The sequence below is a fragment of the Ensifer sp. YR511 genome (genome assembly GCF_900103045.1).
GTDB lineage: Bacteria > Pseudomonadota > Alphaproteobacteria > Rhizobiales > Rhizobiaceae > Ensifer > Ensifer adhaerens.
The window spans coordinates 1-57,671 of sequence record NZ_FNGR01000019.1 but is presented as its reverse complement, the minus strand read 5'-3'; the positions used below and the strand labels follow the sequence as shown (position 1 = coordinate 57,671).

The window sequence follows — 57,671 nt, the reverse complement described above, 5'->3', positions numbered from 1 at the left end:
GCCTATCCCGGCATCAAGGAACAGGGCAACGCCACGGTGAAGGTCAACGAGGACGGCACGGTGACGCTGCTGACTGGCGCTGCCGGACTTGGCACCGGAGCCCATACGGCGCTGGCGCAGATCGTTGCCGAAGAGCTCGGGGTCCGCTTCGAGGACGTCGGCGTCATCCATGGCGACACGGACGTGGTTCCATGGGACATTGGGGCCTTTGCCAGCCACACGACCTACCTGGTCGGCACGGCCGCCAAGATGGCGGCCGGCAAGGTCCGCGCCGCCGTGCTCGCCAGGGCAGCGATGAAACTGCAGGTCTCGCCCGACGAGATCGACCTTTCCGAAGGCAAGGTCTTCCTCATTGCCGAGCCAGATCGCTCTATGACGGTGTCGGAGGCCATGGGGCCCTCACGTGGCATTCCTGCCGCCAATATCGTTGCCAACGGCACTTACGAGCCGACGAAATCCTACTCCTTCGCCGCACATTTCACCGAGGTGGACGTCGACACGGAAACGGGCATCGTCGAGGTCAAGCGCGTCGTGCCTGTGCACGACGTTGGACGCGTCATTCACCCGATCGCGGCGCAAGGCCAGATCGAGGGTGGCATCCAGCAGGGCATCGGCCACACGCTGACCGAGGACTACGTCATCGACAAGAAGACCGGGCGCTCACTCAATGCGGGCCTGGTCGACTACAAGATGCCGCTGTCGATGGACATGCCCGACATCGAGACGATCATCCTCGAGGCAGCGCCCGACCCGGGTGGTCCCTGGGGCGCCAAGGGTGTGGGCGAAGATCCGATCATCGCCATCGGTCCTTCCATCGCCAATGCCATCCACGACGCCATCGGCGTTCGCTTCCACCACTATCCGATCACACCGGAAGACATCCTGAAAGCCTTGAGGGAGAAGGGCGCATGAACATGCATATCGAACCAGCGAGCCAGCAGAAACTCCCGATCACGATCCTCACCGGTTTCCTCGGATCAGGAAAGACGACACTGCTCAACTACATTCTCACCGAGCGTCACGGTCACCGTATCGCGGTGATCGAGAACGAATACGGCGAAGTGGACGTCGACAGCGACCTGGTGCTCGCCTCGGACGAGGAAATCTTTCAGATGCAGAACGGCTGCATCTGCTGCTTCGTTGACGTGCGCAACGACCTGATCGACGTGATGAAGAAGCTCCTGAGCCACAAGGACAAGTTCGATCACATCATCGTCGAGACCTCGGGTCTTGCCGACCCGACGCCGGTCGCCACCGCCTTCTTCGTCGACCGTAGCGTGGCCGACGAGGTGGAGCTCGACGCCGTCGTCACGCTGGTGGACGCAATGCACATCGACCAGCATCTCTACGATCCGGTGCTCGACGGCAGCGACAACCAGGCGGTCAACCAGATCGTCGCGGCCGACCGCATCCTCGTCAACAAGATAGACCTTGCCGGGGAGGATGCCCTTGGTTCGCTGGAAACATCTCTGCGCAGGCTGAACCAGACAGCACCCATCCTCAGGTCCAGCTACGGCAAGGTGGATCTCTCCAACATTATCGGTGTCAAGGGTTTCCGGCCGTCCTATGTGCGAGAGCGGGCGGAAATTCTCGACATCGACATGGATGACGATCGCGATGCCGAGCACCATCATCACCATGATTGCAAGGAGCGGTGTTGCGACCATGCGCATCACGACCATGGGCACCACCATCATCATGACCATGGACGCGCGCACGCGACCCCCCTTCGGCCGCACCAGCATGACGCGACGGTGAAATCCCACTCCTTCGTCTATCCCGAAGCCTTCGACGGCGAGAAGCTTGCAGGTTTCCTCAAGGGCTACCTCGGCGAGCACGGCGACGACATTTTCCGCACAAAGGGCATCGTTTCCGTTGCCGGAGACGACCGCTTCTTCGTGCTCCAGGCCGTGCACAAGCTCGTCGATTTCCGCCCGGACCACGCCTGGGGCGAAGACAAACGCAAGTCGAAGTTCGTGTTCATCGGCCGCAATCTCGACCGCGAAAGTATCGACAGAAACTTGCGTGCATGCCTGGTGCCTTAGCAGCGAATCTCCACGCCGGACGGCGCTTGCGTAAGCCTTTCTGTCTGAGCCGCCCGCGCCCCTCCAGCGCGGGCGGTTGCTGCTGCTTTCAATGACAAAAATCGTTTTAAAAACAATTGTTTAGCTCATTTTTTGAGTTGACAATAATCGCGCGAAGTGGTTCCTTTGAAGGCGAGTAGAAGCACCGACAATTGCTCACCGTCTGTTGGAAGATGAGGCTGCGATGTCGATGCTGATCACCAAAGGAACACCCGGTTGCCCCGCCCTGGGAGCTTATGCGCCGGCCTGTTCCCTCCCTCTTCGGCATTTCCTGAGATCGCGGATCCAGGCCTGGCTTTGGCCGGCATGGCGTTCATCGCGCGGCCCCGCATCGACCGGACCCTCTAGGACAGGAGAAACCTATGATTATTGACCTGAGCTGCTATCCCACCGATCTGGTGGACCTGGCTTGGCGACACGACGGACCGCCGTTCACCGGCGACAAGCTGCTGAAGATGATGGATGGCCCCTACTATGTGAACGGCAAGCCGCGCCGGATCGACAAGGCCTTCATTCAGCCGCCGCAAGGCAACACCATCTACACCCACGAGGTGATGGATCTCGAGGGCAAGGCCGCCATCCGCCAGTACATGGCCTACACGGAAAAGATGGTGACCGAGCACCCCGACCGCTTCCTCGGCTGCTTCGTCTACAACCCGCGCTACGGCACCCAGAACGGCGCCGAAGAGATCGAACGCTACGCCAAGGAGTTCGATTTCAAGATGGTGCAGCTGCAGGCGAACATGCACGCCTACCGCCCGGACCGCGCGCTCGACTGGCTGCGACCGGCACTGAAGAAGTGCGCGGATCTCGGCCTGATGGTGAAGGTGCATACCGGTGACGGACCGTACTCGATCCCGACGGAGTTCTATCCGATCATCCGCGAGTTTCCGGAGGTCAACTTCATCCTGGCGCATTTCGGCGTTCAGACCGGCGGCGTCTACGTGTTTGAGCCGATGCAGATGGCACTCGACACACCGAGTGTCTACGTGGAATCCGGCTGGTGCCTGCAGTCGCGCATCGTCGAATTCGCCAAGGTTCTGCCCAAGCACAAGATCCTCTTCGGCTCGGATACGCCGCCGAACGAACCGGGCATGTGGATCAACCTCCTGGAGGTTCTCTGCCACGAGCCGCCGCAGGGCCTGAACCTCGATGAGGATACGCTCGAAGATTACCTCGGCAACAACGTCGCCCGGATGATCGGGCTGGAAGCGACGAAGCCACCGGCCACCGTCGAGGAAGCCGAGGCGTATCTGCGCCAGCACGGCGTCGCCCTTGCCGCGTAAATTTGAACGGAGTGAACAATGATCATTGATACCCATCTTCACCCGACCAACCTCGTCGACGAGGCGTGGCGTCACACGGGCGAGCCCTTCACCGGCGAGCGCATGCTCAAGCTGATGGACGGTCCCTACATGATCAACGGCAAGCCGCGCCGGATCGACATGGGCTTCATCCAGCCGCCGCCGGGCAACACCGGCTACCGCGACGGCAACCGCAAGGGTCGCGACGGCATTCGCGACTACATGGCCTATTGCGCCGAGCTTTGCCAGAAGTACCCGGACCGCTTTATCGGCAACTTCAACTACAACCCGCGCTGGGGACCTGAAAACGGCGCTGCGGAGCTGGAATTCCACGTCAAGGAATACGGTTTCAAGATGTTGAAGCTGCACGCCAACATGCACGGTTATCGCCCCGACCGCGCGCTTGATTGGCTGCGTCCGGCGATGAAGAAGTGTGCCGAACTCGGCGTCGTCGTGCTCATCCACACGGGTGACGGCCCGTACACCATCCCGACGATGTTTTATCCGATCATTCGCGAGTTCCCGATGGTGAACTTCATCATCGGTCACTTCGGCATCCAGACCGGCGGCAACTATTCGTTCGAGTCCTTCTGGATGGCGATGGATACCCCGAACGTCTATTGCGAGTCCGGCTGGTGCTTCCAGTCGCGCATCGTGGAGTTCGCCCAGCAGTTGCCGAAGAACAAGATCGTCTTCGGCACGGACAGCCCGCCGAACGATCCGGGCATGTGGCTGCGCGAACTGGAAGTGCTCTGCAAGGATCCGCCGCACGGCATCAACCTCTCCGAGGACGATCTCGAAGGCTATCTCGGCAACAACATCGCCAAGCTCGTCGGCATCGATCCGTCGCCGCCGCCGCGCGACCTTAGGGACTCTCAGGCGCGTCTGAAGGATAGCTATGCCGGTGTCGACCGGGCCACGGGCAAGCACAAGGAATTTGCCTGAGTAAAGACGACGGCGCCCATTCCGGGCGCCGTCACCCCCCAGTCGCGTCGAGGCTAAGATATGACCCAGTACCACAAGCAAGATGTCCGCAGCTTCCTCGCCGACTACAGGGCGGAGCACCCCGAAGATGTCATCACCATCGACCAGCCGGTCTTAGACGATCAGGATGCGACAGCGCTGATCTGGAACCTGGCTGAGCGGGGGCGACATCCCATGCTGCACCTGAAGGATGTCAGCGGCGTCGGCAGCGAGGTCCTCTGCAACATCTTTGCCTCACGCGATCGTATCGCCCGTCTGCTCGGTTCGACCGCCGACAGGTTGCACGAGGCCTATCAGGCGCGCGCCAACCGGCCGTTCACGCCGGAAGTCCTGAAGGAAGGTCCGATCACCGAGGAGATCGTCTCGGGTGATGCCGTCGATCTCAACGCGTTGCCGATGCTCAAGCACTTCGACACGGACCGGGCGAAATACATCACCAGCGGCATCATCATCGGCGAGCATCCCGAAACCGGCGTCGGCAATCTCAGCTACCACCGCGCGATGATCCATTCGAACAATTCGCTCGCCACCTCGCTGCATTCGCGTGGCCATCTCTGGCGGCTGATGAACATGGCCAAGGAGAAGGGCAGGCCGATGCCGGTCGCGATGGTCATCGGCGGCCATCCGCTCTTCATGATCGCAGCCTCTGCCCGACTTGCCTTCGGTGAAGACGAACGCGATGTCGCCGGCGGCCTGATGGGCGAGCCGCTTCAGGTGGTGCGGACGCCAAAGTACGGCATTCGTGTTCCCGCCCATGCCGAGATCGTGCTCGAAGGCGTGCTGGATCCCGAGGCGCATGTGGAGGAGGGGCCGTTCGGCGAGTTCACAGGCTATTCCTCCGACCGCTCGACCAACAACCTTTTCACCGTCGAAACCGTCATGCGCCGGCGCAATGCCATCCTCGTCAGCGTCGCCGGCGGCAATTCGGCCGAACACCTCAATCTCGGCCGCGTGCCGCGCGAGGCCGAGGTGGTGGAGAAGCTGAAGGCGCGCTTTCCCTCGATCACCGCGGTACACTACCCCTCGTCGGGCACGCATTTTCACGCCTACATCGCCATGAACCAGACGCGTGAGGGGGAGGCGCGGCAGGTCATGCTCGGACTTCTCGGCTGGGACCAGTACCTGAAAACCGTGGTCGTGGTGGACGCGGATGTCGATATTACCCGCGACAGTGAGGTGCTCTGGGCGCTTGCAACTCATTTCCAGCCGCACAAGGACGTCGTCATCATCGAAGGCCTGCCAGGCAATGCGCTCGACCCCTCCGCCAGCGGCATCGGCACGACCTCGCGGATGGGGCTCGATGCGACGCGCGGCCCGAATTTCCATGGCGTGCGCGCCCGCATCAGCGACGAGGCCTGCGCGCGCGCCGCAGCACTCCTGAAAAGCGCGGGATAGGGCGATGACGCATCCAAGACGCATGATCGTTGGCATTTCGGGCGCGTCGGGCGTGGTCTACGGCAAGCGCATCCTCGAACTGCTGCGTGACCTCGAGATCGAGACACATCTGATCATGTCGCGTGCGGCCTGCATCACCCTTGCCGCCGAGGCGACGTTTTCCAGACAGGACCTCGAAGCGTTGGCGACGACCACCCATTCCAACAAGGATATCGGCGCCGTCTGTTCCTCTGGCTCCTACAAGACGCTCGGCATGATCGTCGCCCCCTGTTCGGTCAAGACGCTGGCCGAGATCGCCACGGGCACGACGGACAACCTCATTTCCCGTGCGGCCGACGTGGTGCTGAAAGAACGTCGTCGCCTCGTCCTGATGCTCAGAGAAACGCCGCTTCATCTCGGCCATATCCGTAACATGGCGCATGTGACCGAGATGGGCGGCATCATCTATCCGCCTGTCCCAGCCTTTTACGCGAAACCTCAGAGCATCGAAGACATGGTCGACCACACCGTCGGCCGCGTGCTCGATCTCTTTGATCTCGATCCGGGTATCGTGCGCCGCTGGCGGGGAACGCAGGGAGTGGAGTGAGATGACGATCCGCATCGCCGCCGATCCGGAAACGAACGCGCCAGAACCGCGCGCTGCCTTCCTGTCGGACGATGCAATCGAAATACTGTCTTTCGCCGCTCGATCGCTCGAAGAGGGGCAGTCAACGGCCCTCATCACGCTCGTCGAAATTCGTGGCGGCGCTGCGCGCGCCCTCGGCGCGCAAATGGTCGTGCGCAGTGACGGTCTCTATTGCGGTTTCGTCTCCGGTGGTTGCACCGAAGCGGCCGTGGCTACCGAAACCATCACCGCTCTTGGAAAGGGCCTTGATCGCACGCTTCGACTTGGCGAAGGGTCCCCGTTCTTTGATATTGTCCTGCCCTGTGGCGGCGGCATTACCCTTGCGATCCATGTATTGGCGGACGCGGCAGTCTTGCGCCAGGCGCTTTCCACCCTCCAACGTCGCTCGCCGGTGGGTCTACGCTATCATCCTGGCAAGCGCGCCCTTTCGCTGCAGCACGGCAGCGAGGCAAGCGGCTGGTACGGCGAGAGTTTTGTGCGCGCATACCGGCCGAGGCCGCGCGTCATCCTCGCCGGCACTCCGCTCGAGATCGATGCGGTTGCCCGCGTTGCTGTTGCGGCCGGCTACGAGACAGTCGTGCTCGAGCGTGGGCAAGTGCCTTCGCCTGACGAACTAGACGGCGACACCGCCGTCGCGCTCCTCTTCCACGATGTTGCTCGCGAGTTGCCGCTGCTCGATGTGGCGCTGACGTCGAATGCGTTCTACATCGGCGCCCTTGGCAGCCGCCGGACCCATGCGAAACGCTGCCAGCTCCTGCGTGATTGCGGGGGAGATGAGCGTCTGCTTTCTCGCATCAAGGCGCCGATCGGCCTGTTCGACAAGGCGAGGGATGCACGTTCACTCGCAGTCTCGGTCGTGGCCGATATCGCACACGTGCGCCTGCGGCTCGACTGGATGTAGGTCTCCCATCCGAAGACAAAGGGCGCCGATAAAGTCGCTCAATCCTCGATGGAGGCGGAGGTCGCCTGGCATTACCTCTTGCGACTTGTTGACTCACTCGCGGTTGAACAATACCTTGCGAGCTCGGTCGCTAGGCTTGTCCTCAACATGACGGATCAATCTCTTCAGCGTCGCCTTGCCGCCATCGTCGTTGCCGATGTGGTGGGATATTCGCGCCTGATGGAGGCTGATGAAGTCGCAACGCTGGCGGACCTCAGGAAACTCCGTTCTGGCGTTATCGAGCCGGCTGTGATGCGTTACACGGGTCGCATCTTCAAGGTCATGGGCGACGGATTTTTAATCGAATTCGGTAGCGCGGTGGACGCGGTCGCAGCAGCGTTGGAAATGCAACGGGCCACCACTGCTGTCGAAGCTGCCGCAGACCGGCGCCTGCTTTTGCGTGTAGGGGTCAATCTGGGAGATGTCATTGACGACGGTTCAGACGTTCTCGGCGACGGTGTCAATGTCGCGGCGCGCCTAGAGACGCTGGCCGCACCGGGAGGTATCTGCATTTCAGCCAAAGTTCACGGCGAGATCGTCGGCAAGATCGGCGACCGTTTCTTTGATGCAGGCGAACGCTACCTAAAGAACCTGGCTCGCCCGGTCCACGTGTGGCATTGGCCGGATGCGCTGCAGAGCATATTGCCGCTGCCCGAATGTCCCTCGATCGCTGTATTGCCGTTCACAAATACGAGTGGGGATGAAGCGGACGCGCCTTTCGTCGACGGCTTGACCGAAGACCTGATCACCGACCTTTCCCGAACAGCTGGCCTGTTCGTCATCGCGCGCAATTCCGTGTACGGCTACAAGGGCAAGCCGGTTGACGTACGGCTTGTCGCCCAGGATCTCGGCGTGCGCTACGTCCTCGAGGGGAGCGCCAGACGCGCAATGGGTCGTGTCCGCATCAATGCACAATTGATCGACGCGCTTGGCGGCCAGCACTTGTGGGCCGACCGGTTTGACAGGACGGTGGAAGACGTTTTCGAATTACAGGATGAAGTTAACGCCAAGATTGTTGAAGCCCTCATCGGCCGACTGACCATCCCGACGCAGCGCAATCGGCCGAAGAATTTTGAGGCGTACGATCTGTGTGTGCGCGCCCGCCTGCTGACGGAAGAGTCGCCGCAAACTGCGCGTGAGGCTTATGTGTTGCTTCAGCGCGCGGTTGAGCTTGAGCCATCATATGCCGAAGCGCTCGGTCTGCTCGCCTATAATCGTTGGCTGGCCTGGACTCACTTCGGCGAGCCCGAAGATCCTAACCGTCAGATGGCGGTGACGTTCGCGCAGAAGGCCGTCGACCTGGACCCCAACGATGCCGGCTGCCGTTACGTTCTGGGAACTATTTTGGCTTATGAGCGGCGATGGGAGGAATCAGAAGCCGCCTTCGCCAAGGCCCTGGAGCTAGACCCCAACCACGCCGACACCTGGGCCGCCATGTCGGACATGTCCGTGCTGGACGGCAGGGTTGCCGACGGACTGGCACAGATTGAAAAAGCTCTGCGGCTCAATCCCTATCCAGCCTGCTGGTATCTTTGTCATCTTGGGCAGGCGCAATATGCCGCGCGTGACTATGAGGCGGCAACGGCTACACTGCGCAGGAAAGACACGTATCGTACCAACTCACGCAAATTCCTGGCTGCTACGCTTGCGCAATTGGGCCACCTTGAGGAGGCGCGGCGAGAAGCAGAATTGTTCCTGATCGCCCACCCTCATTTTACGATCGGCCATTGGCTCAACTCCCAGCCGCTGCGCGATGCATCTGTACGGGACCACTTTGCAGACGGCTTCCGAAAGGCTGGCCTGCCGGAGATGTGACAGCGGGGAGTAAGGGCAATCGGCCTGCGGGCAGCCTCATCGTTTTGACTAGCGACGTTATCGATGCCTATCGCGCACGGCGGCGTATCCAATCAGGACACGACGGTCGCCTTGGCAGCTATTGGCCTTGCGCGGACAGCGGACTCCTTACCGCTACAGGAGTTGCATGCGAACGCTATCGGCTGGCGGTGGTGAAGAACCATAGCGCCATACGCGACCGAGATCGTTTTGCAGGTGGTCCTATGCGGCAATCCTCACGCCGTTAGATTGGCTTCAATCGGCAGTGTAAAAACAAACGTCGATCCTTGGAGCTCGTTCATTTGTGCCCACAGGCGTCCGCCGTGGGACTCGACGATCGAACGGCAGATCGCCAATCCCATGCCCATGCCGTCGTTTTTCGTAGTGAAGAAAGGTTCGAATATCCTGTCGGGGTTTTTGACCCCCGTGCCGCAATCGCTCACGGCGATGCGGATTGCGTCTTCGATACGCGTCGCATGCAGGCTGACGATGCGCCGATCTGCCGTGGATGTCATCGCTTCTATGCCGTTTCGGATCAGGTTGACCAGAATCTGCTGAAGTTGCACGCGATCCATAGCGACCGGAGGAAGGTCGCTTTCGAGGTCAAGCTGGATGCGAACGCGGCGCCGCATAGCCTCCTCGGCCATAAGGCTGCGCACTTCGGCAACGACGCTGTCCACCGTTGTGCTCATCCCAGGTTCTACCGACCTCGTGAACAACGCACGGATGCGGCTCACGACGTCTGCGGCGGCGTTTGCATCGCGCGTAATGCGTTCCACGGTCCTTTGCGCTCGCGCAAGGTTTGGTGGCTCAACAGAAAGCCAACGTTGACACGCATGCGAATTTGTCACGATCGCTGCCAACGGCTGGTTCACCTCATGGGCGATCGAGGCGGAAAGCTCGGCGAGGCTGGCGGCCTGAGACGCACGCGCAAGACCATCGCGCGCGGCCCGCAAATCCTCCTGGGCTCGAACTTCGCTGTCGATGTCGATGCAAATGACGTTCCACTGGACGATCAGCCCATCGGCGTCCCTCATGGGCGCTGCCCGGGTCTCCACCCAGCGATACTCTCCGTCCGACCGGCGAAGCCGATGCTTCTGCGCATAGGGCGTACCGGTGGCCAGGGCATGGGCGCAGTTTTCATGGACCTGAGGCATATCGTCGGGATGGACGGCAGCACCAAGCGCGCCCGACGGTCGTGCTTCTCCCCACCCATCGGGCGCTTCCAACTTGTATCCCAGATACTCGCGAAGCTGTTCGCTGCGGTAGACAGGATCGCCGTTCGGGTCGGTGCATTCGACCATCGCAGGCAAGGTTTCAATGAGTTGTTGAAGCGAACGCTCACGCTCGCGCAAGACCTGTTCGACGCGGAGCTGATCGTCGATGTCGTGACAAATGCCGAACCATTGCAGGATCTGACCGTTGGCGTCCCGCAAGGGAGCGCCGCGGCCCGACATCCAGCGATAGACGCCGTCGGAACGGCGCAGCCGGTAGGTCAAGGAGAAGTTTTCGCCGGTGGCGAAGGCCTCTCTCAGCGTGGCATCCATCTTCGCTGCGTCGTCCGGGTGAAGCGCGGCTGTAATTGCAGCGGCGCGAACGCTGACCGATTCCTGATAGTCCTTCACGTCATGTCCGAGGAACTCGATCAGGCTCTTGCTGAAGAAGACCGGTTCCCCGTCCGTGTTTAAGCGCCAGAGTGGGCTGGGTACCATGTCGACCAGTTGCGAGAGTTCGCGCTCCCGATCGAAGAGCTGTTGTTGGACACGCACTTCATCGTCGACATCAATGGCAACGGCATACCACTGCACGATCGTCCCGTTTTGATCGCGCAATGGCTCGCAGCGCCCGTCGACCCAGCGGTACGCCCCATCAGCGCGCAGCATGCGATATCTGTTGGAGAAGGGTTCACCGGCGGCGAAGCCGTGCGTGGCGTTCTCCCGTACGGATGCGATATCGTCCGGATGGACGACAGAACGCATCATCGCGCCCGCGCGGGTCATGCCCGGCTTGTCCACGTCGATGGCATCGAATCCGAGGAAGTCTATCAACCGTTTGTTCATAAAGCTGAGTTCACCGCCGGAGGTCTGCCGGGCTATGAAGGCCGGTACCATATCGACGAGCAGGGACAACTCGCGCTCGCGATCGTGCAATGCGTTTTGAGCGCGCATCTGATCGTCGATATCGAGCGAAACGCCATACCACTCCTCGATCTCTCCTTCCTGATTGAGGCGAGGTTCGACCCGGCATTCCACCCAGCGATATCCGCTTTCAATTTCAAGCCAACGAAAGCGCAACGTTGCGCTGCTACCGGTCTTGAAACATCTTTGCAGTGTGTCTCCGACGGCTGCGGCGTCGTCGGGATGGATCAGCTTCTGAAGCAGAGTTTCGATACTCTGCTCTCCGTGCGCTTCGAAGCTTGCGACAACCGAGCGGAAGCGGTCCCTGAACTGTTTGTTGAAGTATACCGAGCCGGTCGATGGCGTCGCGCTCCAAATGCGGACCGGCACTGCGTCGATCATCCGTTGTAGCTGCCTCTGACTGCGGCGCAATGCGTCCTCGGCGTGCGTCAGATCATCGATGTCATGGCACATGCCGTACCATTGGACGATTTTCCCGGAGTGATCCCGCATTGGCTCTGCCCGGCTCGACATCCAGCGAAAGACGCCGTCGGCCCGGCGCAGGCGATATCGCATGGCAAAGGCCTCACCGGTTTCGAGGCAATTGCGAAGCAGATCGACGAACGCGCCTGCCTCGGCGGGATGCACGGAGGCTTCGACCATGGCTGCCAGCCGGGTTTTTCCCGGCTTGTCCGTGTCACAGATGTCCAGGCCGAGAAAGTCGACCATGCGCTTGTTGAAGAAGGTGGGCTCGCCATCCGGCGTCAAGCGCCAGACGTGGCTTGGCACCATGTTGACAAGCTGCAGCAGCTCCTGCTCCCGTTCGCGCAGTGCAGCCTGAGCGCTCACTGCGTCTTCGATGTCGACGGAAACGCCGTACCACTGCAGAATCGTTCCGGCTTCGTCACGTAAAGGGGTTGCCCGGCTCTCGACCCATCGATGGGGACCGTTTGCCCGCCGCTGACGGTACCTTCCTGCAAAGGTCGTACCCGCTTCGAACGCGCGTTTCAGCGCTTCGTCGGTGGCAATGCGGTCATCCGGGTGAATGTCCGTCAGGGATCGCTTGCCATTGGCCGCAATCAGATCCGTCAACGCCAACCCGGTCGTGTCGGTGGCCCACTTGTTGAGGTAGCTCGGCGTTCCGTCAGGCGTGGCGCTCCAGATGAGAGCCGGAACGGCGTCGGCCAAGCGTTGCAGCCGCAGTTCACTTTGCCGGGCGGTGAGCAGCGCCAGCTGGTGTTGCCTGGAAATGGCTGCGACGACAAGCGCCGAGAATGCGGAAATCACGAGGAAGAGCTGCAGCATGACCTGCTGCTGCCTTTGCGATGCGGCGTCACCGATAAACTGGCTGTCTCCGGATATCGTGAGCGCCATCGTAATCAGTGTCAGGAGCGTCAAGGCGACAGCAGCGCCTCGAAATTCGAAACGTGCGGCGGCCCAAAGCAGAAGCGGCAAAATGATATAGGGCGAGGGGAAGAAGTGAGCGCTCAAGGAAAGCACAGCAACGCCGAGGAAGATGAAACAGAGAACGGCGGCCTCCGTCCAGTGTGCCACGGACAGGCCGGTTTCACCGCGCCAGGAGCGGACGAGGACCAGCACCAGTGGCGCAACCAGCAGGATGCCCGTTGCATCTCCGATCCAGAATAGTGGCCACACCGATGCGAATGTCTGGGACTTCACGCCGAACCAGGCAAGGGTTGCACTCCCGACGGTCGCGCTTGCGAGGGGCGCTACTCCCGCACCCAAAACGACGAAAGCGAGGACCTGTTGAAGGGTTTCCAGCCGGACGGGACGGCCAATGGCGCTGCTGAGCAGCATCGCTCCGGCGGAGGCACAGAGCGCGTTGCCGACGAAGATCAAGAAACCTGCAGGAAGCGGGCTGTGAAACCACACGAGCTGGGCAAACATCTCGGCAAAGCAGCCGGCGATGATCCACCAGGGCCAGCTGTAGGCAGACGTGAGGATGAGTGTCGCCATGAACACGCCGCCGGGAGGCCAGATCGAGACGGTGATGCCCGGGACGATAGCAAGGACATTCGCAAATCCGCAGCCCAGCACGTAGGCGGCGAAGAACGCAACGAGATGCAACAGCTGCGGGCGGCTTGATCGAACCCGCCGCCATTGTGAAACCGGTCCGACCGGCAGTCGTTCGGTCGGCGCCCACGGCAACGCACTCCCCGCCGGCCCTGGCGACGTTCGCTCGAGCCCTTGCACCGGATGATCGACTGTTTCTGAATGGCTGTCGCTAATTGCTCTAGAAGCTGATTCCATCGGCTGCTCCGATCGGACAGAGAAAGCCTGGGCACCGTGGGGGCCCTACCAAGGCGCTGTAAACGAAGTCTGGCGGGGCGAACCAACCATTCCTCTAACCCTATCGCAATCACGGCCGTCCTGCAGCCTATGGAAGTCTATGAGAAGGCGTGCTGCCAAGCGAGTCCGGATGCTACTCTTCGCCTATGCTCAAGTACAGCTTAGAATAGACCGCTCAGTTGTCATAGATTTCCATAGGATGCAGGCGAGACGCGGCGAGAATAGGATGGCGGATAGTTTGCGCAGTCCGACTCTCGAGAACAACTGCTATGCAGAGCGCTGATAGTGGCTTTCCTCGTCCTGCAGGAGAAGGCAATGACGAAGGCGTTCGATTCACCTGACGAAATCGGGCTGAAAGCAATGCAGGCGGTGCGGATCATCGAAAGCGTGGTCGGCAACGCCTGGGCGGCGAATTCGGCCGGCGAGATCGTTTGCGTCAGCCCTGCGGTACTGTCGCGGCTGGCCTTGACGCTTGAGGAGTTCGGCTACCAGTCGGATGGTGGTCCGCTGGGCTGGAGGCGAATGATCCATCCGGATGATTACGAGCGGTCTATGGCGCTCTGGCGCTGGTGCCTTGAAACTGGCCAGCACTTCAACATCGAACACCGAACTCTGCGCGCAAGCGGCGCTTACGGTTGGAGTCGAACGTCTGCTCAGCCCTTGCGTGATGGTGAGGATGATATCCTTGGCTGGTACGGCGCGATCATCGACATCGAAACGTCTGCCGCCGCCGCTCGTTTTGTCGATACCGCGGAGGCGGCCGTACAGGAATTGCCAAGCTCATTGAGCGCAATTCACCCCGACGACCGAACCGCAGCGGCGCATGCAGCCGCGCGTGCATTCTGGACGGGCGTTCCGCAGGTAACGAGGCACAGGAAGCGCCAGCCCGACGGCAAGTATCGGTGGACGGAAACACGCGCCGAGCCCGGATACAGCGTCAGCGTCGATATCGATGAGTTGGTGACGGATCGCGAGCCTCGCATGGTTGCGGCATCCGATAGCGCTGGCGAACCAGAACCACTGCGGTCTGCGAGAGCTGTCGAGAGCATATTCGGCAACGGCTGGGCCTTCGATGCGCGCGGACGATGGATTTACCTGCATCCATTTGCGCAGAACTCGCTCGGCGTCACGCCGGAGCAACTGAACATTTCCGTTGACGAAGGTCACACGGCCTGGAAGCAATTGCTGCATCCGGACGACTATGAGCGGACCGCATCGGTATGGAATCGTTGCCTCGAAACGGGGGATGACTTCAACGTCGAGTTTCGCTTCCGCCGCGTATCGGGAAGCTATGTCTGGGCCAGAACCGCCGCCCGGGCCGCCCGCGACGCCCGAGGCCGCATCCTGGGTTGGTTCGGCATCGCGCTCGACATCGATGTTTACAAGAAGACCGTTGAAGCTTTGCGTGGCCGAGAGCTTGAACTCTCGCAACTTGTTGACATGGTCCCGGTTCACATCCGCCGACTGGGGCCCAACGGCGAACCGACCTTTTTCAACAAGCGCCTGCTTGATTTTTATGGGTGGAAAGATCTTGCACAGTTGGAAACAGCGGCTGGCAGCCGGCTGGCGACGGCGATGGAAATGCTCGTGCATCCGGACGACTCCGCGCGTCTCCTGGAAGCGGTCCGCCATTCCGTGGCGACAGGCGAATCCTACGGAATGAAGTATCGTTTGCGCCGCTCGGACGGCGTCTATCGTTGGGTCGAAGGACGCGCGGTGCCGCTGATCAACCAGGAAGGGGCGATCGTAAACTGGTATGCGATCTCGATCGACATCGATGACGAGATGCGTGCGCAGAACGCGTTGCGCGACCGAGAAAGGGAACTCTTACAGCTCGTCGACATCGTTCCCAGCCTGCTTTGGCGCCTGAACCGTCAGGGCGAGCCAACGTTTTTCAACAAGCGGCTGATGTGCTTTCTCGGTCTCGACGCTGCCAATTCCGAACAGCCAGACCCGGGCCGTCTGGCGTCCGCCTTCAGAGCGTCCGTGCACCCGGACGATGCTTCAGGCCTCGAGGAGGCACTGGGCCGGTCTGTCGCGACCGGCGAGAACTTCTCAAAACGGTTTCGCCTGCGCCGGTCGGATGGCGTCTATCGCTGGGTTGAAAGCAATGCAGAACCCTTGCGCGACGATAGCGGGCAGATCGTGCAATGGTACGGGCTGTCACATGATATCGACGACCAATTGCGCGTCGAAGATGCGCTGCGTGAACGGGAGCGGTCACTGTGGCAACTGGTTGAGACGTTGCCGGCGATGATCGACTGCGCCGCACCAAACGGCGAGCCGGTCTATCGCAGCCAACAGTTGCGGGAGTTTCTCGGGTATAATCTTGAGGACCTGGACGGAACGGCGAAGTCCCGGCTGGACGCAACGCTAGATGCCGGGGTGCATCCCGACGATGTCGCAGGCGTCAAGGAGAGGTATGCGCATTCCTTGGCCACGGGCGAACCATATGCGCGCAAGCATCGCCTACGGAGGTTTGACGGCGTTTATCGGTGGGTCGAGACCAGAGCGGCTGCCATGCGCAATCTGGAGGGTGCGATCGTCCAATGGAACGTAATTTGCCTTGATATTGATGGCGAGGTTCAGGCTGAGGACGAATTGCGACTTGCGCAAGAGAGACTTTCCAGAGCCAGTCAATCGGCGAGCCTGGCCGAGCTTTCGGCGTCAATCGCCCACGAGGTGAACCAACCATTGGCAGCGATCGTGGCCAATTCCAATGCCTGTCACCGTTGGTTGCTGGCTGAACCACCCAATCTCGAGCGGGCAAAGATAACTGCCGAACGCATTATCCGTGATGCCAACTCCGCCGCGGAAGTCGTCAGCCGCATCCGCGCCCTGTTCAAGCAGCGTGTCGAGCCTCAGAGCGATAGCGATCTCGTGAGCGCAATCGCCGAAGCCGTTCATCTCATCGCGGAGGAGGCCATGCGCCGTCGCGTTCGGGTCGACGTCGATATCGAGAAAACCCTTCCCTATGTTGCGGTGGATCAGGTGCATATTCAACAGGTTCTGGTGAACCTCATTCGCAACGGCATGGATGCGATGGACGCTGTGGCCCGCGACCGCGTCGTTCGTGTCCAGGTCCGTCGCGTGGGGGATTTCGTCGCGACGGAGGTCAGCGACATTGGTACGGGGGTCGAGTTTCCGGAACGAATATTCGAATCCTTCTTTACGACGAAAGTGAACGGAATGGGGATGGGTCTGGCAATTTGTCGTTCGATCATCGAGTCGCACGGGGGGCGGCTGTGGGCGCAAAACAATGAAACAAATGGCGCAACCTTCACGTTTACCTTGCCGATCGAAGTGGAAGCAGCGGCATGACGAACGAAGAATACACAGTTTTCATCGTCGATGACGACAATCGGATCCGCGAGGCCCTATGCGAGCTCTTGGCCTCACACGGCATCCAGGCGATCGCCTTCGGTTCGGCCGGAGACTATGTCAATTCTCAAAAACCGGACGCGCCCGCCTGCCTGCTTCTGGATATCGAATTGCCGGACATCAACGGGCTGGATCTTCAAAGCGAAATAGCCAAAGGGGAGCATCCGCCGATCGTATTCATAACCGGTCACGGAGACATCCGTTCGTCGGTGCGGGCCATAAAGGATGGCGCGGTCGATTTCCTGACCAAACCGTTTACCGACGCGGATTTGATGGCCGCCATTCATGCGGCCATTGCCGAGGACGAGAAAAGACGGGCCGAGCGCGCAGAGTTCGGAAAGCTGAGGCGGCGCTACCTTGACCTGACACCGCGCGAACGGGAGGTGCTGCCGCTGGTCATAAGCGGGCTGCTCAACAAGCAGGCGGCGGCAGAACTGGGCATCAGCGAGGTGACCCTGCAGATCCACCGGCGAAATGTGATGCAGAAGATGAAGGCAGGCTCCTTTGCAGACCTTGTGCGCATCGCCGAACGTTTGAAGATACCTGTTACCCATGCCCGCAAGACAGGCGTGAAATCGATGGCTTTGCCGCATCGGCAGGTCGTCGCGATCGTTGACGACGATCCGAGATTGCTGGAGTCGCTGGAGGATCTGTTGGAGTCGGCCGGCTACTCGGCTCGCAGCTTCTCGTCTGGCCGATCGCTACTTTCCGCTGGGCTCCCGGGTCTCGATGCGCTCATTACGGATATAGGGATGCCGGGAATGGACGGGTTCGAACTGAGGGACCTGGTCAAGACGAAAGAGCCGGGCCTTCCTGTTTTCCTGATGACTGGCCGGCACGAGATCGCCGATCAGTTGAGTGCGCGCGACCGGACGAGCTGCTTCAGAAAACCCTTCGACGCGCAGGTTCTGCTAGCGACGCTGGCCGCCGCATTGGGTGACCGGCACATGGAGGGAAACGATGAAACTTGAGATGCCGCTCGAACCGACGGTCGTTCCGCACGCGCACCGTCAAAGCGAACGCCCGCTCGTCGTGATCGTCCACGATGCATGCGGGACGAAACAGAGGCCAATCTGATGCAACACGCTCAAACCAACACGCAAGAGCCTGCGGAACCGATCGTTTACGTCGTCGACGACGACGAGGCCATGAGGGAAGCGCTGCTCGATTTGTTCATTGTGACCCAAAAACGGGTGACCGCGTTCTCGAATGGGCCTGAGTTTTTGGAGACGGCAGACATCCGGGCGCCCGGCTGCCTTGTTCTTGATTTCAACATGCCAGGGGGCACGGGTTTGGACCTCCAGGAGCATCTTTCTCTTGCTGGTAGCCGCCTGCCGGTGATCTTTCTGACGGGGCATGCAGATGTTCCGACCAGCGTAAAGGCGATGAAGGCTGGCGCCATGGATTTCATCACCAAGCCGTTTGCCGATCAGGATCTGCTGGAGGCGGTGGATCGTGCCATTAAGCTCGACGCCGAGCGCCGCAAGGTCGAGGCGGAACGCGACCGGATCCAGGCGCTGGCAGATACTCTTTCTCCTCGCGAGCAGGAAGTGATGTTTGCAGTTGTGAGTGGTCTGATGAACAAGCAGGTCGCCTACCAGCTCGGCATCAGCGAAATGACCGTGAAGCTCCATCGGATGAGCGTCATGCGCAAGATGCAGAGCCGTTCGCTGGCAGATCTCGTGCGAAAGACGGAACAGCTACGATGGAATTGAGCAACTCACAGGCCTGCAGGAAACCGGAGTTATGTAGCAACTGTACCAATGGTCGCGGTTAGGTCCGAAGCGGACATCCGGCGATAATCGCTCGAGATTGGAGCTTGCTTTCCACGAACACAGGAGTTCAACGTGCGGAACCGCGGCAACAGTGTCGGGGTCCCGCACATGGATGCGGTCGCGCTGACCTAGAGCGTCAGTCCACCGTCGATCGTCAGGCTTGATCCGGTCATGTAGGATGAAGCTGGGCTGGCGAGATATGACACCACGCCTGCTATCTCTCCTGGAGCGGCGACGCGTTTTAACGGGCTCCGGGCCGACAGCATTTCGATAGCGCCGGCATTCATGTCGGTTTCTGTTGGGCCTGGCTGGATGTTGTTAACCGTGATTCGCCGAGGCGCAAGATCGAGCGCAAGGCCTTTGACCATGGCCGCGACGGCGGCCTTGGTGAGCTGGTAGACACTCGCTCCAGGCGAGCCAGTGCTGATGGCCACATTGGAGCCGATCGTGATGACGCGGCCGCCATCCTTGAGATATGGCACGGCGGCCTGTATAGACAGATAGACACCCCGAACGTTGATGTTGAGCATCATGTCCAGTTCTTCCAGGCTTACAGATTCAACCGTGTTGATACGCAATATGCCTGCATTGACCACCACAGCATCAATTGGTCCAAGGAGGTCCACAGTCTTTGCCACGGCCGCGCGAATAGCCTCGGGGTCACCGCTGTCGGCTTGAATGGCGATAGCTCGGCCGCCGATGGACCCAATGTTCGCGACCAGTGCATTGGCACTGTCCCGACGCGACACGTAGGTGAAGGCCGTGTCGAAGCCGTCCTTCACCAGTTGTTCGACGGCTGCCCCGCCGATACCACGTGAACCACCGAAGACGAGTGCGGTTTTACGCTGATTGATCGTCATGTCATTCTCCTTTATTGACTGATCAGTCCATTATTGGGCAAAAGAATGCCTCTTCGTTTGAAGAGGCAAACTCAGGGCTTCAGTCGGTGGGTCGCGAAGCGTCCTATCGACCTGAGGTCTGACGCCGCAGCCCCGCTGCGTGCTGCCACTTGAAGTCCCGTCATCATCATCTGAACGAATGCCGACGCCTCTACCGGGTCAAGCCCGGGATCGACCTCTCCCAATCGTTGGCCTTCCTCGATCCGTTCGACGATACGTCGACCAAGCAGGGCGCTCGCCTTCTCTCGGCGCAAATTCAGTTCTTCATCCGTAATGCCGAACTCGCCAACGGAACCGACGCCCATACAACCAAGGGCGCGCTCGCAATCGTCATCAGACACCAGGCCAGTGAGCAGGTCCTCGATGCCTTTCAGTGGCGAGGTCGGCTCGCCGAGCCTCTTGAGGTGGCCCGAGTTGGTTCGCCGCTGATATGTGTCGAGCGCCTCGATATATAGGGTACGCTTGTCGCCGAATGCGCCGTATAGACTTTGCCTGCCGATGCCCATCGCCTCGCGCAAATCGTCGGTTGACGTCGCTGCAAATCCCTTCGCCCAGAACAGCCGTAAGGCCTTGTCTAAAGCCGTGTCGCGGTCAAACTCTCTTGGTCTTGCCATGGGAAAGGGTAGTAGCTGTTATTGACTGATCTGTCAATAATCTTGTCTAAAAGCCGGATGACCGCTCCTGGCGCAAAGCTGACAACGCCTCATCGTTTTCGGTTGGTGGTATTTGCTACATAATTCCGCAGGTGACGACCCTTGCCAGGGAAAGGGAGGCCGCCTGCCCATGGGCAAACGGCCCCTAGGTGTGCCGGCCTTTGGCAGTCGTGCCGCGGGGAGGGGGCTGCGACACTTAGATCATCACCTCCTAAAGAAGGTGCCGGCGAAGGATGATGATGAAAGCTTACGGTCTTTCACGCATCCGCATCACTATACATTCGTTTAGCGGGCCGTTCGCGGCGCGGAGCCGGTTGTCGGTCAGGACAAGCGATGCATGCATCCTAACCAGGGCGGCCGGAAAAGAGGCGTGGTCGATCATTTCCGTCTTTGAGCTCCCGCCGAGACCTCACTGCAGCAGTTCCGATTTCCTTACGAGGTCGCTGAAGGTCCGGGCCTGCATCTTCTTCATAGCGCTTGCGCGATGAAGCTTGACCATGATTTCGCTGATTCCCAGTTCGTATGCCGCCTGTTTGTTCATGAGACCTTCGGTGACGAGCTTCATGACCTGCCTCTCACGTGGGGTGAGACTGGCCGCGCACTGGCGGGCATGCTTTCTCCTTAGAGCCATATCCCGCTGCTTTTTTCCTTCCTCCATGGCTGCGGCGACCGCACAAAGTAGGTCGTCCACCTCGAAGGGTTTCAACAGGAAATCGACGGCTCCCGCCTTCATGGCGGTGACGCTCGTCGGGACGTCTCCATCGCCGGTCATGAAAACGATTGGAAGTTCGAAGCCTGCATCCGACAGTTTCCTTTGATACTCGATACCGCTCATGCCTGGCAGTTTCACATCGAGCAACAGGCACCCTACGGCCTCTGGATCGCCCCTTTCGTCGAAATCCGCAGTGTCGACGAACGCTTCGGCCGGTATTCCGGAAGAACCAAAGAGTTCAAGCAGCGCCGAGCGAATTCTCTCATCGTCGTCGATGATGTGGACCACGTTGACGTCGGTGGCGGTTTCGATGGGGTTTGAACGTTCGGGCATCGCTTAGCTCCCTTGATCGTCAAGAACCAACATCCGCCCATTTTATCCGCCGTGGTTTTGCTGGCTATAAAACGAAGGTTTGCCCTCCCGCGGGTTCGAAGACCGTTCCGTATGTTCCGTCAGCACTCGATGGTTTGCAGTCAGACGCTACAAAGCGAAACACACGGTGCGATCGCCCGAAAGGTGACCTCGATCAGCTGTTCGGGAAATGCCAGGCGGGAAACACCAATCAGGTTGCTCGCACACTCCGGAATCTCCGCTCCATACATTTCCTTGCGGACCCTGCCAGCGGCCGCAAACGCGGCGTCCACATCGAGTACGTAGAGTGTCTCTTCGACCACGTCGTCGAGTGAAGCGCCGAATTCGGCAAGGACAGTGACGGCATTGGCGTAGGTCTGCCGCATCTGCTCTTCCATGCTCGAAAAATCGACTGGTCTTCCGGCTGGGTCCAGCTTTGCCGGGGCCACGAGGTTGCCGGCCCTGTCGTGGCTTAGCTGTCCGGAGACATAGATTATGCCTTTAACCTGAACGGCCTGGGAATAGCCGTAGGCTTTTTCCCATGGCACACCGAAGTTTGCGGTCCGTTTGATCGGGGAACACATGAAATCCTCCATTCCTTCCGGGCGGGCGGTGGCCTCAACCGCTCGAAGCTCATTTCCGTTTCAAAGTCCGGTCGGTTAGACCTCTCATGACGTCGCTCTACCAATACGGCTGGGCCGGCCTTGCCGAAAGTAAACTGAAGTTTGGCTATCCAAATGCACTTGGCATCGAGGAGCAGTTCGCCGGAAAAATGCTCCCGGCGGCCGGCGGCGGATTTGCGGGCACTTCTGAGTGTGACGAACCCCCACCGTCTAGTGGAAAAAGGGCGCCTGAGGCGCCCTTTGACACGCTACTTGGTGATGAAGCTGAGGATGTCCTGGTTGATGACGTCCGCGTGTGTGGTCGCCATGCCGTGAGGGAAGCCCTTGTAAATCTTGAGGGTGGAGTTCTTCAGGAGCTGAGCTGAACGGGGGGCGGAAATCGCGAGCGGAACAACCTGGTCGTCATCGCCATGCAGCACCAGCGCCGGCACATCGATCATCTTCAGGTCTTCGGTAAAGTCGGTCTCCGAGAAGGCCTTGACGCCAAGGTAATGGGCGTTGGCGGCTCCCATCATCCCCTGTCGCCACCAATTGTGGCTGACCGCTGCGGACGGCGTGGCGCCTGGCCGGTTGAAGCCGTAAAAAGGGCCGTTTGCGATGTCGTGATAGAGCTGCGCCCTGTTGGCCGCAAGGGCCTCGCGATAGCCGTCGAGCGCCTCGATCGGAAGCCCCTCGGGATTGTTCGGCGTCTTCAGCATAAGCGGTGGCACGGCGCCGATCAGGACGAGCTTGGCCACACGCCCCTTGCCGTGACGGGCGACGTACCGGGTCGCTTCGCCTCCGCCCGTCGAATGCCCGATATGGATCGCGTTGCGCAGATCCAATTGCCGCACGAGAAAGGCCACGTCGGAGGCGTAGTGATCCATGTCATGGCCACCGCTCACCTGCTCCGATCGCCCGTGGCCACGACGGTCATGGGCAATGACGCGATAGCCTTTTGCGAGGAAGAAGAGCATCTGGTTGTCCCAGTCATCTCCGCTCAATGGCCAGCCGTGATGAAACACGATCGGCTGCGCGTCGCGCGGACCCCAATCCTTGTAAAAAATCCTGGTCGAGTCTTCTGTCGTTACGTATCCGTGACCGGGTTGCTCGGCTGTCATGGCCATTCCTTTCTGTGCTGGTCGTGCCGCATCAAATGGTGGTTTCGGGCCGCGATGCTCAGCTCTCGAAGCGCGGTCCTGCGGTGGGCGCCGTCGTTAACGGAGGACCGTTTCGACGCCCTGCGGGACCCTGTTTCTCCGGGAGTAACGGCCGGCATGCGACGTGAAGACGCTAGCAGCTGGCGTATGGCGGGAAAGGTATACCTTGGTTTCGGCGACCATTCGCGGCCGTTCAAGGGCCTGAACGTCAACGCGATGTCTCGGGACTTTAAAGTCGCAGGGCATGGACCTCAACGGCAGTTGCTATGCCCTCGAGCACGTGTCGCCCGAGGTGTTCGGTCTGCTCGTGGCAGGCTGCCGCGTCCACGAATTCTCCCGAAAGAAGGACGGGACGGCGCAGGCGTTTGGTCAGCGCCTCGAGCTTGAAGGCCCTGTTGACGGCTGACCCGATCACGGTGAAGTCGAGACGGTGTCTTGAACCGATGTTGCCATAATTGACCTTGCCGAGGTGGACGCCCATGCCGAAGCGCATTCGGTCGTCCTGCGGCCAAAGCCGGGATGCCGCCTGATACCCCTCCTGGACCGCCGCGATGAGGTGCATGCAGGCCTGCGGCCGGTCCATGGGAAAAACGGCGAGCAGACCGTCTCCGATGAACTTCAGGATTTCTCCGCCATGCTGTTCGATCGGCTCTCCGACAGCGTCGAAGAAGCCGTTCAAGATTTCGATCAGCTCGTCACGCGGCAATCGGTCCGACAGACGGGTGAAGTCCCTCAGATCACAGACGAGAATTGCTGCATTGATCGTGGCGCCCGTCCCTCGTCTGGTTGCGCCACGCAACACTTCTGCAGAGGCATGCGAGCCGACATAGGTGTCCAGTAACGTGCGAGCCAGCTGGCTCTTGACGCGGATTTCGGTGACGAGGGACAGCCAGGGCAAAAGCGCGTCGAACAGTTCCAGTTCCTCTGCGCAAAAGCCACCATGCCGGTCCGTCGCAAAGGTGAGGAGGTGGCGGCGGCCCTGCGTATGATCGAGAGGCCACGCGGCGTAGTCCGTGTGGCCGGCGTGCTTCAGTTCTTCGTAGACCGCAAAACGATGTGGACCGACGATCTGCAAATTCTGCCGAACCCGCAGCCCGCTGACGATCGCCAGTTGAAAGGGGCTGCGAAGGAAGGCGTCGGTTGCCTCGACGTCATAAGCGATGGTCTGGATGTTGGCGGTCGATTGTCCGCGCACCCAGGTCACGCGCGTACCCAGCCATTGCGGATGGTGCACGCGCAGATGAAGCGTTGCTCTGCTCAGCGCGACGCGGCAGCGCACGAGCCGACCGCAGAGCTCGGCAAAAACCTTCTCTGCCAAGGGCTCGTCGCGGATCCCGGTCGCGAGCCAGTGCAAAATCTGCTCGCGCATTTCAGTTTTTAGCTCCAATCCCATGGCCTCAACATACGCGCTGATGTGACCGCGAGAGACGTATACGAGCGTTTGAGGAGGGCAGGCGCGGTGCAGAGTGCGAACCCCGAGATGTTTGCCCAATACGCCTCTGTTTGCGGTCCGGCCTGATCTGCTTGGCGATCAGCAGATCAGGTCGCTGTATTCCGGATGCTGAACGGCATAGTTGGCCATGAACACGCATCGGGGCGCGACCTTCTGTTGCCGCTAGCGCAAGATGGCAAAGAGGCCGTTCGCGAGCTTCGTGGCAAATCCTGCTCCAGAGTATTCGAACGGCACCTCCGTGTGGATCAGCACCAGCACGCCTGCCTCCATGCGATAGTAGGCGGCTGCAATCGCATCCGCGTCGATGGAGAGTTCGAAGCGGCAATTTTGGGGATTATCGAGTACACGATGCGGCAAGTTTAATCTCCTCGCTGCTGTTGCAGCCATCGACCCGCAGGCCCCTTCAGGCTGGACCGTGGTCTTGTGCCGACGTTGCAATCCAACCAGGTCAACGGCCGATTGATGCCTCACGGCGCGCCGTGGGCAGCAATCGACCGGTTGTTATTAATTAGAGCAGTCGTCTGGTTCGCTCCCGACGGAAGCCTTCCGTCAGTAGTCCCACCAGGCCGGAACGAAGCGGTAAAGGTCGCCGGCGGTCGCTACACGACCGACCGATGGGAACGGCATGTGCGTGGAAACCAGCCAGGAGCCGGTCTCTGAAAGTTCTTTCATGAGCCGCAGTCGAACGCGGGTCGCTTCTTCGGGGTCGTGTTCGAAGCCGTTGTGCCACTCGGGGTGGTCGAAGGAGACGGGGAACAGGGCGTCGCCGCCGAACATCAGCCGCTCGCCGCCGGACGAAATGCGCACCACGCTGTGCCCGGGGGTGTGACCACCGGTACGGGTGACCACCACTCCCGGCGCCACTTGCGTCTGCTGGTCAAAAGTCCGCAGATGGCTGCGATAGGCATTCAGAAACTCAAGCGACGCTTTGCGCGCGAGATCCGCGAGCGCCGGTGGCATGGCGGTAAGCGAGAAGTCGGGCGCCTGCCAGAACTTGGTCTCGGCGGCGCACACATGGACGCGAAGATCCGGGCGCATCCGTTCCTTGACGCCTTCGACGAGGAGCCCGCCGACATGGTCGAAGTGCATGTGCGTCAGCACCACGTCGGTCACGGCGGCGAGATCAACGCCGGCGGCCTCCAATCGATGGACAAACTGTCCGGCCCGCGGGAAATCGGGATACTCCTCGCCCAGACCGCTGTCGATGAGGATCGTCTGGTCGCCGCTGCGCACGACAACGGCGTTCAGCGCCCAATCGAAGGCAACCTTTGAAAGAAACCTGTCGTCGAGCCAGGCGCCCCGCACCTTGGGGTCGGCGTTGGTGGCCATCGACTCGGCCGGCGGGGTCAAGATGCCATCGCTAATGACCAAGACGTCGATGTCACCAACCCGTACCGCATAGCGTGAAGGAACCAGCTCATCCGGTGCGGGTCTTTCCTGCGGAATGATCTTTAGGGAACTCGTTTGAACATTCGACATGATGTGCTCCTGTCGTCGCGGTTGAAATATGTCGGTCAGGATTACATCGCGGAGTCTAGATTCCGGTCTTTTGGCGGTCGAGCTACACCTGAGTATGGGACCACTGCCCGTCCCCGGGCGCCGTGAAGCGAGTCCAGCTCTTTCATCAGCGCGTCATGCGCGCGTGTTGCCCCGGTCAGCGGTGGGTGGAGTGGGTCTCCCCAAACCTGCGTATAGTTTCAGCGGTCCAGTCAATTGCCTAGGCTAGGTCCGGTATGCGCAGGCGGCCGTTGCTCGGCCCGAGACATCACGAACGCGATGATTGGCGCACCCGCAGGCGGATTGCACTCCATGACAGCCAAAGAGGTTAAATTGATCGCCCTGTCCGGTGCGCAGCCACTGTTGGACGTATCGGAATACTGCCGGCGCGCGGGCATCTGCGAAGCCGAAGAGCGGAGACTGCTTTTGCTCCTTGGGCGACAGGCGTCCTGCCACGAACTCCAGATGAATATCGTAGAGCGGCGAATGCGTGCACGCTAGCGACCCGTCACAGTTGCCGTGCCGAACACACGCCCCAGAACCTGTGGTGGTCCAGGCGCTGGACAATTGCACGGCGCGCGCTCGTCCATTGCGCGCCGCGAGCGGCCCTGGTCACTCCGGCAAGCCTGCAAACCGCAAGCCGTCGGCAAACCGCTTGAAATCGTCTGGCCGATGGATCGGCAGCCAATCGCGCAGATTGGAAACGCACAAGGCCGGATCAAGTTGCCGCAGGCGCTCCATGTACCGCCCTGCCTCGTCGGGACGACCGGCAAGCGCATGGCTGGCTGCGGCAAGTGCGACCGCGGCCAGCAGGCTCGGCAGGTTCGCAAGTGCCTTCTCGGCCCAGACCACCGCATCGTCGTAATTTCCGGAAAAGAAATGCGCGATCGCCGTTCCCGTCTGCATTCGGAACATCTCCGGATCGAGTGGGCTCAGGCGAACGGCATGGGTCAGATCCTTGATCGCGCTCTCCGTCTCTCCCCGAAAGACGCGCAGCACGCCACCCAGAAACCACGCGAGCGCGAAATTCGGATTGAGCAGCCGGGCCCTGTCGATCAAAGCGATGCCGGCGTCGAGATCGTCGGCGAGATGGCCGAGCGCATGCCCGCCTCTCGTGAGCGCCACGGCGTCGTCCCGGCCAAGCTCGACCGCGAGCCGCGCCAGTCGTGTGCCTTCCGCGATCTCTGCCGTGCGGTCGACCATCCAGCCGTTGAGCTTGCGCCAGAAGAAGCACCAGGCGGCGCCGCCATAGGCTGCGGCGAATTCATCGTCGAGCGCAATCGACTTGTAAAAGAGAGGTAGTGCCGCCTCGAGCGCCTCTCGGGTGCCGCTGTGCAGTTTTGCCATGCCGCGAAGATAGTAGTCGTAGGCGTCGAGGCTTTCGGTCGGCTTGCGCTTGGCGCGTTCGATCTCGATCCGTTCGAGTTGCGGCGCGATCGCGCCGACAACGCTTTCGGCTATCCCATCCTGCAGCTCGAAGATGTCGTCGAACGTGCCTTCGAAGCGCTCGGCCCAGAGATGCGCTCCGGTCGTGGCGTCGACGAGCTGGCCGGTGATGCGGACCTTGTTTCCCGATTTGCGCACGCTCCCTTCCAGTACGTAACGCACGCCAAGTTCGCGACCGACCTCGGCCGCCTCCACGGTCCGGTCCTTGTAGGTGAAGCTCGAATTGCGTGCGATGACGAACAGCCACCGAATGCGCGAGAGTGCGGTGATGATGTCCTCCACCACCCCGTCCGTAAAATACTCCTGCTCCGGATCGCCGCTGAGGTTCTGAAAAGGCAAGACGGTTATCGAGGGTTTTTCGGGCAAGGGGAGCGCCGGCGCCGGCACGCGTGCCTCTCCATCATTGTGATCGGCGACGCTCAAACCTCGCGCAGGGGCCTCGTTTCCAACGTCGACAAGGTTGACATCGCCGACGAAGCGGAAGCCCTTGCGGGGGATGGTGCGCACCAGATGCTGGTCTTCGCCGTTGTCGCCGATCGCCTTGCGAACCGCGTTTATGTGGCTGGTGATCGTCGATTCCGACACGATCCGACCGCCCCAGACGGCGAGCAGCAGATCATCCTTGCCGACGACTCTTTCTCGATTTTCGATGAGATGCACCAACAGGTCGAAGACCTGCGGACCGACGGCGACAACCTGCCCGCTGAGCGTCAATTCCCGGCGTTCCGGATCGAGCAGATAATCTGCGAACTTGAATTGCACCTTGAGGTCTCCTGGACGACTTCCCCGGCTGGCGATTGCCATCCGCGGATAACCAACACGCCATTGCGTCGTTAGACCATCCCGCCACGATCACACAATCGCTTGGACGGACAATCAAGCTATCCACAAGGGTAATTCAAGACAGGCCCAAGGACTTCCCTGGAGCATAGGGGCACTCTCAGCGCAGATCGACAGCAATGGTGCGGTCGAGAAAAGCAGAGTGAACCCATGAAGATCGTCGTCATCGGAGGCACCGGCCTTATCGGATCGAAACTTGTGAAGAGCCTGCGCGAGCGCGGACACGACGTGCTCGCTGCCGCACCAAATACTGGCGTCAACACGATTACGCGTGAAGGTCTGGCTGCGGCGATGGATCGGGCAGATGTCGTCGTCGATGTCGCCAACGCGCCGGTTTGGGACGACGAGGCTGTTCTCGAATTCTTCGAGACGTCGGGGCGCAACCTTTTGGCAGCGGAAGCTGCAGCCGGCGTTCGTCACCACGTCGCGCTGTCGATCGTCGGCAGCGAACGGTTGCCTGACAACGGCTATTTTCGAGCGAAGATCGCCCAGGAAAGCCTCATCAAGGCATCCGGTATTCCCTATACCATCCTGCGGGCCACGCAGTTTTTTGAGTTCGTCGGCGGCATTGCGCAATCGGCGACGGTCGACGGCGAGGTTCGCCTTTCGCCGGCGCTGTTCCAGCCTATTGCTTCCGACGACGTTGCCGCAGCACTTGCCGATGTTGCGCTCGCAGCACCGGTCAATGGAACGATCGAAGTTGCCGGACCGGAAGCCATGCCGCTCGATGAGGTCGTCAGGCAATTTTTGCGGGCAACAAAGGATGACCGAAAGGTCGTTCCTGACGTTCACGCTCGCTATTTCGGCGCGCTGCTGGATGACCAGTCGCTGACCCCCGGCAAGAACCCGCGGCTCGGTGCAATCCGCTTCGACGATTGGGTCGGCCAACAGGTCGGGCTTTGAAGTCGCAAGGACCGATATCCGCAAGGTGGTGGCGTCCGAGCGACGCGCGGCCCTGACATCCTCCTGGCAGCGCGGCCGCTTCGCAGCCAACCTATTTCAACGGGAACCGAGACAATGGATACGCTCGAGCACACGATTGCCACCGCCACGGGACGCGCCTCGACCGGCGTTGCCGAAAAGCGATCCAGCAAACGAAAGAAGATTGGCATGCTCCTATGCCTTAGCGCCGCGGTGGCCATTGCCGGCGGCTGGGCCTGGGCCCGTCCAGGCGACGAAGTATCGACGGATAACGCCTATGTCCGTGGGGACGTGACGTCGTTGGCGCCGAAGATCGCCGGCTATGTCGTGGCCGTCGAGGTTCAGGACAATCAAAGTGTTCGGGCGGGACATGTGCTTTTCCGGATCGATGACAGGGACTATCGGGCTCGCCTAGCTCAGGCGGCGGCCAATGTCGAAGCTGCCAGGGCCCGGCTCGTCAATGTCGATGCCGAGACAGAGCTTCAGCACGCCCTTATTCGCCAGGCCGAAGCCCAGAAGCTGTCGGCCGTCGCAGAGATGAATCTCGCCGCCAAGGCATATGAGCGCCGGCGCGAACTGATCCGCAGCAATACCATCAGCCAGGCACATGTCGACGAAAGTGATGCGGCGCGGTCGAAAACGCAGGCAGGCGTATCTGCGGCCTTGGCAACGATCGAGGCACAGAAGCAACGCATTGCCGTCCTTGCGGCGCAGCGTGAGGCCGCCGTCGCAGCCGTGGCCCAGGCCGAGGCTGCGCGCGATCTTTCCCAGATCGACCTCGAGAGCACGGTCGTGCGTGCCCCGGTTGGTGGCGTCATCGGCAACCGTCAGGTTCGTGTCGGCCGTTTCGTCGCCCCCGGCACTTCCCTGCTCGACATCGTTCCGGTCGACGACGTGTGGGTTGTCGCCAATTTCAAGGAAACGCAACTCGAGCGCATCCAGCCGGGTCAGCGTGTGCGGATCCGGATCGACGGGTATCCGGGGCAAGTCCTTGAAGGCACGGTTGACAGCTTTGCGCCCGGGAGCGGTTCAGCCTTCAGCCTGCTGCCGTCGGACAATGCAACCGGCAACTTCGTTCGCGTCGTCCAGCGGGTGCCGGTCAAGATCCGATTTGGCCGCAGCCCCTTGACTGGACGTCTCGTGCCCGGACTGTCCGCAAGGGTCGACGTGGATCTCGGGAGAGGGTCATGACCACGCACCTGCCCGCCACGATAAATCGCGAGGCGTCTGCACCAGGCACGTTGCTTGTCGCCGGCATCGTGCTCGCGGCGTTGACGGAGGCGATCGCCAGCACTGTTCTTTCGCTCGGCCGCGGCGACATCATCGGCGACATCTATGCGACGCCCGACGAATTCGCCTGGCTCGACGTCGGCTACACCGCCTTCAAGCTCATCGGCTTCATGGTCGCCGCTTCGATGCTCAACCGCATCCGGCCGCTCAGTCTCATCATCGGTTCGACGCTCATCATGGGGCTCGCGTCCGGGATGGCGTCCGCGACGACGTCGCTCAATCTCTTGATTGCACTGCGGGTCATTCAGGGGCTTGCCGGCGGTGTCCTTCTCGTTGCGGGGCAGACCACCATCTTCTTTGCCTTCCGGAGCGCCCATCAGCCAATCCTTCAGGCGCTGTTTGCCATGGGCGCGGTGGTCGCACCCGCCACGCTCGCCCCCGCGCTTCAGGGGTGGCTGCTCGACAGCCAGTCCTGGACCTGGATCTTCTACTGCAACGTCATTCTGTCTCTCGGCGCCGCCGGACTTCTCTTGATGGTCGAAGATCCGGCACCCACGACGACGAGGCAACGTCCCCTTGACTGGGTGGGTCTTTCACTGATTTCGGTCGCGCTTTTCTGCTTCAGCTATGTCTTCAGCCAGGGAAGCCGCTGGGACTGGTTCGAAGAGCCGCGCATTCTTTGGCTCTCGGTGGCTGGCGTGGCCTCGATGTTCCTGTTTCTCGGGCAGCAGGTGCTGCGCAAGGGCACCGGCCTCCACGACTTTACCCTGTTCAGATCGGACGATTTCGCCTTCGCCTTCATCGTCAGTTTCGTCGCCGGCGCGGCACTTTTTGGCAGCGCGTTCCTGATCCCGTCCTTCGCCGTATCCGTTCTGGCCTTCACGCCGACCGATGCGGGCCTGCTGCTTCTGCCGAGCGGCGCTCTCTTCGTCGGGGCCCTCATCCTGGCTGCCTTCCTCATGCAGGTCCGTCGGCTTCCTCCATTCGCAACCGTTCCCTTCGGTATCCTGCTGATCATGCTGGCCATGTGGATGCTGTCCGGTTCGACGAGTGAAAGCGGTGCCGCCGATATGATGGCCGCAATCCTTTTGCGCGGCCTTGGCCTCGGTTTCCTGTTCCTGTCGATCACGCTGATTGCCTTTACCAATCTCGACAAACGAAACCTCGCCTCCGGGATCGGGCTGTTCAACACCGGTCGCCAGCTCGGCGGCCTTGTTGGCGTTGCCGGGCTTCAGACGCTTATCGATCACAACGTCGCTGCAAATGTCGCGGTCCTGGGCGCGAGCGTCAATGCGGGCGGTCAAGCCGTCATCGAGCGTCTGGCCGCAACGACCGCCATGCTCGCGGCACGGGGCATGGATGCCGTTCCCGCCACCCGGGCCGCGATGGCGCTTCTCGGCCGGACCGTTGCCGGGCAGTCCATCGTGATCGCCTTCGATACGGCGTTCAATGCCGTGGCACTGCTCTTCGTCGTCGCCGCGCCCATGCTCGTGGCCATCAAGGTCGGGTTGGCCCGGCGCGCCAAAGCTCGCCAGACACACGCCGACCGTTGACCGAACGGGCCGACCTAAACCGAGGTATAGCTCGACCCTCGATATCGCTCGAACCTAGAGTCCAGGCCGTGAACTGTGAAAAGCATTCTTCGATCAGGCAAACAGGAGGGCGTCATGTCGCCGCTAGAAGCAAGATCTCTTACGAACACGACCTTGGAGCCTGCCCCGCCCGGTCGATCGGCTCCGGAAGAGCTGGTTCCATCGCGCTATGCCGTGCGGGTCGGTGACATTGAGGTGCTGGTGGTCAGCGATGGCGTGCTGCCATTGCCAACCACGATGTTGGGACACAATGCCGACGCCGCCGATCGGGCAGCCTGGCTCGACGGCATGTTCCTGCCGACAGACGCCTTCGACTGGTCGCTGAACGTGGTCGTGGTGCGAAGCGGCGCACAGACCATTCTCATCGACGCCGGGCTTGGCCTGGATCCGGACCTGAACCTGCCGCGGGCAGGCCAATTGATCAGGCGGCTGACGGCTGCAGGCATCGATCTTGGGTCTGTGACCGATGTGGTTCTCACGCACATGCACATGGACCATATCGGCGGATTGCTCGTTGATGGCGTGAAGGAGCAATTGCGTCCGGACTTGCGGATCCACGTCGCCGCCGCCGAGATCAAGTTCTGGGAGGCGCCTGATTTCTCCCATGCGGTCATGCCGCAGGGTTTCCCGGATGCGCTGAGGGCAACTGCCAAGCGCTTTGCGAACGAGTACCGCGACCATCTTCGACCGTTTAAGGACGAGTGCGAGGTCGCGCCGGGCGTGGTCGCTGAGCGCACCGGCGGCCATACGCCCGGGCACTGCGTGGTCCGCGTGGCCTCGGGAGGCGACCGGCTGATGTTTGCCGGCGACGCCCTGTTCGCGGTCGCCTTCGACCACCCCGACTGGTACAACGGCTTTGAACACGACCCCGAGGAGGCGGCTCGCGTTCGGGTGCGTCTCATGAAGGAACTGGCCGAGACAGGATCGTCGCTGGTGGCCACGCACCTGCCTTTCCCGTCCGTTGGGCATGTGGCGATCGATGGCGATCGCTTCCGGTGGGTTCCGGTGTTCTGGGACTACTGACGTCTACAATTGAGCGCGTGGCGTGCAAGAACCATCGGTTCGGGTTGCAACAAGGGCGGGTTCGCCCTTGTCCTTTTCAGAACAAGGCGCCACCAGCCGGCTGTAGCGGAGGGAGAAACGCCGCCTCGCCAGGGGAGTGGGAATGGACCAGAAAACGCAATTGTTCCCCGTCCTCGTTTGTGTTCTGGGCATTGCCGGAATTGTCGTCTGGCATCTGCAGGGCAGGGCGCGCCCCACGGCGCGGCTGATCGTGCAGATCGCCTTCTTCGCGTCGATGACGGCGGCGCTCGCCTACAGCGACCTCAATCCGTTTCGCTACGACCGGACCGATCTCGACGGTGCGCAGACACTGCTCGTGGCGGCAAAGACCCTCTGGTGGGTTCATCTCTCCTGGGCGGTGATCGGGTTCGTCCGGCTTTATCTTGTCCTCGATGGCCGGCCGCGAGAAGCACGATTGATCCAGGATCTGGTCGTTGCCGTCGTCTACCTCGGCGTGCTGCTCTCGATCCTTTCATTCGTCTTCGGCGTGCCGATCGGGGGCTTGCTGGCGACTTCGGGCGTCATTGCGATCATTCTCGGTCTCGCATTGCAGAGCACGTTGGGTGATGTGTTCTCGGGCATAGCCCTGACCCTCGGCCGACCTTATGTCCTTGGTGACTGGATCTGCCTCAGTGACGGAACGGAAGGGCGGGTGGTCTCAAGCAACTGGCGTTCGACGCATCTACTGACCGCAGCGCACAATCTCGTGGTCCTGCCGAACAGTGTTCTGGCAAAGGTGGGGCTGACCAACATCAGCCAGCCGGACGAGAACCATCAGATCATTGTCTCGGTTCGCGTGGCTCCGACGCGTATGCCGCACATGATCGTCGACGTGATGCATGCTGTTCTCGACAGTTGCAATGCGATCGTGAAGCAGCCCGCTCCCATTGTCGGACTGGTGGGGATTGATGCCAGCGCGATCACCGTCGAACTCCAGTTTAGGGTCACCAGCCCGGCACAGCGCGGCCCGGCGCGCAACGAAGTCATCGACCTCGTCTATCGGCATTGCAGGGCGAACGGCGTGCAACTGGCTTTGCCTGCCGGGAGCCTGCTCATAAAGAACCCTGACAGGTCCGACCCGCAGCACGCCGTCGCACCGGCGCAGGACCTGATCGACGCGATCCCGATTTTCTCCAATCTCAGCCAGGAAGAGCGCGATACGCTTGCAGCCGCGGCGACGCCGCGCAGCTTTGCCGCCGGCGCCGAAATTGTCAGAGAAGGCAGGTCGTTCGAAAGCCTGATGATGATCAAGAACGGCGTGGTGGCGATGAAGAGCGGCGATGTGGAAATCGCGCGCCTGGCCCCCGGCGATTTTTTCGGCGAGGACGGCCTGCTGGCCGGAATAAAGGCGAAACACGACCTCCATGCCGTCACCCGCCTTACCGTCTATGAAGTCGATCAGGCAGCGTTCGCGCCGCTTTTGTCGAAGCGTCCGGAAATTGCGGAGGATCTGGCAATTCATCTGGCGCAACGCGAGGCGATCGGAGCAAGTTCGGAATTGCCTGCAAACCAGCGCGAGCGACGCAAGCTGGACCTGCTTCATGCGATCCGATCCATCTTTCGAAGCCAGCGTGAAAGCGCGAAGAGCTGAAGCGGTTGCGCGGTGGTTCGGACGCGGGCACGACATCTGCCGAGACAAAATCGCCGCTGCGGCAAACCTACGTATATCTGTTTCTCCCCGGAGGCCGGCCATAGGATCCCACCCGTTGCCAACAACGTGAATGGAGGAGAAATCCATGCGAAGATTAGCGATTGGCTTGCTGTTTGCGACGCTGATCACCGGACCGGTAGCGGCCTCCGACGAGCCCTACAATGCCAAGGTGACAGTGGTGTTCGACCACGCGCTTCCGAATGTGCCGGGCAAGAGCATGCGCGGCGTTCTGGTCGAATACGGCCCCGGCGGGCACAACCCGTCACACACCCACCCCAAGAGCGCCTTTATCTATGCGACGGTGATCGAAGGCAGCATCAAGAGCCAGATCAACGACGGTGCCGTGAAAGTCTACAAGACCGGCGAGAACTGGATCGAAGTCCCGGGTGATCACCACCGCGTGAGCGCGAACGCAAGCGACAGCGAGCCGGCAAAGATCTTGGCCGTTTTCGTACTCGATACCACCGAAACGGAGATGGTGTTGCCCGCAAAGTGAAGCCCTTCTTCATGATCGGATGCGGTGATCCATCGACGAGCCCGCAAGGAGCAGAACCATGAAAATCGTTATTATCGGCGGCACGGGCCGCATCGGCTCTAAGGTCGCAGAGCACCTCAGAAATAAGGGCCACGACGTTGTGCAATCGGCGCCGTCCACCGGCGTTGATACGCTGACGGGCGAAGGGTTGGCCGATGTGCTGGCCGGTGCCGAGGTGGTGCTCGACGTCAGCAACTCGCCATCCTTCGAACCGAGTGCCGTACTTTCGTTCTTCGAACGATCGACCGCGAACCTGCTCGCGGCGGAGCGTGCAGCCGGCGTCAGCCACCACGTCGCCCTCTCCATCGTTGGCATCGAACGGTCGCCCGATAACGGTTATTTCCGAGCCAAAGTCGCGCAGGAGAGCCTGATCAAAAAGGGCGGCGTCCCGTACACCATCGTAAGGTCGACGCAGTTCCTGGAGTTCCTAGGCGGCATAGCCGACGAGGCAACGGTCGACAGGACTGTCCGTGTCTCATCCGGCGCGTTCCAGCCAATCGCTGCAGACGACGTAGCAGCCTTCGTTGCAGAAGCGACGATCGGCAAACCCGAGAACCAGACGATCGAAATCGCTGGCCCTGAAAAGAAGCCCATGAGCGATTTCATTTCCGAGTATCTGGCAGCCGTCGGCGATAGCCGCAAGGTTGTTGCCGACCCGGACGCCAAGTACTTCGGCACGCGCGTTGATGATCAGGCACTGGTTCCTCTTGGATCCGCCAAGCTGGGTAAGCTCGACTTCATGACCTGGAATGCCAAACAACCTCAGGCCGCCGCTTGAGGTCTTTGCGGAGGGGCGATGCGGCGACAAAACGCCCACCGTCCCCGACGCGCTTGTCTCTAGTGCGACCACGCACGATCGGATGTTCCGCCCATCGCAGGGCTGACGTCCTGTCGAGGATTTGCTCTTGAAAGGACGAGGTAAGCCAAGTTTACGGTCCACACCTTCATCGATCATGATAGAAATGGCAGTCGGCGACCGTTCCGAAGCTCGCAAAGGACGGCTCGTGCAAACTTGATGTGCGACATACGGGACCGGCGTCGGCAAATCGCCGGCGCCCATGTTGTGAAATGCAAAGGTGATTTTCAACAAACAGGAATCGGTCGGGAAACCGGGCCATGGCCAATCCTTCAACAGCCTCTGTCGCGTCTGGCGATCCGCTTTCACTTGTGATCGGCGCAACGGCCTGTCAGGTGATTGGTGGCCTCGCTCCGCAGATGTCGCCCTTCGTGGTCGCGGGATTGATTGATGGTCTTGCACTGTCGGAGCGTGACGCCGGTATCGTAGCGTCGGTCGAATTGCTGGCCTTGGCCGTATCGGCGATCCTCATTGCACCTGTGCTACCGCGGCTATCCTACCGACGTGCCGGGATGTCTGCGCTGGTATTGACCGTGGCGGCTCAAGCCGCCTCTATCGTATCAGATGGATGGACGTCGCTGGTCTTGTTGCGCGGCGCTGCAGGCATCGGCGAGGGAGCGCTCTATGCCATGTCGCTCAGCCTTGTCGCGTCTCATTGCTGCAATCCGGTAAAAACTTTTGGTTTGTTCCAGCTCGTCTGGGCAATCGGCAGCGTGGTGCTGTTCGGCATAGGCGGCGAGGTGACCGCAGCCTATGGTCACAGAGGGATTTTTGCGCTGTTGGCGGGTTTGACGCTGGCCCTATCTCCGTTTCTTCTTCTCATACCGGATCTTCGAGGTCTGAAGCGGACCGCCACCCGGACGCCACCTTCTGTGCCTCTGCTTGGAAGCCTACTGTTTGCTGCCATTGTTCTTTACGTCGCGGTCTCCGCCGGTCTATTTGCCTTCAGCGGACCGATGGGCGAGCGCATCGGTCTGGACACGGCCGCGGTAGGGTACATTCTCACCTTGTCGACGGTCGTCGGGCTTGCCGGCGCCGGCGCGGCCACGGCACTGAATGTTCGCTGGGGCAGGGCGGTCCCGATCTCCGCATTCTGCCTTGGCTACGTCGTGGTGGCACTCGTCCTTTGCCTCTGGACGAACCCGGTGGCCTACAGTGTCGCCGTCATCCTGTCCGCCGTCCTTTACTACTTTTCACTTCCGTATCTTTTTGGCCTGGCCGCAGCACTGGACCAGAGCGGGCGCTGGGCGGCAGCAGCGGGGTCGGCTTACCTGCTCGGATTTGCTGCCGGGCCAGTCTTTACCGGCGCAGTGATAGCAGCTTCGGGATACGCAAGCCTTGCAACCGTATGCGTCACCATGACCATCGTCGCCTGGGCCCTTGCCGTTTCCATCGTCGCACGCGCTTTTCACGGAGACCGCTTGGCCGACCGGCTCCGAAATTCGGCAACTTAGGCTGACACCCCTAGTCGGTCGAGGCGACAGGCAAAGTGAATGCCACCGTTGCGCCTAACGCCTCGTTGTTGGCGACCCACAGGCGGCCGCCGTGGGCTTCAACGATCGATCGGCAGATCGGCAAACCCATTCCCATGCCGTCGCTTTTCGTCGTAAAAAACGGTTCGAACACGCGCTCGGGATCCTTGAAACCGCTTCCGGTGTCCTCAACCGAGATCCTGACGGTGTCGGGGTGATCGTGGCTGGACAGAATCTTCAGCGAACGCAGTGGGTTCGTCGTGTCCATGGCCTGCATGCCGTTGCGGATCAAGTTTACCAGGACCTGCTGGACCTGAACCCTATCGAGCGAAACTCTGGGAAGATGCTGGTCCAGGGCCAGGTCGATGCGCGTCGTCGTTGCCGCGATTTCATCTGACATCAGATCAAGAACCTCATGGACAAGCCGGTTTACATCCTCGACCGCCCGTTCCTGCGGCTGATGTTTGAAAAGGGCTCGCATGCGGCTGATGACCTCGACGGTCGCCGCGACGTCCAGGGTAATTCGCTCTGCCGCACGCTTGCCTCGATTAACGTTCGGAGGATCGGCCGAAAGCCAGCGCAGGCACGCGTCAGCGTCCGCGGCGATCGCCGCCAGCGGCTGGTTGACTTCGTGCGCAATCGAGGCGGAAAGCTGCGAAAGATTGGCCGCCTGGGTCGCGCGCGCAAGCTTTTCGGCCGAACGGCGCAAGGCAGCCGTTGTTTGCACTTGATCCTCTATGTCGTGGCAAAGGCCGAACCACTGGACGATGTTGCCGTCCTCGTCGCGCAGGGGCTCCGCGCGGCCAGACATCCAGCGATAGGCGCCGTCCGCTCGAAGCAATCGATATCGCATCGAAAATCGCTCCCCGGTCGCAAGGCAGCGGGTTAGCTCGGCATAAACGGCGTCGGCGTCGTCCGGATGGAAAATCGTGTCCATGACGGATGCAATGTCACTGACGTTTGACAGGTCAAGACCCAGATAGTCGGCCATGCGCCTGTTAACGAGCGTCGTTGTGCCGTCGGGTGTCAGGCGCCATAGATTGCTTGGAACCATATCGACCAGCAGGGATAGTTCGACGGAACGGGCGCGAAGGCTCTCCTCAGCCTTCTTCTGGTGTTCGATGTCGATGGTTTGCCCATGCCAGACGGCGACACGGCCCTGGGCGTCCCTTGAAGGCCTCCCCGATGCGCGAAACCAGCGAAACTCGCCGTCCGCGCCACGCAGACGGTGAGCGCTGTCGAGCGGCTCGCCCGTTTCCACGCTCCGCCGCCAGGTCGTCGCCACAAAACGTTGATCGTCTTTGTGAATGCGTTCAAGCCATGCGCCGTGGTCTTTCAGGCTGCTGCCGAAGTAGGCGTCCATGCTCCGGTTGCGATAGATGAACCGGCCGGTAGTATCCATCGACCACATGTGGCCGGGTGTGTTGTCGAGAAGATCAAGCGCGAGCTCGGCGATATCGCGAGTATGCTCGCGAAAGTGGGCATCTTTCCTCAGTCCATCGTCGTTCGACATCTGTCGCTCCGCAGAAGACGACGGTCAACAAAATGACTGACGCCGAAGCTCGGCGGTGGACCGGCAGCCTTGGTGAAAGAATGGCCGCATTATATCCCGAAGGCCTTCGTTTTCAATCTGACCCACCGTTGGCCGGCGGCCCGTGGTCGAGCGGCGCATAAACGGATGTATAGCTGCCGGACTCGATGCGTTTCCGGCACGATAACAGGCGACCATGTCGGTCAAGAGTGCCAGGCGGAGGATGGAACATCGATGACCCAGCGGTTCAACTACTCCAAGCTTTCCCCCGGCATGGTCAAAGCCATGATGGCGCTCGGCAACGAGATCAAGAATGGCGCGATTGAAGAGAGCATACTGATCCTCGTCGACATGCGGGCGTCCCAGATGAACGGGTGCGCGTTCTGCATCGACATGCACGCCAAGGAAGCGATTATCCACGGCGAGCGGCCGTTGCGCCTCTTCCATATCTCAGCCTGGCGTGAGTCCACGTTGTTCTCGCCACGTGAGCGGGCCGCACTTGCCTGGACGGAAGCGTTGACGAAGCTCGCAGACGGCGGTGTTCCCGATGCAATCTACGACAGCGTGCGGGGTGAACTATCCGAGCAGGAGATTTCCGATCTCACGTTCCGGATCATGGCGATCAATGCCTGGAACCGCATCAGTGTCGCGGCCCGCACCGTTCCTGGTTCCGCCGACAAGGCCTACGGCTTGGACAAGGCCGGTCTCTAGATGGATTTTTGTCGGGCAATGGCAGGGCTCCTCATGCTTGTCTGCCTTGTCGGCTGTGCGACGCCAAGTGCCGAGGTCTCACCGCAGCCCATCACCACGTCACCGGCGCCCCAAGGCTCGCAGGCTGCTCGTACGCCACAAGCTTCCGGGTCTCCCGATCTCCTCTACATCACGAACCGAGAGCCGATAGTCGCGTCCGGCAACAGGCTGTCGTACGGTGCCAAGCGTGCCATATTCCTGAGCTTCGGTTCGGTATCGATCATCCAAAAACGCAACTCTTCCGCCGGCAAGAGCGAATTTCGTGTCGACACTGTTTCCGAGACTGGCCGGTTTCCGGCAACGCCTTACGGCGTCGTAACGACGGCGAGCGGGCTACGCCGCACGCCTGAGGCGGTCGCGGCGCATGAACAGGCTGTCGCATTGCTGCAGGCCGAGATTGCCCGGCGTCTCGCGACAGCCGGACGCAAGGAAGTCGTCGTCTTCGTCCACGGGTACAACAACAGCTTCGACGATGCCGCACTCGCCACCGACGAGATTTGCCGATCGCTGCAAAACCAGTTTGTTTGCATTATCCTGACTTGGCCCGCCGGAGGGACTGGCGGCTCGTTCTTTGGCTACAACATTGACCGCGAGTCGAGCGAGTTTGCGGTCGCGGACTTCAAGAAGGCCGTTCGCGCCATTGCCGAAACGAAGGGTCTCGAGAGGCTGCACCTGCTGGCGCATAGCCGTGGAACCGATGTGCTCGCAAGCGTCATGCAGCAGCTTGCCATCGAAGCCTATGTCAGTCGATCCTCGCTTTGGCAGCGTTACAAGATCGCAAACGCTGTGTTTTTCGCTCCCGATATCGATCTCGATGTAGCGTCGTCCAAGTTGTTCGCCTGGGTCTCGGACCCGGACCTTGCCTTCGGGAGCAAATCGGCACCAGACACATTGCCCTCTCAAGGCTCCCTGCACCTTACGGTCTATTCGTCTCCCAGGGACGAGGCGTTGAAAGCGTCAACGATAATCTCTGGCAGCGCCTTGCGGCTTGGACAGCTTGCCGTTGGCAATCTTCCCAGGGGCAGGAGCGAGGCGGCGGCCAAATGGGAAGGGTCGCATATGGGCGGGCTGGTCGATTTCGTCGAGTTTTCGGGCGGCGGCGGCTTCATCGGCCACAGCTACTTCTTGTCCGACGCCACCATCAAGATAGACTTGGTTGCGCTCATTCGCGACAGAGCCAAAGCCGGCGATCCCCGACGCCAGCTGGTCGAGATCAAGCGCCCATTCTGGCGAACGTCGGATGCCTCACAGGCGACGCCATAATTGTCTCAGGACTTTGGCGGTCGGTTTCCGTCAAGCCGCGTTGCATCGCTCCTTGGCCAACCCCGAAGGCACTGGGTACCTGGCGCGGCCGCTGATGGATTCACTCTGCCTGCGTCGAAGATTAGCCTGTGGTGCGGAAGCTGGCCGGGTAAGCGGCGGCCGAGCGATCTTGGGCAAGGGGCTCATGTCCGTCTTCGTCAAAAGATAGAGCCGTGTTCTGAAACCAGTTGTCCGAAACTGAGCCTTTACCGCCGCTTACCTGAACGCGCGATTTCTATGGCCCTCTTGTGCTGAGTACGGCGCGACAAAATTGCCCATTGATGTGCCGGCAAGAAAGGGCGATGTGAGGGGCATGCATACGGAAACTTTCATCAGGATGTCGCGGCTCATCGAGCAAGCACGCTCCCCTACCCGGAGCCGGCTGCCCTGATCCTGTAACGCCGCCATAGTCCCCGCCGCTCCGGGAATCCACTGACCAACAGTGCGGTTCATGATTGACGGAGTGTACCTATGCCCGCGTCTCCAGCTCGCCCCGTTTGCATCGTTTGCAACCGGCATCTTCCCCTTTCTGCTCGCCGTTGCCCGTGGTGCGCGACGCACCGCGCTGCCGGCCGCCGCAATTCCGGCCTCGTGCGCGAACGCAGTGCGCATCCGCCGGTTCTCTGTGCGTTTGGCGGGGGGAGCGGAAAATGAAGGACGCCAGGAGCATTTACGCCGCTGCGGAGGCTGCACCGGAAGAGATGCAGCAGGTCGGAGTTCTTCCCTGGCGCATCGCCAAGAATGGCGAGGCAAGGATATTGCTCGTGACATCGCGCAGGAGCGGGCGGTGGATCGTGCCCAAGGGATGGCCAGTGAAGGGCTTTGCGCCCCGTCAGACCGCATCGCGGGAAGCATTGGAAGAGGGCGGAGTTATCGGTGTCCTCTCTAAGGCGCCGGTGACGACCTATCGCTACATGAAATGCCTGGGTAACGGCGCAAACGTTGCCTGCCGCGTGGCTGTGTTCGGGCTGAACGTGCGCGGGACACTGGTTGATTGGCGGGAAAAAGCACAAAGGCAGCGGCGGTGGTTCTCGCTCGCCGCGGCGGCGGACAAGCTTGATGACCACGAACTTTCGGCGTTCGTGCGCACACTGGATGCCGCATCCGAGTGTTTAGAGCCAACGACCGGCGCCACCAGGAAAAAATCGGCGCTCGACGAGATCCTCATGTTGAGGCGTTAGACCGGTGTCGACGGTTCCGCACCTCGAAAAGTGGGGGCGACCAGTTAAGTCCGTCTGCAGCCATAGGGTCAGTCGCGCACGATAATCGCCTGGCGCCACTACCTGCGACGGCAAGAGCGGCGCCAGGAGTCTCCCAGGAATGATCCTTCAAAGGCCGACCTACCCGGCCAATCCGCATACGGAGAGAAGCAATGAGCTTCAGATACAGTCATACCTTGCCGATCAGTGGCGCAAACAAGCTGCCCCGATTCAAACAGTGGGCCGCCGAGAACATCCCAGGGATCGCCTTGTCCCTGCCTCCGCAGGTCCCGGTCAAAAGTACCGCCTTGACCGTCCGCCTCAAGTCCGTTGAGGATCGCGCCATGCTGGTGGCGAAGCTTGAAGGCGTGGATCTCGACAGGAAGACCCGCTAGTCCCCCTCTCGTTCACCGCGCGACCGGTGAGACGGTTGAACCGGCGATCGAGACACTGGTCTCCGGTTCTGTTCCTCGCATGAAAAAGGTTGCGTGGTCGACCGCCAAAAAAGCCGAAGGAAGAAGTTCGGTCCCTGCTCACGTCAACGCCAGGAGACGACATCATCGATATGACCCAGTCGCTGGCGATGCCGGGCGGCCGAGAGGCGTAGACCAGAAAAGCACGGCGTGGGGCCCAAGTTGAGGCGCACGATCTTGTGGATCGCGCGCCTCGGAAATTTTTGATCCTGCCGGTGTCGTTGCGTGAGGCAGTCGGTGGCGCGTTAAGCAGCGCGCCGAAGCCCTACGCCCGCCGCCAGACGCCTGGCTTGCTCCAGGCACGCCGGCTGCTGATCGGCAAAACGCTCAGCGCTGACTTCCATGATCAGCGTTGTATCCGGAAGGAACGTCAGCTCAGAGAAGATGTCATTCCAAGCAATGTCACCCCAGCCGATCGGCAGGTGCAGGTCGCCGATACCGAGCGCAGTCGCCTCTGCCGGATGATAGAAGCGGTTCATGGAGTAGGGCAGGCCGAAACTGTCGTGCACATGCAGGTGACCGGTCACCGGGGCCATGGCCCTGAGTTCATCACGGAAATCGAGCCCACGATGCGTGGCCTCGATATAGGCATGCGAGAAGTCGATCAGTGCGACGACGTTGTCGGAACCGATCGCCCGCACCGTTTCGGCAACCTGGCTTGGGGTCTGGCGGTACTGGCCGCTTTCCGTCGTGAAGATGTTCTCAAGTGCGATGCGAACGCCGTAGCCTTTTGCGACTTCCGCCATCTCCGCAAGTGCGTCGCGTTCCATCTTGTCGAGGTCAGCGGCGTTCTCGCCGGCGGCAAGCTGTGCTGCACCGGAGTGGTGGACGAGGATCCCCGCGCCAAGCCGGTCGCACAACTCGAGCATCGCTCTTACGACCTTCTTCTGCAGATGATGGTGCTGGCGATCCATGAAGTTGGAGACGATCTGGCCGTGCAGCGATAGCTTGTTGAAAGTGTACCTCTTCGTGATCTCGGCGACGCGCTGGACGCGGTCTTCGATGATGCGACCGCCGCTGACGATGTCTTCGCCATAGATCCCGATCTCGCAGGCGTTTGCACCCGTCTCGGCAACTTCGCGTAGCGAGGCGTCAAGGCTCGAAAGATCGCCCTTGCCTGTCCGGTTGCAGAATCCCACGGCAGAAATGATGTCGTTCATTACGGTTCTCCTGATCTATGGAAGAGTTCAGACTGCTTGGAGTGTCGGTTGGCTGGCGGAACTGCTCACGGCGCGCGGTTCCAGATCGATCTCGATCCGGCGACCGGTTTCCTTGTCGAAGAGGTGGAGGTGCGCGAGCGGCAGCTTCAGGGTAACGCGATCGCCCGGCCGCACACGCAGATGCTCGTCGACAGCGGCGGCGAAGGGATAGCCGTTCAGGTCCGAGTGAATGACGCGGCCGGAACCGAGTTCCTCGAGGAAATCCACCTTGATCGAGACGCCGTCCGGCGCAACAACACATTGTTCCGGTCGGATGCCGACCGTGATTTGTCTTGTGCCCAATCGCGTGGCAAGGCCCTTGTTGATCGGCATCTTCGTTCCGCCGAATGTGAGGCAGGCGTTGTCAACGTCAACGGTGGCTTCGAACAGGTTCATCGCCGGTGAGCCGATGAAGGATGCGACGAAGACGCTTGCCGGCCGGTGATAGATGTCGAGTGGCTGGCCCACCTGCTCGACCACGCCTTTGTTCATAACCACCAGCTTGTCAGCCAGCGTCATTGCTTCCACCTGGTCGTGCGTGACGAAGATAGACGTTGCTGCGAGACGCTGATGCAGTTTGCGGATCTCTGCCCGCATGGTGACGCGAAGTTTGGCGTCGAGGTTCGACAGCGGTTCGTCGAAAAGAAAGACGTTCGGCTCGCGAATGATCGCGCGCGCCATGGCAACGCGCTGCCGCTGGCCGCCAGAAAGGGCAGCAGGCTTGCGATCGAGATAATCGGAAAGCCCGACGATCTTGGCCGTTTCCTCGATTCGACGCAGGCGCTCCGCCTTTGCAACACCCGCCACCTTCAGGGCGTAGCCGATATTTCCTGCAACGGTCATGTGCGGATAGAGGGCGTAGTTCTGGAACACCATGGCGCAGCCGCGTTCGCGCGGTTCGAGCTTGTTCACAACTTTTCCATTGATCGCGATCTCACCCGCGGTGATCTCCTCAAGCCCCGCGATCATCCGCAGAAGCGTCGATTTTCCACAGCCGGAGGGGCCGAGGATCACGACGAATTCTCCCGAGGCGAAAGCGAGGTCGATGCCATGCAGGGTGGGGTTCTTTCCGTAGGATTTTCGCACGGCGCGAATTGCGATGTCAGCCATGAGCGCGGACCTCTCTGTCTGTTCTGATTGGGGAAAGCGGGGTCATTTTTCCGTGGCCACGAGGCCGCGAACGAACCACCGCTGTAAGACGGCGACGACGACGAGCGGCGGCAGCATGATGAGCAGTGATCCGGCGAGCGTCACATTCCAGTCCGGCGTGCCGTTGTCGGCGGGCAGAAGGGCTACCAGCGACATCATCGTGGTCTTGTATTGCGGGTCCGTCACCATCAGGAGCGGCCAGAGATACTGGTTCCACCCGTAGACGAACATGATTGTTGTCAGTGCCAGCATGTTGGTGCGCGAGAGCGGAAGTAGCATATCGATGAAGAAGCGGATCGCGCCCGACCCGTCCATGCGCGCAGCCTCCGCCAGTTCGTCCGGCAGGGTCAGGTAGAACTGGCGATAGAGGAAGGTTCCGGTCGCCGTCGCGATCAGCGGCAAAGTGAGGCCGGCGTAGGAATTGAGAAGATTCCAATCGACGGAGACTTCGAAGCCGGTGACGGCGAAGATCAGCAAGCGGATCGGCTGGAACAGGTCGGCGGCGACGGCATAGGTCGGGACCACGCGTACTTCGAGCGGCAGCATCAGGGTGATGAACACCATCCAGAAGAAGAAGCCTTTCAAGGGTGTTCGGAAGAACACGATGGCAAAGGCCGTCAGCGCCGACAGCGCCACTTTGCCGACCGTGACGAGGCTTGCCATCACGAAGCTGTTCAGCATTGCCGTTCCGAGATTGGCGCGCGACCAGGCCGCACCCATGTTCACGAACAGGCGATCCTGCGGCACGAAGCTGAAGGGTATGGCGTTGACTTGCTGGAAGGTCTGGCTGGCGCCCGACACGATGACGATGAAAGGGCCGATCAAGAGCAGGAAGCCGAAGATCATCACGCCGTAGGTCAGCGCGTTGGCAAAGGGGGTCCGCTGGATCATGGAAGCCTCACTTGTAATGGACCTGGCGCTCGATGAAGCGGAACTGAATGAAGGTGAAAATCATGATGAGGCCGATGAGCACGAGGCTCTGGGCGGACGCACCGGAGTAGTTCAGGCCGCGGAACGCCTCCTCGACGATGCGGTAGACCATCACGTCGGTGCCGTGGTTCGGGCCGCCATTGGTCGTGCGGGCGACGATGCCGTAGGTGTCTGCCCCGACGAAGCCCTCAGTCATCATGATGACCAGCAGGAAGAAGAGCGTTGGCGCCAACAGCGGTATCTGGATATCGACCGCGCGGCGGATCGGGCCGCAGCCGTCCATGGCGGCCGCCTCGATGAGCGAGCGCGGAACCGACTGGAGGCCGGCGAGCAGGAAGATGAAGGTATAGCCCGCCCATTTCCAGGCAAAGACGACGATGACGAGGATGAGGGCGTGGCTGCCGTACTTGGCCGGGTTCCAGAAGTCAGGAAAGGCGGCATTGACCGATGCCATCAGGCCGCGTTCCGGCGACAGGATGAAGCGGAAGGCCATGCCGGCTGCAGGCCCGGCAATCGCATAGGGCAGAATGTAGAGGAACCGGAACGGCGCGGAGCCCGGCAACTGCCGGTCGACAGCTAGGGCAAGGACAAGGCCGATGAAAATGGTGGCGAGCGTGCCGCAAAGGGCGAATGCCAGACTGACGCCAACGGAGTTCCAGTAGAGCGGATCGGCAAAGACTTCCTCGAAGTTGGCAAGGCCGACGAATTCGGCGTCACCCCCGAATGGCGGCTCCAGCGTGAAGGCCCATCGCAACACGGCGACCGCGGGCCAGTAGAAAAAGAGCAGGATCAAAATGATCTGCGGCAGGGCGAAAAGGCTGGGCAGCCACCAGCTGCGAAAGGCCGCGCGCTTGTCCATATGTCGAAATTCCAATGCGCAAGAAGAGCGATCGGAGCCTGCTGATGTTTACGGCAGGCTCCGGGCGGATCAGATTTTAGTTCAGCGTCTGTCCGGCGTAGGTCTTCTCGAAGCGACGCAGAACGGCATTGCCGCGTTCGACCGTCTTGTCGAGTTCGGCCTGTACGTCTGCGTTCTGCATGAAGATCGCTTCGAGGGCGGTTGCGAATTCCTTGCGGATCTGCGTGAAACCGCCGAGGCGAATGCCGCGGGTGTTTTCCGAGGTCGGGGTGAAGGACAGGCTCTGGATGGCGAGTTCGCGGCCCTTATAGGGAGCCTTGTCGTAGAAGCCATTGGCCTTCATGGCGTCGAAGCCGGTCTTGGTCACCGGGATGTAGCCCGTCACCGTCGACCACCACTCGGCCATTTCCGGCGTCGCAAGGTAGTTGAGGAAGGCGGCCGCGCCCTTGTATTCGGCTTCCGGGCGACCGGCGAGCACCCAAAGCGAGGCGCCGCCGACCAGCGAGTTCTGCCGCTCGGTGCCCTTCCAGACCGGCAACATGGCGACTTCCCATTTCACATTCTCGGGAAGGGTCTTGCCGATCGTGCCGTGGTCGGCGACCGAGGTCTGGATCATTTGGCAGGTCTGGGACGTGAAGGCTGGGACAATGTCCATGCCGAGCTGCTTGGTTTTGACCACGAAGAGCTTCTCGTCAGCCATCTTCTTGAAGAACTTCACGTGGTCGACGAACTTGGTTTTGTTGACGACAAGCTCGGCGTCCAGTCCGTTATAGCCGTTCGCCTTGGTTGCGATCGGCTGGTTGTGGACCGCCGAGAACTGCTCCATCAGCGGCCAAGTGTCGAAGTTGAACGCGAGCGGGCATTCGAAGCCGGCCGTCTTCAGCTTGCGGGCTGCTTCCTCGACCTGCTCCCAGGTGTCCGGCTTGAAGTCGATGCCGGCCTTCTGGAAAGCGTCGACGTTGTAGTAGAACATCGCGGTCGAGGAGTTGAACGGGAAGGAGTTCAGCTCGCCCTTCGCCGTTGCGTAGTAGTTGGCGATACCGCCGAAATAGTTGTTCCAATCGATGTTGTAGCCATTGTCGGCCATCAGCTTCTTGGCGGGCACGAAGGCGCCGGACAGCATCATGTCGAGCGTGCCGGCATCATAGATCTGGGTGATCGCCGGCTGCTTCTTGGCGCGGTAGGCGGCAATCGTGTTTTGCAGGGTGGTGTCGTAACCGTTTTGCGAGGTGCAGACGATCTCGAATTCCGACTGGCTCTCGTTGAACTTCTTGCAGGCATCCTGGACGCGTTCGCCAAGATCGCCCGAAAGGCCGTACCAGAACTCGAATTTCGTCTTTTCGGCGGCTGCAGCCGGCGCGCCAAACGCGACGCTAGCCATCAGGCCGAGGAATACGGAGGTAGTGACGGAGACTCTCATTTGCAGAACGCTCCTTGCAGGATGGCGGACACCAGGATCGGTGGCACGATGAAGCCGGAGCGCTTGCTAACAGCTGCGTGTGACAGTCCGTGACAATCTGCATGATGATAAAATGAAAGTTTCGTAACGCGGGCGCAGACAGGCAGGCTAACCAATCTCCCCGTTTTGCCCTTGATGGTCCAAAGCTGGGCAACCTCAAAGTGCGTACCCCTCCGACCCATTGTGGTCCCCAGGAGCAGAAATGCTCCCCCGAATTAAGGGCCATGAAAAGGAATGGCCCCGTCGGGCGGCGACGAGGCCATTGCTTATCGGGGCTTCACTTGCGGAGGGATGGTGAAGGCGTCAACCTGATCGGGGGCTTAGGGTTTTCACAAAAAGAAAGCGCAGGTGCCTCGAACGGGTTCCATCTCCTGTTGCGAAAGTTGGACCAGACCTTTGCTATTTTGGAGGAGGGAAGTCGTCGTCGGGGTCGTACCTGTCCGGATCAAGGATGCTGTCGAGCTCTATTTCCTCGGGCTCGTCAAGATCGTCTTCATCCTCGGTTTCGTCAAATTCCGGCACTGGCTCGCGCGGTTCGCGCAAATCCCCCTTGCCGAGCGGGCTATCGTCGGGGAAATCGGTCGGCTCGCGTCCGTGTGCGATCAGCCTTTTTGCGATGCTCTCGCTGTTACCGCTTATGTTAGGCATCATCACCGTTCTCCTTGCCTGTGTTGTGGCCTATCGTCGAAAATCCGTTGCTGCGAGGACAACCGACGCGCACGAGGACCCGGTCAGCCCCGGCAATATCCTCAGCGATACGGCGGATAAAATCGTCACCACTGCTATGGCTGACCTGACCCTCTATGACGACGGATGTTCCGAGCACTCTGAAGCAGAGATTTTGCGTATCGAAGGGTGCTTCGGACGCCAGGGCGTACTTGATCGAAACGATCAGCCCTGAGATGTCAGCCCCTCCGCCGCCCCGGCAATCGAACCAGGTCTTATAAAGACCATAGGAAACTCCTTCTCGGAGTCTCAACTCACCGATGCTGACCTTGTTCCTTGTCGGGTTGCTAATTTATTTATGTCAAAAGAAGTGACCCGAAAGGCGACTGAAGGGCCACGAGAGTATATCGCTTTTCGTGGCCCAGCAGGATGGAACACAGCGGTCCCGCCCTCCAAACCGCCCGGATGAAATCGGTTCCGCTCCCGTTTTAATTTTCCTCGTCGCCGAAATATGAAGGCCGAATAGCTCAGTGGAGTGGGGAAGTCTTATCCTTGCGAATGATGACGCCGGCCGTTTCCTCGAACATCTTTTCCTTGGCATCCAGCATGAACCACCGGTTGTGCGCCAGTTCAATCAAGGCGTCGGCGACCTCTCGCTCGGACCAGCCGGCCGCCTCGCCATATTCGGCGACCGATTGGAAAACATCGTCCATTGCCATCTGGCAGTCCAGATCTCGATCCGGGTACAAGCCCGTCTGTTTCGGCGATACGTATCTTGGATGCTTTGCCATAACGGACCTCCTTGGATCCGCAGTAGAGCGCATTAAGCTATCCTCAAGCTTTCGGTAAAACGCGTGCGACTTTCCTGTTGTTCCCGGCTCTGCGCCATCCATCGTTTAAGGGTGCGCGCGAGATGGCTGGGCCATCCGACGCTTTTGAAATCACGGGAGCTTTCGAAGCGCGAGGGGACGCAGTCCCATCTACGACTTTCCTCGGGGCCTGCGGCGGGCAGCGGGAGAGTTTTGTCTGAACTTGGCGAGCGAGCGCCTGAGTTTCGCGATGTTCTTAGTGACGTGCTCGATGATGAGCAAATGCTTCTGTCTGCCCAGCGGGATGGCGCTTCCGCACCTTTCACAGTGGAGGTGCTCGTCGTCCCTCACTCGGTCGACCGGTGCCCCGTTTTCGTGGCCGCACTCGGGGCACTCGACGTCGATCTCATCGTCAAACATAACGCTCCCTCGATTGAGAGCGGATACCAGCACGTCTGAAATTGGGGAGCAATGCTTAGACGCTTACTCAAAAGGGGCTACAATTCCGCCGCGAACAGGCAAGTATCGTAACTTTTCACCCGTTCGTTCTATGGCCTTGGAAACGCTGATCCACCCTCGGCGAGGATCATGCGCGATGCTTGCGGCATCGGTCAGCGTGTCTCTGATCTGCAACTTCGCCAGTCGCCATATGGACCTCCCAAGGAACGCACTTTTCTCGCGCCGCCGAGCCACACCCCAATCATCACCGCGACCACTGCCAATCGGGGAGGCGCAGTTAGCCTTTGCCGTCGGGACCTCGCCGTCTGGCTTATTTGTGCGTCTGTTCTAATATTCTCAGTTGGTCGGTCGTGCTGACCGGCAATGCCTATGGATTGACCACGCCTGCCTGTAGCTTGAGAGCCACCGGGCCGCAGCGTTCACAGTTGGAGGCCAGAAGGGGCATGGCTGGAAGGTCCTGGGAGGGGCAATGCTGAGATTTTCGCGAAAGAGTGGGAAAGACCCGGTCAATATGGCCGACGAACTGCATCCGCTGACCTTCTCGCGGGCCACCGCTGAGACGTCGAAGCTGCCAACGCTTGCAGCAATTGCTGCAACGGTGGCGGCGCTCTACATTGCCAGGGATGTCTTCCTTCCGTTGGCGATTGCCATCCTTTTGACGTTTGCTCTTGCACCCGTCGTCTCAAGGCTGCGCCGCGCCGGCTGCCCTCGCTCGGTCGCGGTTATCGGGACCGTAACGATGGCATTCCTGTTCCTCACCGCATTTGGCGTCATGGTGGCGCTGCAAATCAGCGAGGTCGCGCGGGATGCGCCGAGATACCAGTCAAATATTGTCGAGAAGATCCGCTCTCTAAAAGAGGCTGGATCGGACAGCCAGATACTCGATCGGCTGAGCCGCGTGATGGAGCGGGTCAGCGTCGAGCTCAGCCGACCTGAAAAAGATGTGGCTGTGTCGCCCGCGACAGCGCCTGAACCGAAGCCGCTTCTGGTAGAGATATTTTCGCCGCAGCGCCCGATCGAGATCCTGATGAGCGTCATCAATCCGCTCCTAGGTCCCTTGGCAACCGCTGGCCTCGTCATCGTCGTCGTCATCTTCATGCTGTTCGAGCGCGAGGATCTGCGCGACCGATTCATCCGGCTTGTCGGGTATGGCGATCTTCATCGAACGACCGAGGCGCTCCAAGATGCGGGCGCTCGTGTGGGCCAGTATTTGCTCATGCAGCTCGTCGTCAACATCACCTATGGGGCGCCGCTCGCGATTGGCCTTTGGCTTTTAGGGATTCCAAACGCACTTTTGTGGGGCATGCTCGCGATCGTGCTGCGCTTCGTGCCCTATATCGGCCCGGTGATTGCTGCTGCCTTGCCCCTGTTTCTCGCGTTCGCAGCGGCTCCGGGCTGGAGCTTGGTGGTTCTGACGCTTGGGCTCTTCATTGCCCTAGAACTTGTAAGCAACAACGTTGTTGAGCCATGGCTATATGGGTCTCGCACAGGACTGTCTCCCCTTGCGATCATTGTTGCTGCCATCTTCTGGGCCTGGCTCTGGGGCCCGGTTGGACTGGTACTGTCGACGCCGCTCACCGTATGCCTGGTTGTGCTTGGCCGTCACGTCCGCCAGTTCGAATTCCTCGAAATTCTGTTGGGCAATGAGGCTGTCCTCAATCCAAAGGAGCGCCTTTACCAACGGTTGCTGGCGGGAGACCCGGACGAAGCAACGGATAATGCAGAGGAGATGCTTGAGGAAATGTACCTCGTCGAATTTTACAACACGGTTGCCATTCCCGCGCTGCTTCTGGCCGAAAGTGACCGTATGCGTGGTGCCTTGACGGAAGAGCAAGGAGCACGGGTTGCCGAAAGTGCAGGCACACTGGTTGCCAATCTCGAGGAGATCGCGGTTGAAGAGGAAGACGAAGACAAAAGCGAAGATCCCGACCTCGAAAAAACCGATGAAAAACTGAACGATTATGAACTCCCCCCTGGCGAGGGGCGATCCGTACTTTGCCTAGGAGGGCGAAGTGCGCTCGATGATGTCACGGCAATGATGCTCGTGCAGGTGCTGCGGGTACAAGGCGCGGACGTCATTTATTTTAGCCATGAAGCTCTCAGGCCGCAAAAAATCAAGGAACTGCCGATGGAGGGTCGGCATGCCATCGTTCTCACTGCTCTCGATCGAGAATCCATGCGCCACGCCAAATTCCTTGTCCGGCGCCTGAAGCGGCTGGCGCCTGGAGCGCGGGTCGGCATAGTTCTATGGCAGGACACGGACGAACACGAACCCGGGAAGTTAATCGTTGAGGAAACGCAAGCGGACTTTGTCGTTTCTGCGATCACGGACGCCATCCGGGAGGCGCTGTCGACGGAAGCACCGCAACCCGTCAAGTCGGCACATCCGGGGAGCGCCGGGCGTGCGGCGGTGCAAGGGCCGGCCCATGGCGGTTAGGGCAGTCCCGGTGAGCCAATTCGTCGGGCAGATCCAAATCGAGCACTGTTCGCCTGGAGATGCTTCCCCGAAAGGGAAGCACGTGTACGTGCTAAACAGATTGTTCAGCCGGCATCTTGAGAGACATTAGTCAGCCATGCCCTTCAGCCCCTGGCCACCCGTTGCTGGAATGTCGCACTTTCTATCGAACTCGCCCACGGGCGCCTTTCCTGCATGCTGCCTTCAAGGATCCAGTATCGTCGGCAAGCAACATGAGTAGCTCGTCTTTACAACACATGCTGTCAAATTGAAGTCGTGAGGCCGATAGATATCGGCTTGACCAAATCCTTTTGACGGCCTATTAGGGAACGATCGTTTCCTAATAGGCCGTCAAATGAATTCCGAAAGCACCCCCCATCGCCCCGTCGGGCGCCCCCGCGAATTCGACATGACCCAAGCTCTGGATGCGGCGATCCGAATATTTTCGGAGAAGGGCTATCACGGAACCTCCATCGCAGAACTGAAAGCCGAAATGGGACTGACTGCCGGCAGCCTATACAAGGCGTTTCAGGACAAGCGTGATGTCTTCGTCGCTGCCTACGACCGATATAAGCAGGTCCGCGCCGACCTTCTGGAACAGGCATTGTGTTCAGCCACCACCGGTCGCGAAAAGGTTGCCCGCATCATCGGGTTCTATGCCATGTCCGCCTGTGGTGAGACCGGCAGGCGTGGATGCCTGGCCATCGGCGCCGCCGTGGAACTGGTTCTTTCCGATGCCGAGATCGCCGCCAGGGTCGGAAGACACAATCGCAAGCTCGTCACGCGGCTCGAAGGTTTCATCCGCGATGGCCAGTTGGATGGTTCAATTCGCCATGACGTCGATCCAGCAAGTACCGCGCTTGCGCTGTTTTCGTATCTGCAGGGCGTGCGTATCGCCGGCAAGACCGGAGAGTTGGAGAACCAGATGCTCCCTTCCGGCGAAGCAATCTTGCGCATTCTTGACTGATCAACCCGCCCGCGTCATTTCTCCCAAGGCATCTTCATGACAACTCCAGCTTCCCTCGCCCAGCCGCAGCGCCCGGCCGGACTCTCTGCCGGCATGACATTTCTGATGGCCGCCGCCTGCGGCCTGATTGCCGCCAACCTCTATTATACCCAGCCACTCGCCGGGCCGATCGCACTCGACATCGGCCTACCGGCAGGGGCAACAGGCTTGATCGTGACCGTGACCCAGATCGGCTACGGCCTCGGGTTGCTGCTCCTCGTGCCACTGGGTGATCTCCTGGAAAATCGTCGGTTGATTGTGACTATGATCGGCCTGGTTACTCTTGCCCTGATTGCGGCCGGGCTCTCCACCACACCTGGCCCCTTTCTGACCGCTTCGCTCGCCATCGGGCTCGGCTCGGTTGCTGTCCAGATGATCGTGCCATTCGCTGCCAACCTTGCACCGGATGCGGTTCGGGGCCGGGTCGTTGGCAATATCATGAGCGGTTTGATGGTTGGGATCATGATGGCGCGGCCGATTTCCGGACTGATTGCCGGCGTCAGCTCCTGGCATGCCGTGTTCTATGTTTCCGCGATCGTCATGGTCGGGCTTGCAGCCCTTCTATGGGCGCAATTGCCGACCCGCATGCCGGCGGCAGGTCGTTTGAGCTACGGCCAACTGCTCAAGTCGATGGCCCAGCTTCTCGCGACGCAGCCGGTCCTGCAACGGCGCGCCGCTTATCAGGCCTGTCAGTTCGCCGCATTTAGCCTCTTCTGGACCGTGACGCCGCTTTATCTTGCAGGGCCCAGCTTTGGTTTGGGTCACAATGGCATTGCGCTTTTCGCCCTGGCGGGTGTTGCGGGTGCAATTGCTTCGCCTATCGCTGGGCGCCTTTCTGATAAGGGATTGGTGCGACCGGCAACGGCGTTCGGCCTTGTCAGTGTCGCGGCCGCCTTTCTGATGACGCAAATCTCTGAAGGCTCGAACTTGGCGCTCACGCTTCTGACGCTTGCTGCAATCCTGCTCGACTTCGGCGTCACCATGACGCTGGTGACGGGGCAGCGCTCGATTTACGAACTCGGCGCGGACTTGCGCAGCCGGCTCAACGGCTTGTTCATGGCAATCTTCTTCACTGGCGGCGCCATTGGTTCTGCCTTGGGTGCCTGGGCATTTGCCTCGGGTGGATGGTGGCTCGCCTCCATGATCGGCTTCGCACTGCCCGTCACAGCTTTCGCCATCTTCCTGACTGAGACCCGGTCAAAACGATGCTCGGAGAATTGAGCGAGTTCGGCATCGCTTCCGTCATCGATGTGTGGCTCGCGCGCTGTGACGGGAGGTGGTCTTTTCCTGGTGCGACCCAAAGTCTTCTTTCGGGGCCTCTGGGCCCCGACCCTGTTGGTCATAAGCGCGCGGATACAGCATCGGTGTCCGCTCAGCAATTCGTCAACGATCGTCGCTGAGCCGGCCTTGTGGCGCTGCACGGGGAGCGGAGACCAAGTCGAAGTCGACGGCCCGTTCGAGCTGCCAAGGTCCGCCTAGATATCTCCAGAGATCCAGTCCTTCCAGCGTCAACGATCGTGGTTTGAAATCGTGCGTCAGTTGCCGGTACAAGGTGTCTGCGGCTGACCGCGAAACCTTGTTCTGGACGGTGATATGCGGCTGCCACCTCTGCACGTCCTGACCGCCCAGCCATGGCATGAAAGCGCGCTTTAGTTCTGCATAAAGGTCTTCAAGCGCAAGACTTCTGATCGTGAACGCGACGCCCGCGCCGAGATGGCGAACACTGGCTGCCTCCGCGCGGATCTGGTCACGCTTGGTGGCCGCGGCCCGCAATTCCCCAACGATGCGCTCGAGGTGTTCGCCTGGTAGCCGATGAAACATCGTGAGGTGAGCGCGGAGGAAGTTTCGCTCCGACGGAAAATGCACGTTTCGAAGGCGATCGAAGATCTCAAGATCGATCTCCGCGATCCGGGCGGTGAGGATAAGCGGTGTGCGTGTCTTCAAGGAAATTCCTGTCGATGCTGGGTAGAGTACTTCACCAAGGCAGATTACCGCGTTCGCCGAGCGCCACGCTGGTGCGGCCCGTCAGTCGGCGCATTCGCGACGCACAGTTCCAGTCACAGCAAGGTTTGCTGCGCTGGCTCGTCGGCAGCGGTCGGTTCGAATTCACCGCGCCTTTGCAACTCGGTCTGGGCGCTGAAGCGGATGTCGCTATCTCTATCGCGAAGAAATTCGGTGAGCGTCTCTGTACTTAGGCGATCCCAGCCCTTCCCACGATCAGGCCCGGAGGGCACGCGCGGCAACAAGCCCGGCTCGGCACTCCACGCCAGCAACTGATCGAGCGATGCAGCGTTCAACAGGTCGCGCAGATGATGGGCCGTCACATAGGCATCCGGCATGCCTCGATGGGCCGGAAGACCTATCTCGTGAACGAGCCCTTCCGGCATACGCTGGTAGCGGAGCATCTGGTTGGAAAACCGTGGCAGATCGGGCCAAATCCGTAGGGCGCACTTCCAGGTACAGATCCAGGGCAAGCCGCCGGTGAGACGAGGCGTGCAATACCGTTGTTCGAAGGCTGCACGATGTGCGGCCAATGCGTCGATCCCGCCGGGCGGATGCAATACTTCTGGCGCCACATTTTTCCAGTAGGGCGCACCGGCGACTTGCTCGTCGAGAATATGATGGATGGCCATCGTGTCGGGCGAAATCGGCCGCCCCGGATTGACCATCAATGCGCCGCGTTCATCGTTGACGATCCAGCGTCCCTTGTCTTCAAGGATCACGTCCTGCCACCCTATCTCGCAAACGTCGTTCGGTCCGTTGCCGGCCGTTTCCAGATCGATGACGCGAACGCGGGATATCGACAATGCCTGCTGTTCCTTCGTCCTACTGTGGCCACCATGCTTTTGATGCGAGCCGGCCGCTACGGCTCTCTCTACAATCAAGGCAGCGGTGCTCAATTATCTAGTGCCGCAAGGTCATGCCTGCCAGTTTGAATGACGTTGTGCAAAGTCGAACTTCCATCCTCACGAGCCGCACCTCGTTGTCCAAGGACTGAACCGTCAGGGTTTGTGTTTTTCGTTAAGGTGTGCCCGGTCGGATTCAGCTGGAAAAATCGCCACTGTTTCCGTGCAAGAACACAATAGGACGTCGCTCCTCAGCCACGTTTCGCCGACCGCCGGCGTCAGACGCTCTTTCGCGTGACGAAGCGTGTTTCCAGATAGGCCTCGATCGCTTCGGAGCCGCCCTCGGTGCCGTAGCCGGAATCCTTGATGCCGCCGAAGGGGACTTCGGGGAGCGCCAGGCCCAGATGGTTGATCGAAATCATTCCGCTTTCGACCTCGCTTGCCAGGCGGTGGGCGCTGCGCTCCGATCCGGTGAAGGCATAGGCCGCAAGACCAAAGGGCAGGCGATTGGCCTCGTTGATCGCCTCGTCGAGATCATGGAAGCGATTGATGATCGAGACCGGACCGAACGGCTCGTCGTTCATGATCCGGGCGGAAAGCGGCACGTCCGCCAGAACCGTCGGCTCGAAGAAGTAGCCGCGGTTGCCGATGCGATGGCCGCCGGTCGCCAATCGGGCACCATGCTCGAGCGCGTCGGCAACCAGGCTTTCGATCGCCGGGATGCGCCGCTCGTTGGCAAGCGGCCCCATGTCGACGCCGGCTTCGAGACCGTTGCCGACCTTGATCGTCTTCGAGGCGGCGACGAAGCCGTCGAGGAACTGATCGGCGACGCGCTCCTGCACGAGGAAGCGGGTCGGCGACACGCAGACCTGGCCGGCATTGCGGTACTTGCTGGCGGA

At 60.5% G+C, this 57,671-nt stretch carries 49 protein-coding genes and 1 pseudogene (1 of these 50 running past the window's edge); 29 read left to right on the top strand and 21 right to left on the bottom strand.

The features are described from left to right. The 8 genes from BLU15_RS25920 to BLU15_RS25885 form a co-directional block, all read left to right on the top strand. On the top strand, positions 1–912 hold the end of the coding sequence (locus tag BLU15_RS25920; protein WP_060529470.1) for a xanthine dehydrogenase family protein molybdopterin-binding subunit. The gene continues 1,395 nt to the left of window position 1, outside the view; the window shows 912 of its 2,307 coding nt (coding positions 1,396–2,307); its start codon lies off the left edge, out of view; its stop codon occupies positions 910–912. 2 nt (positions 913–914) lie between these two features. Next, a complete protein-coding gene (locus BLU15_RS25915) occupies positions 915–2,045 on the top strand; it encodes a CobW family GTP-binding protein (RefSeq protein ID WP_371590072.1) in 1,131 nt (376 codons plus the stop codon). A gap of 401 nt (positions 2,046–2,446) precedes the next feature. Continuing rightward, entirely contained in the window at positions 2,447–3,370 is a 924-nt protein-coding gene (locus tag BLU15_RS25910; protein WP_034791747.1) for an amidohydrolase family protein, read from the top strand. An 18-nt stretch (positions 3,371–3,388) separates the two neighbouring features. Then, positions 3,389–4,333 carry an amidohydrolase family protein gene (locus tag BLU15_RS25905; protein ID WP_090299337.1) on the top strand — a complete coding sequence of 315 codons (945 nt, stop codon included), beginning with the start codon at positions 3,389–3,391 and terminating at the stop codon, positions 4,331–4,333. 60 nt (positions 4,334–4,393) lie between these two features. Next, complete coding sequence (locus BLU15_RS25900) at positions 4,394–5,767, top strand: UbiD family decarboxylase (protein ID WP_060644062.1); 1,374 nt, start codon at positions 4,394–4,396, stop codon at positions 5,765–5,767. A gap of 4 nt (positions 5,768–5,771) precedes the next feature. Further along, complete coding sequence (locus BLU15_RS25895) at positions 5,772–6,353, top strand: UbiX family flavin prenyltransferase (protein ID WP_034791753.1); 582 nt, start codon at positions 5,772–5,774, stop codon at positions 6,351–6,353. A gap of 1 nt (position 6,354) precedes the next feature. Continuing rightward, a complete protein-coding gene (locus BLU15_RS25890) occupies positions 6,355–7,293 on the top strand; it encodes an XdhC family protein (protein WP_090299334.1) in 939 nt (312 codons plus the stop codon). A gap of 147 nt (positions 7,294–7,440) precedes the next feature. Then, a complete protein-coding gene (locus BLU15_RS25885; RefSeq protein ID WP_090299471.1) occupies positions 7,441–9,147 on the top strand; it encodes an adenylate/guanylate cyclase domain-containing protein in 1,707 nt (568 codons plus the stop codon). Between the two features lie 254 nt (positions 9,148–9,401). Here BLU15_RS25885 and BLU15_RS25880 read toward each other — a convergent pair whose 3' ends face one another. After that, on the bottom strand, positions 9,402–13,553 hold the full coding sequence (locus BLU15_RS25880; protein ID WP_090299331.1) for a PAS domain-containing protein: 4,152 nt from the start codon (positions 13,551–13,553) through the stop codon (positions 9,402–9,404). Between the two features lie 354 nt (positions 13,554–13,907). Here BLU15_RS25880 and BLU15_RS25875 point away from each other — a divergent pair, with 354 nt between their 5' ends. The 4 genes and pseudogenes from BLU15_RS25875 (at position 13,908) to BLU15_RS25865 (ending at position 18,688) form a co-directional block, all read left to right on the top strand. Beyond that, a complete protein-coding gene (locus BLU15_RS25875; RefSeq protein ID WP_090299468.1) occupies positions 13,908–16,913 on the top strand; it encodes a PAS domain-containing protein in 3,006 nt (1,001 codons plus the stop codon). Further along, positions 16,910–17,542 (top strand): annotated as a pseudogene (locus BLU15_RS40115) (response regulator transcription factor); the annotation flags it as partial. The gene BLU15_RS25875 and the pseudogene BLU15_RS40115, both read left to right, overlap by 4 nt. A 9-nt stretch (positions 17,543–17,551) precedes the next feature. Then, positions 17,552–17,944, top strand: a complete 393-nt coding sequence (locus BLU15_RS40110) for a response regulator (protein ID WP_244495237.1) — start codon at positions 17,552–17,554, stop codon at positions 17,942–17,944. 105 nt (positions 17,945–18,049) lie between these two features. Then, entirely contained in the window at positions 18,050–18,688 is a 639-nt protein-coding gene (locus BLU15_RS25865) for a response regulator transcription factor (protein ID WP_090299325.1), read from the top strand. 188 nt (positions 18,689–18,876) lie between these two features. Here the strand turns inward: BLU15_RS25865 and BLU15_RS25860 are convergent, their stop codons facing one another. The 9 genes from BLU15_RS25860 to BLU15_RS25815 all read right to left on the bottom strand — a co-directional run bounded on the left by BLU15_RS25860 (position 18,877) and on the right by BLU15_RS25815 (position 28,283). Continuing rightward, positions 18,877–19,608 (bottom strand): SDR family NAD(P)-dependent oxidoreductase, encoded by a 732-nt coding sequence (locus BLU15_RS25860; protein ID WP_090299323.1) that lies wholly within the window; start codon positions 19,606–19,608, stop codon positions 18,877–18,879. Between the two features lie 71 nt (positions 19,609–19,679). Further along, positions 19,680–20,261: a TetR/AcrR family transcriptional regulator gene (locus tag BLU15_RS25855; RefSeq protein WP_090299320.1), complete on the bottom strand. Its 582-nt coding sequence runs from the start codon at positions 20,259–20,261 to the stop codon at positions 19,680–19,682. Positions 20,262–20,709: 448 nt separating this feature from the next. Then, positions 20,710–21,345: a response regulator transcription factor gene (locus tag BLU15_RS25850; RefSeq protein ID WP_034791784.1), complete on the bottom strand. Its 636-nt coding sequence runs from the start codon at positions 21,343–21,345 to the stop codon at positions 20,710–20,712. A gap of 140 nt (positions 21,346–21,485) precedes the next feature. Next, a complete protein-coding gene (locus tag BLU15_RS25845; RefSeq protein WP_244546814.1) occupies positions 21,486–21,959 on the bottom strand; it encodes a RidA family protein in 474 nt (157 codons plus the stop codon). A 275-nt stretch (positions 21,960–22,234) separates the two neighbouring features. Beyond that, entirely contained in the window at positions 22,235–23,086 is an 852-nt protein-coding gene (locus BLU15_RS25840; protein WP_090299463.1) for an alpha/beta fold hydrolase, read from the bottom strand. 268 nt (positions 23,087–23,354) lie between these two features. Next, complete coding sequence (locus BLU15_RS25835) at positions 23,355–24,494, bottom strand: adenylate/guanylate cyclase domain-containing protein (RefSeq protein ID WP_244546813.1); 1,140 nt, start codon at positions 24,492–24,494, stop codon at positions 23,355–23,357. A gap of 246 nt (positions 24,495–24,740) precedes the next feature. Continuing rightward, the gene (locus BLU15_RS39875; RefSeq protein WP_210187465.1) at positions 24,741–24,935 is read right to left on the bottom strand and encodes a GNAT family N-acetyltransferase; all 195 of its coding nucleotides are present in this window, start codon (positions 24,933–24,935) and stop codon (positions 24,741–24,743) included. Between the two features lie 192 nt (positions 24,936–25,127). Continuing rightward, positions 25,128–26,057 (bottom strand): MBL fold metallo-hydrolase, encoded by a 930-nt coding sequence (locus tag BLU15_RS25825; protein ID WP_090299315.1) that lies wholly within the window; start codon positions 26,055–26,057, stop codon positions 25,128–25,130. A 630-nt stretch (positions 26,058–26,687) separates the two neighbouring features. Beyond that, positions 26,688–28,283 (bottom strand): winged helix-turn-helix domain-containing tetratricopeptide repeat protein, encoded by a 1,596-nt coding sequence (locus BLU15_RS25815; RefSeq protein ID WP_090299312.1) that lies wholly within the window; start codon positions 28,281–28,283, stop codon positions 26,688–26,690. Between the two features lie 228 nt (positions 28,284–28,511). Between BLU15_RS25815 and BLU15_RS25810 the strand changes: the two genes are divergently transcribed. The 8 genes from BLU15_RS25810 to BLU15_RS25775 all read left to right on the top strand — a co-directional run bounded on the left by BLU15_RS25810 (position 28,512) and on the right by BLU15_RS25775 (position 37,662). Further along, positions 28,512–29,264, top strand: coding sequence for an SDR family oxidoreductase (locus BLU15_RS25810; RefSeq protein WP_090299309.1), 753 nt, complete (start codon positions 28,512–28,514; stop codon positions 29,262–29,264). A gap of 114 nt (positions 29,265–29,378) precedes the next feature. Next, positions 29,379–30,473: an HlyD family secretion protein gene (locus BLU15_RS25805; RefSeq protein ID WP_090299305.1), complete on the top strand. Its 1,095-nt coding sequence runs from the start codon at positions 29,379–29,381 to the stop codon at positions 30,471–30,473. After that, positions 30,470–32,065, top strand: a complete 1,596-nt coding sequence (locus tag BLU15_RS25800; RefSeq protein ID WP_090299302.1) for an MFS transporter — start codon at positions 30,470–30,472, stop codon at positions 32,063–32,065. The genes BLU15_RS25805 and BLU15_RS25800 overlap by 4 nt, the downstream gene beginning before the upstream one ends. A 114-nt stretch (positions 32,066–32,179) precedes the next feature. After that, positions 32,180–33,127, top strand: a complete 948-nt coding sequence (locus tag BLU15_RS25795) for an MBL fold metallo-hydrolase (RefSeq protein ID WP_060521211.1) — start codon at positions 32,180–32,182, stop codon at positions 33,125–33,127. Positions 33,128–33,269: 142 nt separating this feature from the next. Next, complete coding sequence (locus BLU15_RS25790) at positions 33,270–34,757, top strand: cyclic nucleotide-binding domain-containing protein (RefSeq protein WP_090299299.1); 1,488 nt, start codon at positions 33,270–33,272, stop codon at positions 34,755–34,757. 145 nt (positions 34,758–34,902) lie between these two features. Beyond that, positions 34,903–35,313, top strand: coding sequence for a cupin domain-containing protein (locus BLU15_RS25785; RefSeq protein WP_089045334.1), 411 nt, complete (start codon positions 34,903–34,905; stop codon positions 35,311–35,313). Positions 35,314–35,371: 58 nt separating this feature from the next. Further along, a complete protein-coding gene (locus BLU15_RS25780) occupies positions 35,372–36,130 on the top strand; it encodes an SDR family oxidoreductase (RefSeq protein WP_060582815.1) in 759 nt (252 codons plus the stop codon). A gap of 338 nt (positions 36,131–36,468) precedes the next feature. Continuing rightward, positions 36,469–37,662: an MFS transporter gene (locus BLU15_RS25775; protein WP_090299296.1), complete on the top strand. Its 1,194-nt coding sequence runs from the start codon at positions 36,469–36,471 to the stop codon at positions 37,660–37,662. A 10-nt stretch (positions 37,663–37,672) separates the two neighbouring features. On the opposite strand, the gene BLU15_RS25770 is transcribed toward BLU15_RS25775, so the two are convergent. Further along, positions 37,673–39,193, bottom strand: a complete 1,521-nt coding sequence (locus BLU15_RS25770; protein WP_090299294.1) for a PAS domain-containing sensor histidine kinase — start codon at positions 39,191–39,193, stop codon at positions 37,673–37,675. A gap of 252 nt (positions 39,194–39,445) precedes the next feature. Between BLU15_RS25770 and BLU15_RS39605 the strand changes: the two genes are divergently transcribed. The 4 genes from BLU15_RS39605 to BLU15_RS25755 all read left to right on the top strand — a co-directional run bounded on the left by BLU15_RS39605 (position 39,446) and on the right by BLU15_RS25755 (position 42,857). Further along, positions 39,446–39,922, top strand: coding sequence for a carboxymuconolactone decarboxylase family protein (locus tag BLU15_RS39605; RefSeq protein ID WP_176960357.1), 477 nt, complete (start codon positions 39,446–39,448; stop codon positions 39,920–39,922). Beyond that, on the top strand, positions 39,923–41,224 hold the full coding sequence (locus tag BLU15_RS25765) for an alpha/beta hydrolase (RefSeq protein WP_176960356.1): 1,302 nt from the start codon (positions 39,923–39,925) through the stop codon (positions 41,222–41,224). 689 nt (positions 41,225–41,913) lie between these two features. Further along, the gene (locus BLU15_RS25760) at positions 41,914–42,444 is read left to right on the top strand and encodes an NUDIX hydrolase (protein WP_090299291.1); all 531 of its coding nucleotides are present in this window, start codon (positions 41,914–41,916) and stop codon (positions 42,442–42,444) included. Between the two features lie 191 nt (positions 42,445–42,635). Next, the gene (locus tag BLU15_RS25755; protein WP_090299288.1) at positions 42,636–42,857 is read left to right on the top strand and encodes a hypothetical protein; all 222 of its coding nucleotides are present in this window, start codon (positions 42,636–42,638) and stop codon (positions 42,855–42,857) included. 323 nt (positions 42,858–43,180) lie between these two features. On the opposite strand, the gene BLU15_RS25750 is transcribed toward BLU15_RS25755, so the two are convergent. The 6 genes from BLU15_RS25750 to BLU15_RS25725 all read right to left on the bottom strand — a co-directional run bounded on the left by BLU15_RS25750 (position 43,181) and on the right by BLU15_RS25725 (position 49,182). Beyond that, positions 43,181–44,095, bottom strand: coding sequence for a TIM barrel protein (locus BLU15_RS25750; protein ID WP_090299286.1), 915 nt, complete (start codon positions 44,093–44,095; stop codon positions 43,181–43,183). A gap of 27 nt (positions 44,096–44,122) precedes the next feature. Continuing rightward, entirely contained in the window at positions 44,123–45,244 is a 1,122-nt protein-coding gene (locus tag BLU15_RS25745) for a sn-glycerol-3-phosphate import ATP-binding protein UgpC (RefSeq protein ID WP_090299284.1), read from the bottom strand. A gap of 42 nt (positions 45,245–45,286) precedes the next feature. Further along, the gene (locus BLU15_RS25740; protein WP_090299280.1) at positions 45,287–46,174 is read right to left on the bottom strand and encodes an ABC transporter permease subunit; all 888 of its coding nucleotides are present in this window, start codon (positions 46,172–46,174) and stop codon (positions 45,287–45,289) included. Positions 46,175–46,181: 7 nt separating this feature from the next. Next, positions 46,182–47,072 (bottom strand): carbohydrate ABC transporter permease, encoded by an 891-nt coding sequence (locus BLU15_RS25735; RefSeq protein WP_090299277.1) that lies wholly within the window; start codon positions 47,070–47,072, stop codon positions 46,182–46,184. Positions 47,073–47,148: 76 nt separating this feature from the next. Then, on the bottom strand, positions 47,149–48,492 hold the full coding sequence (locus tag BLU15_RS25730; protein WP_090299274.1) for an extracellular solute-binding protein: 1,344 nt from the start codon (positions 48,490–48,492) through the stop codon (positions 47,149–47,151). Positions 48,493–48,930: 438 nt separating this feature from the next. Beyond that, the gene (locus BLU15_RS25725) at positions 48,931–49,182 is read right to left on the bottom strand and encodes a hypothetical protein (RefSeq protein ID WP_090299270.1); all 252 of its coding nucleotides are present in this window, start codon (positions 49,180–49,182) and stop codon (positions 48,931–48,933) included. Between BLU15_RS25725 and BLU15_RS39600 the strand changes: the two genes are divergently transcribed. Continuing rightward, a complete protein-coding gene (locus tag BLU15_RS39600) occupies positions 49,169–49,432 on the top strand; it encodes a hypothetical protein (RefSeq protein WP_176960355.1) in 264 nt (87 codons plus the stop codon). The two genes, BLU15_RS25725 and BLU15_RS39600, sit on opposite strands and share 14 nt — an antisense overlap. A gap of 292 nt (positions 49,433–49,724) precedes the next feature. Here the strand turns inward: BLU15_RS39600 and BLU15_RS25715 are convergent, their stop codons facing one another. Next, complete coding sequence (locus tag BLU15_RS25715) at positions 49,725–49,916, bottom strand: hypothetical protein (RefSeq protein ID WP_143034259.1); 192 nt, start codon at positions 49,914–49,916, stop codon at positions 49,725–49,727. A 372-nt stretch (positions 49,917–50,288) separates the two neighbouring features. Here BLU15_RS25715 and BLU15_RS39595 point away from each other — a divergent pair, with 372 nt between their 5' ends. The 4 genes from BLU15_RS39595 to BLU15_RS25695 all read left to right on the top strand — a co-directional run bounded on the left by BLU15_RS39595 (position 50,289) and on the right by BLU15_RS25695 (position 55,147). After that, positions 50,289–50,465 carry a hypothetical protein gene (locus tag BLU15_RS39595; RefSeq protein ID WP_176960354.1) on the top strand — a complete coding sequence of 59 codons (177 nt, stop codon included), beginning with the start codon at positions 50,289–50,291 and terminating at the stop codon, positions 50,463–50,465. 469 nt (positions 50,466–50,934) lie between these two features. After that, the gene (locus BLU15_RS25705) at positions 50,935–52,902 is read left to right on the top strand and encodes an AI-2E family transporter (RefSeq protein WP_090299262.1); all 1,968 of its coding nucleotides are present in this window, start codon (positions 50,935–50,937) and stop codon (positions 52,900–52,902) included. A gap of 373 nt (positions 52,903–53,275) precedes the next feature. After that, positions 53,276–53,887 (top strand): TetR/AcrR family transcriptional regulator, encoded by a 612-nt coding sequence (locus BLU15_RS25700; RefSeq protein WP_090299260.1) that lies wholly within the window; start codon positions 53,276–53,278, stop codon positions 53,885–53,887. Positions 53,888–53,923: 36 nt separating this feature from the next. Next, positions 53,924–55,147: an MFS transporter gene (locus BLU15_RS25695; RefSeq protein WP_090299257.1), complete on the top strand. Its 1,224-nt coding sequence runs from the start codon at positions 53,924–53,926 to the stop codon at positions 55,145–55,147. 162 nt (positions 55,148–55,309) lie between these two features. Here BLU15_RS25695 and BLU15_RS25690 read toward each other — a convergent pair whose 3' ends face one another. The 3 genes from BLU15_RS25690 to BLU15_RS25680 form a co-directional block, all read right to left on the bottom strand. Next, on the bottom strand, positions 55,310–55,870 hold the full coding sequence (locus BLU15_RS25690; protein WP_090299255.1) for a 2'-5' RNA ligase family protein: 561 nt from the start codon (positions 55,868–55,870) through the stop codon (positions 55,310–55,312). Positions 55,871–55,983: 113 nt separating this feature from the next. Then, positions 55,984–56,733, bottom strand: a complete 750-nt coding sequence (locus BLU15_RS25685) for a DNA polymerase III subunit epsilon (RefSeq protein ID WP_090299252.1) — start codon at positions 56,731–56,733, stop codon at positions 55,984–55,986. A gap of 317 nt (positions 56,734–57,050) precedes the next feature. Beyond that, positions 57,051–57,671, bottom strand: a 621-nt coding sequence (locus BLU15_RS25680) for an aldehyde dehydrogenase family protein (RefSeq protein ID WP_143034258.1), incomplete at its 5' end; no start/stop codon positions are given.

Coding starts and splice junctions, on each gene's coding strand:
- BLU15_RS25715 (WP_143034259.1), bottom strand. CDS start 49,916: ATGGCAATGGACGATGTTTTCCAATCGGTCGCCGAATATGGCGAGGCG.
- BLU15_RS25790 (WP_090299299.1), top strand. CDS start 33,270: ATGGACCAGAAAACGCAATTGTTCCCCGTCCTCGTTTGTGTTCTGGGC.
- BLU15_RS25845 (WP_244546814.1), bottom strand. CDS start 21,959: ATGGAGGATTTCATGTGTTCCCCGATCAAACGGACCGCAAACTTCGGT.
- BLU15_RS25740 (WP_090299280.1), bottom strand. CDS start 46,174: ATGATCCAGCGGACCCCCTTTGCCAACGCGCTGACCTACGGCGTGATG.
- BLU15_RS25875 (WP_090299468.1), top strand. CDS start 13,908: ATGACGAAGGCGTTCGATTCACCTGACGAAATCGGGCTGAAAGCAATG.
- BLU15_RS25795 (WP_060521211.1), top strand. CDS start 32,180: ATGTCGCCGCTAGAAGCAAGATCTCTTACGAACACGACCTTGGAGCCT.
- BLU15_RS25750 (WP_090299286.1), bottom strand. CDS start 44,095: ATGAACGACATCATTTCTGCCGTGGGATTCTGCAACCGGACAGGCAAG.
- BLU15_RS25800 (WP_090299302.1), top strand. CDS start 30,470: ATGACCACGCACCTGCCCGCCACGATAAATCGCGAGGCGTCTGCACCA.
- BLU15_RS40110 (WP_244495237.1), top strand. CDS start 17,552: ATGGCTTTGCCGCATCGGCAGGTCGTCGCGATCGTTGACGACGATCCG.
- BLU15_RS25915 (WP_371590072.1), top strand. CDS start 915: ATGCATATCGAACCAGCGAGCCAGCAGAAACTCCCGATCACGATCCTC.
- BLU15_RS25855 (WP_090299320.1), bottom strand. CDS start 20,261: ATGGCAAGACCAAGAGAGTTTGACCGCGACACGGCTTTAGACAAGGCC.
- BLU15_RS25880 (WP_090299331.1), bottom strand. CDS start 13,553: ATGGAATCAGCTTCTAGAGCAATTAGCGACAGCCATTCAGAAACAGTC.
- BLU15_RS25755 (WP_090299288.1), top strand. CDS start 42,636: ATGAGCTTCAGATACAGTCATACCTTGCCGATCAGTGGCGCAAACAAG.
- BLU15_RS25705 (WP_090299262.1), top strand. CDS start 50,935: ATGCTGAGATTTTCGCGAAAGAGTGGGAAAGACCCGGTCAATATGGCC.
- BLU15_RS25775 (WP_090299296.1), top strand. CDS start 36,469: ATGGCCAATCCTTCAACAGCCTCTGTCGCGTCTGGCGATCCGCTTTCA.
- BLU15_RS25735 (WP_090299277.1), bottom strand. CDS start 47,072: ATGGACAAGCGCGCGGCCTTTCGCAGCTGGTGGCTGCCCAGCCTTTTC.
- BLU15_RS25785 (WP_089045334.1), top strand. CDS start 34,903: ATGCGAAGATTAGCGATTGGCTTGCTGTTTGCGACGCTGATCACCGGA.
- BLU15_RS25770 (WP_090299294.1), bottom strand. CDS start 39,193: ATGTCGAACGACGATGGACTGAGGAAAGATGCCCACTTTCGCGAGCAT.
- BLU15_RS25885 (WP_090299471.1), top strand. CDS start 7,441: ATGACGGATCAATCTCTTCAGCGTCGCCTTGCCGCCATCGTCGTTGCC.
- BLU15_RS25905 (WP_090299337.1), top strand. CDS start 3,389: ATGATCATTGATACCCATCTTCACCCGACCAACCTCGTCGACGAGGCG.
- BLU15_RS25805 (WP_090299305.1), top strand. CDS start 29,379: ATGGATACGCTCGAGCACACGATTGCCACCGCCACGGGACGCGCCTCG.
- BLU15_RS39600 (WP_176960355.1), top strand. CDS start 49,169: ATGTTAGGCATCATCACCGTTCTCCTTGCCTGTGTTGTGGCCTATCGT.
- BLU15_RS25860 (WP_090299323.1), bottom strand. CDS start 19,608: ATGACGATCAATCAGCGTAAAACCGCACTCGTCTTCGGTGGTTCACGT.
- BLU15_RS25895 (WP_034791753.1), top strand. CDS start 5,772: ATGACGCATCCAAGACGCATGATCGTTGGCATTTCGGGCGCGTCGGGC.
- BLU15_RS25840 (WP_090299463.1), bottom strand. CDS start 23,086: ATGACAGCCGAGCAACCCGGTCACGGATACGTAACGACAGAAGACTCG.
- BLU15_RS25745 (WP_090299284.1), bottom strand. CDS start 45,244: ATGGCTGACATCGCAATTCGCGCCGTGCGAAAATCCTACGGAAAGAAC.
- BLU15_RS25780 (WP_060582815.1), top strand. CDS start 35,372: ATGAAAATCGTTATTATCGGCGGCACGGGCCGCATCGGCTCTAAGGTC.
- BLU15_RS25695 (WP_090299257.1), top strand. CDS start 53,924: ATGACAACTCCAGCTTCCCTCGCCCAGCCGCAGCGCCCGGCCGGACTC.
- BLU15_RS25760 (WP_090299291.1), top strand. CDS start 41,914: ATGAAGGACGCCAGGAGCATTTACGCCGCTGCGGAGGCTGCACCGGAA.
- BLU15_RS25835 (WP_244546813.1), bottom strand. CDS start 24,494: ATGCGCGAGCAGATTTTGCACTGGCTCGCGACCGGGATCCGCGACGAG.
- BLU15_RS25765 (WP_176960356.1), top strand. CDS start 39,923: ATGGATTTTTGTCGGGCAATGGCAGGGCTCCTCATGCTTGTCTGCCTT.
- BLU15_RS39595 (WP_176960354.1), top strand. CDS start 50,289: ATGCTTCTGTCTGCCCAGCGGGATGGCGCTTCCGCACCTTTCACAGTG.
- BLU15_RS25825 (WP_090299315.1), bottom strand. CDS start 26,057: ATGTCGAATGTTCAAACGAGTTCCCTAAAGATCATTCCGCAGGAAAGA.
- BLU15_RS39605 (WP_176960357.1), top strand. CDS start 39,446: ATGACCCAGCGGTTCAACTACTCCAAGCTTTCCCCCGGCATGGTCAAA.
- BLU15_RS25910 (WP_034791747.1), top strand. CDS start 2,447: ATGATTATTGACCTGAGCTGCTATCCCACCGATCTGGTGGACCTGGCT.
- BLU15_RS25810 (WP_090299309.1), top strand. CDS start 28,512: ATGAAGATCGTCGTCATCGGAGGCACCGGCCTTATCGGATCGAAACTT.
- BLU15_RS25730 (WP_090299274.1), bottom strand. CDS start 48,492: ATGAGAGTCTCCGTCACTACCTCCGTATTCCTCGGCCTGATGGCTAGC.
- BLU15_RS25890 (WP_090299334.1), top strand. CDS start 6,355: ATGACGATCCGCATCGCCGCCGATCCGGAAACGAACGCGCCAGAACCG.
- BLU15_RS25850 (WP_034791784.1), bottom strand. CDS start 21,345: ATGCCCGAACGTTCAAACCCCATCGAAACCGCCACCGACGTCAACGTG.
- BLU15_RS25865 (WP_090299325.1), top strand. CDS start 18,050: ATGCAACACGCTCAAACCAACACGCAAGAGCCTGCGGAACCGATCGTT.
- BLU15_RS25725 (WP_090299270.1), bottom strand. CDS start 49,182: ATGATGCCTAACATAAGCGGTAACAGCGAGAGCATCGCAAAAAGGCTG.
- BLU15_RS25700 (WP_090299260.1), top strand. CDS start 53,276: ATGAATTCCGAAAGCACCCCCCATCGCCCCGTCGGGCGCCCCCGCGAA.
- BLU15_RS25900 (WP_060644062.1), top strand. CDS start 4,394: ATGACCCAGTACCACAAGCAAGATGTCCGCAGCTTCCTCGCCGACTAC.